Annotated in this window: 41 protein-coding genes; 20 read left to right on the top strand and 21 right to left on the bottom strand. The window is 43.7% G+C overall.

Going from position 1 to position 41,562, the window contains the following annotated elements; translation table 11 throughout:
• Positions 1 to 527 (bottom strand): FHA domain-containing protein (locus tag ACTIE0_RS01060; protein WP_439516821.1); only part of this gene is annotated, 527 nt, incomplete at its 3' end.
• A gap of 319 nt (positions 528 to 846) precedes the next feature.
• Between ACTIE0_RS01060 and ACTIE0_RS01055 the strand changes: the two genes are divergently transcribed.
• Genes ACTIE0_RS01055 through ACTIE0_RS01040 form a run of 4 tightly spaced genes read left to right on the top strand, consistent with a single transcriptional unit; the run spans position 847 to position 4,699 of the window.
• Positions 847 to 1,746, top strand: coding sequence for a hypothetical protein (locus ACTIE0_RS01055; protein ID WP_006670645.1), 900 nt, complete (start codon positions 847 to 849; stop codon positions 1,744 to 1,746).
• Positions 1,747 to 1,764: 18 nt separating this feature from the next.
• Positions 1,765 to 2,763: a hypothetical protein gene (locus tag ACTIE0_RS01050; RefSeq protein ID WP_006624994.1), complete on the top strand. Its 999-nt coding sequence runs from the start codon at positions 1,765 to 1,767 to the stop codon at positions 2,761 to 2,763.
• Positions 2,764 to 2,816: 53 nt separating this feature from the next.
• Positions 2,817 to 3,743 carry a coiled-coil domain-containing protein gene (locus ACTIE0_RS01045; RefSeq protein ID WP_006670646.1) on the top strand — a complete coding sequence of 309 codons (927 nt, stop codon included), beginning with the start codon at positions 2,817 to 2,819 and terminating at the stop codon, positions 3,741 to 3,743.
• A 59-nt stretch (positions 3,744 to 3,802) separates the two neighbouring features.
• A complete protein-coding gene (locus ACTIE0_RS01040; RefSeq protein WP_006624996.1) occupies positions 3,803 to 4,699 on the top strand; it encodes a coiled-coil domain-containing protein in 897 nt (298 codons plus the stop codon).
• 39 nt (positions 4,700 to 4,738) lie between these two features.
• Here the strand turns inward: ACTIE0_RS01040 and ACTIE0_RS01035 are convergent, their stop codons facing one another.
• Both ACTIE0_RS01035 and tmk read right to left on the bottom strand, forming a co-directional pair.
• Entirely contained in the window at positions 4,739 to 5,743 is a 1,005-nt protein-coding gene (locus ACTIE0_RS01035; protein WP_006670647.1) for a DNA polymerase III subunit delta', read from the bottom strand.
• Positions 5,730 to 6,425: a dTMP kinase gene (gene tmk, locus ACTIE0_RS01030; RefSeq protein WP_006624998.1), complete on the bottom strand. Its 696-nt coding sequence runs from the start codon at positions 6,423 to 6,425 to the stop codon at positions 5,730 to 5,732. The genes ACTIE0_RS01035 and tmk overlap by 14 nt, the downstream gene beginning before the upstream one ends.
• A 380-nt stretch (positions 6,426 to 6,805) precedes the next feature.
• On the opposite strand from tmk, the gene ACTIE0_RS01025 reads away from it, so the two are divergent.
• Positions 6,806 to 7,153: a hypothetical protein gene (locus ACTIE0_RS01025; RefSeq protein WP_006625000.1), complete on the top strand. Its 348-nt coding sequence runs from the start codon at positions 6,806 to 6,808 to the stop codon at positions 7,151 to 7,153.
• An 85-nt stretch (positions 7,154 to 7,238) separates the two neighbouring features.
• On the opposite strand, the gene psbA is transcribed toward ACTIE0_RS01025, so the two are convergent.
• Positions 7,239 to 8,318: a photosystem II q(b) protein gene (gene psbA / locus ACTIE0_RS01020; protein ID WP_006625001.1), complete on the bottom strand. Its 1,080-nt coding sequence runs from the start codon at positions 8,316 to 8,318 to the stop codon at positions 7,239 to 7,241.
• 174 nt (positions 8,319 to 8,492) lie between these two features.
• Entirely contained in the window at positions 8,493 to 10,049 is a 1,557-nt protein-coding gene (gene ggt, locus ACTIE0_RS01015) for a gamma-glutamyltransferase (protein ID WP_006625002.1), read from the bottom strand.
• Positions 10,050 to 10,217: 168 nt separating this feature from the next.
• On the opposite strand from ggt, the gene ACTIE0_RS01010 reads away from it, so the two are divergent.
• Positions 10,218 to 10,712 carry a DUF4168 domain-containing protein gene (locus ACTIE0_RS01010; protein WP_046319295.1) on the top strand — a complete coding sequence of 165 codons (495 nt, stop codon included), beginning with the start codon at positions 10,218 to 10,220 and terminating at the stop codon, positions 10,710 to 10,712.
• Positions 10,713 to 10,787: 75 nt separating this feature from the next.
• Positions 10,788 to 11,276 carry a DUF4168 domain-containing protein gene (locus ACTIE0_RS01005; protein ID WP_062945992.1) on the top strand — a complete coding sequence of 163 codons (489 nt, stop codon included), beginning with the start codon at positions 10,788 to 10,790 and terminating at the stop codon, positions 11,274 to 11,276.
• Here ACTIE0_RS01005 and ACTIE0_RS01000 read toward each other — a convergent pair whose 3' ends face one another.
• Complete coding sequence (locus ACTIE0_RS01000) at positions 11,277 to 12,062, bottom strand: hypothetical protein (RefSeq protein WP_237766135.1); 786 nt, start codon at positions 12,060 to 12,062, stop codon at positions 11,277 to 11,279.
• Positions 12,063 to 12,198: 136 nt separating this feature from the next.
• Between ACTIE0_RS01000 and ACTIE0_RS00995 the strand changes: the two genes are divergently transcribed.
• Positions 12,199 to 13,056: a transporter substrate-binding domain-containing protein gene (locus ACTIE0_RS00995; protein WP_190490199.1), complete on the top strand. Its 858-nt coding sequence runs from the start codon at positions 12,199 to 12,201 to the stop codon at positions 13,054 to 13,056.
• Positions 13,057 to 13,112: 56 nt separating this feature from the next.
• Here ACTIE0_RS00995 and ACTIE0_RS00990 read toward each other — a convergent pair whose 3' ends face one another.
• From ACTIE0_RS00990 to queF, 4 genes are all read right to left on the bottom strand, one after another.
• Positions 13,113 to 13,661 carry a tetratricopeptide repeat protein gene (locus tag ACTIE0_RS00990; protein WP_006625007.1) on the bottom strand — a complete coding sequence of 183 codons (549 nt, stop codon included), beginning with the start codon at positions 13,659 to 13,661 and terminating at the stop codon, positions 13,113 to 13,115.
• 90 nt (positions 13,662 to 13,751) lie between these two features.
• Positions 13,752 to 14,108 (bottom strand): 50S ribosomal protein L20, encoded by a 357-nt coding sequence (gene rplT, locus ACTIE0_RS00985; protein ID WP_006617370.1) that lies wholly within the window; start codon positions 14,106 to 14,108, stop codon positions 13,752 to 13,754.
• A gap of 40 nt (positions 14,109 to 14,148) precedes the next feature.
• A complete protein-coding gene (gene rpmI / locus ACTIE0_RS00980; RefSeq protein WP_006625009.1) occupies positions 14,149 to 14,346 on the bottom strand; it encodes a 50S ribosomal protein L35 in 198 nt (65 codons plus the stop codon).
• A 68-nt stretch (positions 14,347 to 14,414) separates the two neighbouring features.
• Positions 14,415 to 14,849 (bottom strand): preQ(1) synthase, encoded by a 435-nt coding sequence (queF, locus tag ACTIE0_RS00975; RefSeq protein ID WP_035760159.1) that lies wholly within the window; start codon positions 14,847 to 14,849, stop codon positions 14,415 to 14,417.
• A 144-nt stretch (positions 14,850 to 14,993) separates the two neighbouring features.
• On the opposite strand from queF, the gene ACTIE0_RS00970 reads away from it, so the two are divergent.
• Entirely contained in the window at positions 14,994 to 15,578 is a 585-nt protein-coding gene (locus tag ACTIE0_RS00970; protein WP_006670800.1) for a hypothetical protein, read from the top strand.
• Positions 15,579 to 15,671: 93 nt separating this feature from the next.
• Here the strand turns inward: ACTIE0_RS00970 and speD are convergent, their stop codons facing one another.
• The 3 genes from speD to ACTIE0_RS00955 all read right to left on the bottom strand — a co-directional run bounded on the left by speD (position 15,672) and on the right by ACTIE0_RS00955 (position 17,836).
• Positions 15,672 to 16,112, bottom strand: a complete 441-nt coding sequence (speD, locus tag ACTIE0_RS00965) for an adenosylmethionine decarboxylase (RefSeq protein ID WP_006625012.1) — start codon at positions 16,110 to 16,112, stop codon at positions 15,672 to 15,674.
• A gap of 204 nt (positions 16,113 to 16,316) precedes the next feature.
• Complete coding sequence (locus tag ACTIE0_RS00960; RefSeq protein ID WP_006670801.1) at positions 16,317 to 17,372, bottom strand: pentapeptide repeat-containing protein; 1,056 nt, start codon at positions 17,370 to 17,372, stop codon at positions 16,317 to 16,319.
• A gap of 194 nt (positions 17,373 to 17,566) precedes the next feature.
• Positions 17,567 to 17,836: a hypothetical protein gene (locus ACTIE0_RS00955; RefSeq protein WP_006625014.1), complete on the bottom strand. Its 270-nt coding sequence runs from the start codon at positions 17,834 to 17,836 to the stop codon at positions 17,567 to 17,569.
• Between the two features lie 337 nt (positions 17,837 to 18,173).
• Between ACTIE0_RS00955 and ACTIE0_RS00950 the strand changes: the two genes are divergently transcribed.
• The 6 genes from ACTIE0_RS00950 (at position 18,174) to ACTIE0_RS00925 (ending at position 24,874) form a co-directional block, all read left to right on the top strand.
• Positions 18,174 to 19,259 carry a glycoside hydrolase family 10-like protein gene (locus ACTIE0_RS00950; protein WP_008048673.1) on the top strand — a complete coding sequence of 362 codons (1,086 nt, stop codon included), beginning with the start codon at positions 18,174 to 18,176 and terminating at the stop codon, positions 19,257 to 19,259.
• 213 nt (positions 19,260 to 19,472) lie between these two features.
• Positions 19,473 to 20,315 carry a glycosyltransferase family 2 protein gene (locus ACTIE0_RS00945; protein ID WP_006625017.1) on the top strand — a complete coding sequence of 281 codons (843 nt, stop codon included), beginning with the start codon at positions 19,473 to 19,475 and terminating at the stop codon, positions 20,313 to 20,315.
• A gap of 121 nt (positions 20,316 to 20,436) precedes the next feature.
• Positions 20,437 to 21,219 (top strand): calcium-binding protein, encoded by a 783-nt coding sequence (locus ACTIE0_RS00940; protein WP_006625018.1) that lies wholly within the window; start codon positions 20,437 to 20,439, stop codon positions 21,217 to 21,219.
• An 84-nt stretch (positions 21,220 to 21,303) separates the two neighbouring features.
• On the top strand, positions 21,304 to 22,248 hold the full coding sequence (locus ACTIE0_RS00935; protein WP_006625019.1) for a HEAT repeat domain-containing protein: 945 nt from the start codon (positions 21,304 to 21,306) through the stop codon (positions 22,246 to 22,248).
• Positions 22,249 to 22,309: 61 nt separating this feature from the next.
• Positions 22,310 to 24,325: a tetratricopeptide repeat protein gene (locus tag ACTIE0_RS00930; RefSeq protein WP_006670804.1), complete on the top strand. Its 2,016-nt coding sequence runs from the start codon at positions 22,310 to 22,312 to the stop codon at positions 24,323 to 24,325.
• A 60-nt stretch (positions 24,326 to 24,385) separates the two neighbouring features.
• On the top strand, positions 24,386 to 24,874 hold the full coding sequence (locus tag ACTIE0_RS00925) for a hypothetical protein (protein WP_006625021.1): 489 nt from the start codon (positions 24,386 to 24,388) through the stop codon (positions 24,872 to 24,874).
• A 37-nt stretch (positions 24,875 to 24,911) separates the two neighbouring features.
• Here ACTIE0_RS00925 and ACTIE0_RS00920 read toward each other — a convergent pair whose 3' ends face one another.
• Together ACTIE0_RS00920 and era are read right to left on the bottom strand one after the other, a co-directional pair.
• Positions 24,912 to 25,310, bottom strand: a complete 399-nt coding sequence (locus ACTIE0_RS00920; RefSeq protein ID WP_006670805.1) for a hypothetical protein — start codon at positions 25,308 to 25,310, stop codon at positions 24,912 to 24,914.
• Between the two features lie 9 nt (positions 25,311 to 25,319).
• The gene (gene era, locus ACTIE0_RS00915; RefSeq protein WP_006625023.1) at positions 25,320 to 26,252 is read right to left on the bottom strand and encodes a GTPase Era; all 933 of its coding nucleotides are present in this window, start codon (positions 26,250 to 26,252) and stop codon (positions 25,320 to 25,322) included.
• Between the two features lie 107 nt (positions 26,253 to 26,359).
• Between era and ACTIE0_RS00910 the strand changes: the two genes are divergently transcribed.
• Positions 26,360 to 28,021, top strand: a complete 1,662-nt coding sequence (locus ACTIE0_RS00910) for an efflux RND transporter periplasmic adaptor subunit (RefSeq protein ID WP_006625024.1) — start codon at positions 26,360 to 26,362, stop codon at positions 28,019 to 28,021.
• A 36-nt stretch (positions 28,022 to 28,057) separates the two neighbouring features.
• Entirely contained in the window at positions 28,058 to 29,275 is a 1,218-nt protein-coding gene (locus ACTIE0_RS00905; RefSeq protein ID WP_006625025.1) for an ABC transporter permease, read from the top strand.
• 231 nt (positions 29,276 to 29,506) lie between these two features.
• On the opposite strand, the gene ACTIE0_RS00900 is transcribed toward ACTIE0_RS00905, so the two are convergent.
• Positions 29,507 to 30,649: a SpoIID/LytB domain-containing protein gene (locus ACTIE0_RS00900; RefSeq protein ID WP_006670779.1), complete on the bottom strand. Its 1,143-nt coding sequence runs from the start codon at positions 30,647 to 30,649 to the stop codon at positions 29,507 to 29,509.
• Between the two features lie 222 nt (positions 30,650 to 30,871).
• Between ACTIE0_RS00900 and ACTIE0_RS00895 the strand changes: the two genes are divergently transcribed.
• The gene (locus tag ACTIE0_RS00895) at positions 30,872 to 33,028 is read left to right on the top strand and encodes a Tex family protein (RefSeq protein ID WP_008048647.1); all 2,157 of its coding nucleotides are present in this window, start codon (positions 30,872 to 30,874) and stop codon (positions 33,026 to 33,028) included.
• Positions 33,029 to 33,054: 26 nt separating this feature from the next.
• Here the strand turns inward: ACTIE0_RS00895 and ACTIE0_RS00890 are convergent, their stop codons facing one another.
• On the bottom strand, positions 33,055 to 34,671 hold the full coding sequence (locus tag ACTIE0_RS00890; protein WP_006670781.1) for a hypothetical protein: 1,617 nt from the start codon (positions 34,669 to 34,671) through the stop codon (positions 33,055 to 33,057).
• A 411-nt stretch (positions 34,672 to 35,082) separates the two neighbouring features.
• Between ACTIE0_RS00890 and ACTIE0_RS00885 the strand changes: the two genes are divergently transcribed.
• Positions 35,083 to 36,210, top strand: coding sequence for an RNA-guided endonuclease InsQ/TnpB family protein (locus tag ACTIE0_RS00885; protein WP_439516820.1), 1,128 nt, complete (start codon positions 35,083 to 35,085; stop codon positions 36,208 to 36,210).
• 114 nt (positions 36,211 to 36,324) lie between these two features.
• Here ACTIE0_RS00885 and ACTIE0_RS00880 read toward each other — a convergent pair whose 3' ends face one another.
• From ACTIE0_RS00880 to ACTIE0_RS00870, 3 genes are read right to left on the bottom strand one after another with little or no spacing between them, the layout of a single operon-like run.
• Positions 36,325 to 37,026 (bottom strand): response regulator transcription factor, encoded by a 702-nt coding sequence (locus ACTIE0_RS00880; protein WP_006622569.1) that lies wholly within the window; start codon positions 37,024 to 37,026, stop codon positions 36,325 to 36,327.
• Positions 37,027 to 37,069: 43 nt separating this feature from the next.
• On the bottom strand, positions 37,070 to 37,882 hold the full coding sequence (locus ACTIE0_RS00875) for a sulfite exporter TauE/SafE family protein (protein WP_006670279.1): 813 nt from the start codon (positions 37,880 to 37,882) through the stop codon (positions 37,070 to 37,072).
• Positions 37,883 to 37,892: 10 nt separating this feature from the next.
• Positions 37,893 to 38,864 (bottom strand): acetamidase/formamidase family protein, encoded by a 972-nt coding sequence (locus ACTIE0_RS00870; RefSeq protein ID WP_006622571.1) that lies wholly within the window; start codon positions 38,862 to 38,864, stop codon positions 37,893 to 37,895.
• A gap of 6 nt (positions 38,865 to 38,870) precedes the next feature.
• Between ACTIE0_RS00870 and ACTIE0_RS00865 the strand changes: the two genes are divergently transcribed.
• Positions 38,871 to 40,331: a mechanosensitive ion channel domain-containing protein gene (locus ACTIE0_RS00865; RefSeq protein ID WP_006670276.1), complete on the top strand. Its 1,461-nt coding sequence runs from the start codon at positions 38,871 to 38,873 to the stop codon at positions 40,329 to 40,331.
• A 366-nt stretch (positions 40,332 to 40,697) separates the two neighbouring features.
• Here ACTIE0_RS00865 and ACTIE0_RS00860 read toward each other — a convergent pair whose 3' ends face one another.
• Positions 40,698 to 41,258 (bottom strand): REP-associated tyrosine transposase, encoded by a 561-nt coding sequence (locus ACTIE0_RS00860; protein ID WP_006622573.1) that lies wholly within the window; start codon positions 41,256 to 41,258, stop codon positions 40,698 to 40,700.
• Positions 41,259 to 41,562 lie beyond the last annotated feature (304 nt).

The following is a 41,562-nucleotide window of genomic DNA, read 5'->3' as shown; positions in this document are numbered from 1 at the left end:
CGGGGTTCTGACTCAATTATCGGTTCGGGTTCTGACTCAATTATCGGTTCGGGTTCTGACTCAATTATCGGTTCGGGTTCTGACTCAATTATCGGTTCGGGTTCTGACTCAATTATCGGTTCCGCAATGGGTGGGAGAGAATTATCAGAAGTTGGCGGCTGAGGCTTGGTTTGATATTCAAATACAAATTCGGGTCCATCCTCACTAAGTTTAATGCGATCGCCTGCTTGGAGGGGATGATTTACCGCCATACGCACACCATTAATAAAAGTGCCATTGACACTATTAAGATCCTCAATTTCCCACAGTTCTACAGAACCTTCTAATACTGGCTTAATTTTGGCGTGATACCGCGATACCATTGTATATTGAAGAGAATCAACTACAATATGAGCATCTTTACCACGACCCAAAATAACTTCTTTAGCCGCAGATAAATCATACTGAAACACAGGATGATCTGGTTTTTTATTACCGGGAATACACAATTTAATGACAGCACATTTGTTTAGGTTAGATTCAGACATATCGACTAATCCAATCAACTATTATAATAATTTTTGGGGGGTTATGTTTGGGGGGGTTATGCACAATATAGGGTGTCCGCTCCCTGATTAAGTTAAGTTATCTGAATATATTATGATCGATTTTGCCTCCCTCGTCAATTCTAAAAAAAACCTAAATTTTCCGACCAAAACTCGATAAATATGGTAATGAAACAAACCCGCCCTGATTTATATAAAAAATTGTAACGTAATTGTGGGCATCTCAGTGTGAGTTAGCATATAATAAAAGCACGGCAATTTTCTCAACCCATCCCCATCATTAAATTGGGAGGACGTTAGTATGGCAGATATTGCAACCATTGAAGATTTAATCGAACAGAATGAGGCGAGAACCCAAGCCTTATCTGAAGAAGTAGATCGAGCTATGATCAGTGTCACTCTGGTTGAGCAGTTTCTGACAGCGATCGATAATAACTTAACCGTCGCTGGCGACACCGCTAAGGCTCAATTTGAAACGATGCTCGCTGCTCTCAACAGCACGGACGAAGCCATAGAGAGTGAACTAGAAACGGCGAAAGAAAACCTCAGCAGTCTCCAGGAAAAAATTAGCGAAGTTGATGAAAAAGTAGAATCTACTTTAGCGGAGATTAAAGCTAAGTTAGATGAGTTAAAAAGCCACGCAGCCGAGATATTATCAGATTTAGAGTCGGAGGCTGAGTCAACAAATTCGGGGTTATTGGAACTTTCCCAACAGGTGGAAACATCAGAGGCGGAAACCCAGACCCAAAGTGAAACGGCTAAAGCTAATGTGGAGGAATTTCGCAATAAAATAGAACAATTGCAGGAGGGTTTTAATAGTCAAAAAAACAGCCTTTTTGAGCAATTCGAGGCTTTACAAGGTGAAATTCAGGCTAAAATTGAACAAATTGCCTCGGATTTTGAGACATTGCGATCGGAAAGCAATAACCAAAAATCCGAGATGGAAAATGCCTTAGACACGGCTTCGGAAGACGCTATCAATACGATAACTAATAAATTTGTGGATGAGGCGAAAAGTCAGCTTTTAGGAAGTGCAGAATCTCTGAGTGAGGCTCTCAGTGCTTTAGGAGAAGCTGGAGAGAAATCCGAGGAAATGTTAGACGGACAATTGGGGGATATTATCGATAATATTAATAATGTGGTGGACGCGGTGCGACCGGTTTTAGATGTGTTGTCAAGAGTTAGAGATTTATTAGGTTAATTTTAGGGAGTTAAGACCATGGCGATCGCTGAAGATTTTGGTCAATCATTAGAAGAATCGGCTGAGAATTTAACCAACTTGTTAAATGTCTTAGATCAAGCCTATGATCAACTTGATCAACTCTGTGAACAATTGGAAGGGGAGAGTGACGACCTGGAAGAAACCCCAGAAATTGTCGAAACCTCATTTTCTAATTTGGTGGAAACCCTAGAAACTGAAGAGTCTAATGTTACCTCGGCTCAAGAGGAGTTGATTTCGGCCTTAGAAGAACTACTACAAAGTATTTCTGATGCTGAAGGTAGCCTAGATGAAACCTCAGCCAATATCGAAGAAAATTACAGCACATTTGAATCTGAGTTAGATAATGATATCGCGGAAATGGATGGGGATATGGATGAAACCAAATCCACATTTGAGGAACTCAAAGACAGCTTCGAGCAACTAACAGAAGCGATAAATCAAGCCATGGAAACCACTATCGGGGTGTTTGAAACCTTGGGTGATGCGATATCGGATCTTGAGGAACGAGTGACAACCAATCAGGAAGAAACAGAAGGTAATTTTGAGGGTTTAGTTACGGAAATTTCCGATAATCATAGGGACTCGTTAGAATCATTGTTGGGAAACTTTAGCCAATTTTTGGCTCAAGATAAATTATCAGAAATTACTGATGATTTTAGTAATTTTAAGGGGGTTTTGACGGATGTATATAACACCCTTGGTAGTCAAGCGGCGGCAGTAGCCGATAATCTTCAAGAAAGGGGAAGCGCAATTTTTGAGAATGTCAAAGATTATGCTGAGGACTCGCTCAAGGACAATTTAGAGGATTCCTTTAAAGATGCTATTGATGATGTGGTCTCGGATATGATTCAAGAGGTAGGAGAAAATATGGTTATGATGAAAGTGGGAGCGACCGTTACTTCATCACTAACTCCGATTTTACCGCAAATTGTAGCAGCTAAGGTCGCCACCGGAACTATCAAACAAGTTTTGAGTTTGGGAGGCATTTTATCTTGAGTTTGACGGTTGAATGCTGCTTGTGCTTATTCAAATATTAAGGAAAAGTGACAATGGAAGAAGTTTATAATTCTTTGGCTCAAATGTCTTCGGTAGCACCGGATAAATTAAATAGTTTAATTGGGGGAGCTACAGAAATTAAAGATGCGGTGCGTGTCCTCGAGTCTAATGTTGAAGAAAAACAGGGTTTAATTGAGGCTTTGATGGAGCAAATAGCTGATGCTTTGAATGAATTTCAGCAGGAGGTTGGGGAACAACAAACGGAAATAGAAAGTGAGGTTGAGGAAACTAATAATATTGCGGAAAGTTGGCAAGAAATTATCAGTGATGCTCAACAACAATTAAGCTCGGAAATGCAGACGGCTCAGGAAAAATTAATCGCTCTGAAAGAGGAGTTGGAGTCGGGTAATGATGAGATTAATAATGCGGGAGAAGAAGCACAAAATAGCCTGACTGAATTACAGGCAAAGTTGCAGGAGGGTCAACAGCGACTTCTGGATGCTCAAGAAAACCTGAGTGATGCTATTCAAGTTTTGCGAGATAAAATTGAGGAGGCAAAAAATAGCGCTCAGGAACAGGTAGAAGAGTTAAATGATCAGGTGAATGAGGCTGAGGAGGAAGTGAGCGATCGCCTGGAAGAAATGGGTAATAGTTTTACGGAAATTCAGGGAGAATTTGAAACTAAAATCGGTGAAATTACCAGTGACATTATTGAGTCAAAAATTGATGAATTACTGGATGAGTTACAGGAGAAAATCGAAACGGAGTTAAAAGAATTGACTGATTCTGCGGTGTCTGAGGTGAGAGAAACCCTTGACAACATAATGGATAAACTCAGGGGTGCGAAAGATGATGCGGCTAGTCATAGACAAGTAATTAGTCCGCTAATCGAACAGTTAGAGGACTTTATTCAACCTATGGAACTTTTAGTAGACTCGGTGCGAAATTTGGCGAGTAAAGTTGGGGTTTCTTTTGGTTAAATCACCCTAAATATATGGGAATCAGCAGAATTTGATATTACGGAAATTAGGAGTTAGAAATGACTTTAGAACAAGCAGCCAATGAAGTGGTTTTAAAGATGACTCAATTTTTAGAAAAAATTGACTTGGAAGAGGACCGCATTGATAATTCTCGCCAACAGTTAGAAACGATAACGGAAGAAGTGGAAACTGACTGGTCAAGCCTACAAGAACGCGCTGAGGAACTGTTAGAAAAAATAGCGACCGGGAGGGAAGAGTTGGCGGCGGAACGGGAAGCGGTTAGTAATGAACTTGGGGAATTACGGTCAAAAATTGAAGCAGCACAGGAAGAAGTTAATCAAGAATTAGAAGAGACTCAAGCTGCTTTATCTGATTTTTATAACCGAGTTGAAGCGGTTACGCCAGAGTTGGTTGAGGTGATTAACCAGGTAGGAGAATCGTTTAATGCTCTGACGCAAAAGGCGGGGGAACTGAGTACAGAACAGGAACAAAACTTATCGGAAACTCAAGAGTTTATAGCTGAAGAGGTGAAAAGTGATATCGAAACTCACCAGTCAGAAATTGAGGAACGGAGTGGCGATTTTGAAACTTTTATCGGGACAACTATTCCTGAACTGAAAGATGTGTTGAGCGAATTTACGCAACAGGTTAATGAAATTGTTGAGGGGGTAACAGACAAGGTACAAAACTTACAGGAAGTGGCGGAAAAAACGGCTGAAGATACAATTGAGGAAATTACGGAATCTCAACAGGGTAGAATTGAGGAGTTGTTGGATGCTGCTAACCGTTTAAAGGATATGATGGAACAAATTAGTAATATCATCGACCAAACCAGTGATACGGTGGTGACGACTAAAGATACTATGGTTGATGCAGCAGATACTACTAGCACCGGTTTAAATGCGGCGATCGGTATTTTTGATGACCTCAAAAGTATTTTAGGAGGGATTTTGTAATTATTGATAACTGCTGCTGATGACTGGGTGAAATCATGGTTAAATATTGGCGATCGCCATTAGGGTACACTCCCAGACTAAGCGAGGTTGAACGTAAGCCAGCAGATGTTTTCTCGCCTGTTCTAACTGGTGAAGTAATCCGGGAATGGCTAGGCTATTGTTACCGTTAACCCCCGGATTATGGTATTGTTCCCAATAGGAATGTTGCAGATAATCCACTAACCATAACTGAGCCTGAGTGTCAAGAGAGCGGCTAATTTCTGCGGCTAATTCGAGAGATTCTCGTAAACTTTGGGGGAGTTTTTTCACTTTGGCTAATAGTTCCGGTGGAATAGTTTGTAATTGTTCCCAACAGGCGATCGCTTGTCCGGGACTACCCTGCGCCATTGCCATGATCTCAGCATGACGGCAAATTTCACCATAACCCTTTTGAGTTAATATCTGAATTATATCAGTATTTGACAGTCTAAAAAAAGGGATTTTGGCACAGCGAGAAACCAAGGTAGATAACAATGAATCCACACTGGGAGCAATTAAAATTAACACGGATTTACCCGGTTCCTCTAGGGTTTTTAATAAACCATTAGCCGCTCCCTCAGCCATAGTTTCCGCCGCCTCTAAAACCACCACAGACCGCAGAGACTCCAAAGCTGGACGGCTGACAAACTGACTAATTTCTCGGACTTGATCAAGGCGAATTTGTGGCGGTGCGCGACGTTTGAGACCAGAGGCGGCGGCTTCGGCTGCTGACAGCAATTTTCCTTGGTGTAAATAGGTGGGTTCTACCCAAAGTAAATCGGGATGATTTCTCATCTTAACTCGATGTTTAATAGATTGTTTGTGTGCGTCTTCCTCGGATGAATTTAGCAGATTTTTGCGACCTTTCTGCAATAATAATTCAATAAAATATTGAGCGGCTAAACTACGACCTACTCCGGGTATCCCGACGAATAAATAAGCGGGAGCGATCCGATTTTGGGCAATAACTCGGCTCAGAAGTTCGATCGCTTGAGGTTGTCCAATTAAATCGCTAAACGCATCCATAATTATTTGAGATTAACCCCCATTCTAGGAGTTTTTGGTTGAGTATATTTTGGATTTGTTGGGTAACACGATCGCGATCGCCATTTCCATCAATAGGGACAATCCGCTGGGGATACATTTTGGCTAGAGTCGCAAATCCCTCAGCAACCCGATAGTGAAATTCTAGATCAGCCTGTTCAATGCGATCGACTTTTTTTCTGGCTTTAATCCGGGTCAGTCCTGCTTCTACAGGAACATTTAACCACAGAGTCAAGTCCGGCACAACACCCCCAGTCGCGATCTGGTTAATTTGATGAATTTGCTGCAAATCTAGTCCCCGACCATATCCCTGATAAGCTAGGGTAGAGTCGGTAAAGCGATCGCATAAAATAATCGTCCCCTGGTCTAACAGCGGTTTAATCAGAGTTTCGATATGTTGTGCGCGGTCCGCCGCATATAATAATAACTCACTGCGATCGCTCAGAGGTTCCCTGATATCATGGTGAAGTAGTAAATCCCGCAAATGCTGACCTAACTGGGTTCCCCCCGGTTCCCGCGTCACTTGAACCCCCCGTTGGTGGAGTTTCCCCCCGGAAGAATGGTTTAACGACAAGCGATCGGCTAACCACGGCTGAATTTGCTGTATTTGCGTAGTTTTACCGCATCCTTCTATACCTTCAAATACAATTAGTTTTCCCGCCATTTTTGTATTTAGAACCTCCCTAGATCTGATTCAGTCATCGCATATTATGGCAGTTTCGTTAATCAAAATCCGAAAATTTGAGCAAATCTGGTGGGGAGTTTTTACTAAGCCACACCCGAAGCGCTATAATAATCCCGGCTTAATCACCCATCTCTAGGGTTTTGTACCAGAAATGCCAGTTTCTCTGTCAGGGAACCATAAAAACAGTTAGTCAATATAGCACTACAGCTTGTTCACCAGTCGCTTAATACATTGCCCTCACCCTAAATCCCTCTCCCAGAGAGGGAGAGGGACTTTGAGAGGTGATCAGATGATTTCTGAACAGGCTGTAACCTGCTTATTGGTATTAATTAAACTTGGAAATTATCGGGAGTTTTTCGATGGCTCGTTATACGGCTTTTTTTGTGATTGCTATCAATATTGAAGATGCCAGAGAAATATTAATAGATATTATGGAATCTTGCAACCTTGATCTGATTTATCAAACCCCCAGTTCACTTATTGCTAGGGAGGCGATCGGTCAAGTTTCCATATCTCAATTAGTCACCTTAGAGGTAGTATTTGATACAGCCACCTCCACAGACACAGAAATCAAAATGACTGTGGTTTTAAAAAATGAAGAATTACCCCTACAACCCGATAATCACTGTCGCCAAATGTTTGAATTGGTCAGCGAAATGATTATCAACCATCGCCAGTGGGTATTACTAGAAAGCATGACACTCTAGTCATTTTCATTTCAGTTAATTTGCACACAAAAAAGCGCCCCCCAATTCGGGAGACGCTTTTTTTTACATACAAATTAGCTACAAATTAGCCGATGTTAGGAGCAACTAAATTGACCGGTTTAGACTCAGTAGAAGCCAAATCTAACGGGAAGTTGTGAACGTTACGTTCGTGCATAGCTTCAATGCCTAAATTAGCGCGATTAATCACATCAGCCCAAGTATTTAGGACTTGACCCTGGGAATCTAAAACCGAGTGGTTAAAATTAAACCCATTCAGGTTGAAAGCAAAACAAGCTACTGCTAAAGATGCAAACCAGATGCCAACAACAGGCCATGCACCTAAGAAAAAGTGTAAAGCGCGACTGTTGTTAAAAGAAGCATACTGGAAAATCAAACGACCAAAGTAACCGTGAGCAGCTACAATGTTATAAGTTTCTTCTTCTTGTCCAAAGCGATAACCCCGGTTTTGGCTTTCAATTTCAGTGGTTTCACGTACTAAAGAAGATGTCACCAGAGAACCGTGCATAGCTGAGAAAAGAGCGCCACCAAAGACACCAGCTACTCCCAGCATATGGAAGGGGTGCATTAAAACATTATGCTCTGCTTGCAGCACTAACATAAAGTTAAATGTGCCAGAAATCCCCAGCGGTAAACCATCAGAAAAAGAACCTTGACCGATAGAATAAACTAACAGTACCGCCGTCGCAGCAGCTACAGGAGCGCTATAAGCAACAGCAATCCAAGGACGCATTCCTAACCGATAAGACAGTTCCCACTCACGACCCATATAGCAAAAAATGCCGATTAGGAAGTGGAAAACAATCAACTGGTAGGGGCCGCCGTTATAAAGCCATTCATCAATATTTGCCGCTTCCCAGATGGGATAAAAGTGCAACCCAATCGCATTAGAACTGGGTACAACAGCGGCGGTGATGATGTTATTGCCGTACAACAGAGAACCGGAAACGGGTTCGCGGATGCCGTCAATATCCACAGGAGGTGCAGCTACAAAAGCTAACACAAAACAGATGGTGGCAGTTAGCAAGGTAGGGATCATCACAATACCAAACCAACCTACATAAAGGCGGTTATTGGTAGATGTTACCCAAGTGCAAAACTGTTCCCAAACATTGAGATTTTCCCGTTGCTGTAAGGTAGTGGTCATATCAAATATGATTGCGTTATTGAGTTTTCGAGGTACATATCCGGTAGTTGTTTTTCTACCGTGTCTGTAATATCTCACACTTAACTCATATATGTCAAAAGTTTTATAACTATTTAGTTATATATTTAATCTGATAAAACTGATGATAGCTATAAGTTTTGCTTATAAATTGCCCTAAATCCCTAAACTCACGCCACTGCGTCGGATATCCCCAGTTCCTAAAATAGTCCCATCAGCATTAGTGGCGACTCCATTAACTCCACCAAAAAACATATTCCGTTCCCCCCATTGGACAATTTCGCTATGGTCCGCAAGTTGCAGATGATTAATCTCGGTTTGATTAAAACCGGGTTCGATATCAAAACGATAATTCTCCCAATGGACACGGGGACGATTAACGGCGGCGGCTAAGGACATCCCAAAATCGAGATAATTGGAGATTACTTGCAAAATGGCGGTGCGAATACGATTAGACCCGCCAGACCCGATCACCATCTCTAAACGATCGCCATCTAAAATCAAAGTAGGAGCCATCATCGAGGATAGTCGCACATTTTCCCGCCACTCGTGGAAGCCGTGGGGGTTCAAATCTTCCTCACCCAACATATTATTAATCATAATCCCGGTCCCCGGAATCATATAACCCGACCCCTCCCCGTTAGAAGTAGTAACACTAGCCGCATTCCCCTCACTATCCACAACACTAATATGAGTGGTACTCCCCCACTTATTCACGGTCTCCTGTAATTCTTGTAGATAGGGTTGTAGATGTTCTGGGGACAGGAACTCAGCAGCCATATTCTGTTCATGAAGGCGATCGTCAAACCCCTGTTTTCTAACAGTATTAGTTAATCTCATTACATCCGCTAACATACGGAGATGCCGACAACTACCAAACTCCAGATTAGCAACTTCAATTCCCGACAGCAGTTCCAACCCCAAGCCAATGAGCGTTCCCCCGGAACTCGGAGGCGGATTAGTCAAAATCTGTTTTCCCCGATAACCAATTCTTAACGGTTGGCGTTCAATCACCCGATACCGTCTCAAATCTTCCTCAGTCAAATAGCCACCCCCCTGCTGACAATCAGCCACCAATTGCCGAGCAATTTCCCCCTGATAAAACTCCTCAAATCCCTGTTGCACCAGATATTCCAGAGTATTCGCTAGATTTTTCATAACTATTCGTTCACCAGCTTGGAGAATCGAGCCTTGGGGAGCATAAATTTCCCGACCTTCCGGGGAACTCAATAAAATGGACGAGAGAATCGGGTTAAAAGTATAGGCTTGGAAAGTATTAATTTCTAAACCATTTTTAGCCAAATTAATCGCGGGTTCAGCCACTACCTTTAAAGGCAGTTTTCCTAGGGTCTGGTGAACCTTAAACACCCCAGCCGCCACACCCGGAACGGCCATAGAACCCAAACCAATATGAAATTCCTGAACACTGCCACCAAAATTGACATCAACCGGGTAAAAATCTACTTGACTTTTTGATTGTTTAATGCTTGGTGTTTGTGTAAAGAAATCAAATAAAATATTCTGATTGGTGTGGGTGTGAGCCAACAGGAAACCTCCCCCACCTAGGGAAGTTAACCCCGGTTCAGCCACACAAGCAGCCAGCATGGACGCGACGGCTGCATCAAAAGCATTACCCCCCAGGGGGAACATTGCTAACCCAGCCAGTGCGGTTTCTTGATGGCCGGCTGCGACGACACCATTTAGTTTCTGCATATTTGAGGAACTTCTGATCTACAAAATAATTCAAAATAATTATGCTGTGTTATAGCCTGATCCTGTTCGGATTCTTAGAATTATGGGGCAGGTGTTGGCTATGTCTAAATACAATTTCCCCTGAGTGAGGGGTGATTAATGCTTGTTGCTACTTGGAGACGCGGATATATGAATTCTTGGCTGGCTTCTGTCTATAATCCCATGAGCCGAAAAGGGTTACAAACACTTTTGGTCGGTATTTTCGCGGTGTTTGGAGTCCTTAGCGGAGTGGTCCCGGACTTGTTATCCCCTACAGGTCGGTCAGGGACTTTCGCTCACGCACAGCAAAGCCCTAATATTACTGATGATGAAATTCGCAATTATGCCCGTGCCGTTTTATTGATTGAACCTAGGCGCAAACAGGCCTATGATGAGATTAGGGGAATTGCAGGGGGTACGGTTCCAGAGGTGATCTGTAGCGATCGCCGCCGTATTAATAGCTTGAATCGAGATTTAAGGGCGATCGCCGTTAATTATTGCAATCTGGCTAAAGATTTTATTGAACAGCACAATCTAACCATTAATCGATTTAACGAGATTACTCGATTACAACAAGATAACCCACAACTGCAACGGCAAATTCAGGCAGAGTTACTTCGTCAACAGCGTAGTAACGGCAACTAATTCTATATTACTCCCCTAAGCATTTTAGGGGAATTTGTGTTATTTATTTATTACTTTACGGAGTAACCAACTACTATGAAACTACTACATCATGGGCATTTACATCGGCTACTCATTCAGTCCACTGCCATCACTATTTTATCTAGTGTCGGACTGGTGACGGGGTGGGTTCCTAATTTAACGGCTCCATCCCTAACCGCGAGTTTTAGCACGACCGCTAGAGCCGGAAATCCTACCTTTACTAATCAGGAGATTACCAGCTACGCTCAAGCAGCGATCGCACTAGAATCCAGACGGCATCAGGCGGTTGAGGAAATTAAAAGAATTGTCGGACAAGTGCCGCGCATTCTCTGTGACGAGCCGACTAGCATTAATATGCTACCTGGAAATGCTCCCCAAATTGCGGTTAGCTACTGTGACCAAGCCAAACGCATTATTGAAAGCAAAGGATTAACTGTTAGTCGCTTTAATGAAATCACCCGCCATCAACAATCTGATAGCCGATTCCGAGAGCGCATTCAAGCGGAAATTCTCCGAATTATGCAATCTCCTGATGGACGATAGTTAGGAATTGGGGATTCTGCGACTGTGTTGTATTATCCCCATCAACAACTGATTGGCGATCGCATAAATTCCCCTCCATTCATCTCGGCGGATTTTGCGTAAATAAAACCAAATCCCTCGATACAAATCGACCAAACGCCGACCGCGATACTCTTTTTGAATGCCACCCGGATCAAGTCGGATACCCTCAAGGCTATAGTTATTTAAGTTTAAGGGGTTGAGTTTAGTCAACCCTTCTTTCTCCGCAAATTCTTGATATGTTAAACCTTCGCGATTACATAACCTCGATTTCTCATCATCAATCCACTCACTCACCACCCAATTTTTACTCGCAAATAAAAACTCAGCCATATCTTTTGTTACCCCACAATATTTTAAACGAATCCCCACCGGAATTTCACCCCAGGGACCATGAACCCATATAAAATCGGGGTCAAAAAATGCTTTAAATGCTATCGGTTCCGCCCCATTTATGGTGATTTTTGCCACTCTACCCACCATCCCACAACCGATAATTTTCGCAGTGATATTTATCGATTTTTCCGATTCTTTATCAAGACAATTTATCCAAAAATTAACAGTAAAATTAGTGGTGTTAATCAGCCGGACATAAATTGCCAAGCCATCCAGAAACGCCCTAATTTCCGATACCCCCAAGCCTCTATCCGGGTCTAAATAAGAGGCGATCGGTTCGCCAAAGTATAACTTATTGGTACCCGTTTTTAGACAAAACTCCTGGCAGAGCTTATAAAATCTATAGGGTGAGATTAATTCAGTTTGTGCCATAACTATGATCGACCCTAACATCCCCTGATGACAGTTCAAAATCCCCACTCTCCCCTCTAATAATTCCTGGTTGAACACAGGGTAAGCTATATTTCTGAGTGAACTTCTGTTAACAAATGTCCACTACATTGATTTTATGAGAAATATCATCCGGGTTTTGCTGACCCTAACTCTGTGTAGCCTATTTCCCCTAAATGCGATCGCCGGAACCGTCCTCGAAGACATCAGAAGAACAGGTATTCTCAAAGCCGGAGTTAGACAAGATGCCGCTCCCTTGGGTTATCTGTCTCCAGAAACCGGAGAATGGGAAGGGTACTGTATCCAACTCATGGAACTTCTAGCTAGTCGCCTCACCCAACAACTACAACTTAATCAACCCGTCCAAGTCCAACTGCTACAGTCCACCCTCGAAAATCGGGAGTCTATCGTCGCTGATGGAACCGTCCACCTAGAATGTGGCCCCAACACTGTCACCCGCACCCCTCCACCTGGGATAGTCTATTCCGATCGCTTTATCGCCACAGGAAATCACCTATTAGTTGCCGCAGATAATCAAACCTTAATCAACCCAGATGGTGCCATGGAAAACATCATTATTGGTGTACTTCCTAACACCCTTACCCAGCGATTTATCAGCAGTCGTTATTCCCTAGCTCAAATCGTGCAATATCATGGCACATCAGGCCGCGCCGATGCCGTGCGCGATGTTCTTAATCGGGAAATCAACGCCTTCGCCAGTGATGGTTTATTGCTAATTGGGGAAGTGTTGCGCCAAGCAGATATTAACCCTCAAGACTATGCCATAATCCCCCAACAACCGCTAACCTGTGAGTTCTACGGCATGATCGTACCCGAAGGAGACATCGCCTGGTTAAATACCATCAACTCATTGATTTTAGTTGAGGAAACCCTGGAAATTCTCCAAAGTCTCTATGGTCGCGACTCCGCCTATGTAGCCACCACACAAGCCGCCTTAGAAAAGTGTACCCGTTAGCTAATCACTTAGCTTTCATCAACCCTCCTCTTCACCCAGGGGAGGGTCGGGGAATGTTATTGAGCAGTTTCCGAAGTGGGAATACCTAATCGTTTCCGTAAAGACTCAGCGCGACGTTTAGCAATTTGATTATTAGGTTCTAAACTCAGAGACTTTTCGTAGGCTTCTAAAGCCTGAGAAGTCAGCTTTTTGCGTTCGTAAGCATAACCTAGATTATTGCAAGCCGTCGCATATTCAGGAGTTAGCTTTAATGCTTCCTTATAATTACGAATCGCGATATCGTATTCTTCCTTAGCAAAGTGAGCATAACCCAAGGCATTATAAATCATGGCTATGTTCTCCGGCGACTCCTCTTCCTCTACTGCTTTCAGAGCTTTTTGCAAAACAGCGATCGCCTGAGAATACAAATTTTTATCATTATAAATACAGCCTAATTGGTAATATTCCTGAGCTGTTCCTTTACCCTGAGAAAGCTGCTGTTGCAATTGCGACATCTTACTCTCAACTTCGCGAGTTCTGAAAATCTGACGCACAATAAAAAAGCCAGAACCCGACAAAAAAACCAGCAGTAATACCAGATAAACAACTGCGAGATTACTATCCATTTTTAATCTTAAATTACCAATTTTATCCTACCTTGAAGAAGGATAGAATTATCTCCATCCTTCGTTCAAAGTTTACCAAGTTAAAATCCCCTAGGATTGAGCTTGAGCAGCTTTAGCGACCACTTTTTCAAAGGTATCTGGGTCAAGAACTGCCATTTCCGCCAGCATCTTGCGATTGATTTCAATGTCAGCTTTTTTCAAATTTCCCATCAGTTGACTATAACTGATGCCGTGAACTCTAGCAGCGGCATTAATCCGGGTAATCCACAGGCGGCGGAAGTCGCGCTTGCGTTTCTTTCTATCCCGATAGGCGTTACGCAGCGCCTGCATAACCCGCTGATTAGCAATTCGGAAATTTTTGGATTGAGAGCCGCGAAATCCTTTGGCAAGTTTCAGAATTTTTTTGCGACGTTTACGGGCAACATTACCACGTTTAACTCGTGTCATTGTTGTTTTTCCTTAAAATTGAGTTGATCGAACTATAACGTTACAAATACGGCATCATCAGACGCACGTTTTCAGCATCGCGCTCATCGACAATAGTCGTTTTTGACAAACGGCGCTTGCGAGTTGCACTTTTGTGTTGCAGCAGGTGACTCTTAAAAGCCTTGCGGCGTGCGAGTTTGCCGCTTCCCGTTACCTTAAAGCGCCTAGCGGCTGATTTACGAGTTTTGAGTTTGGGCATGAAATGGCTGGAATTCGACACAAGCTATGATTATAGCATTTGCTGGGATTCATGAGAAGGAAAATTGATTAACTTTCGGGATGTTGTTTATGATGATGCACCTCAACGACGGTGTGAACATTACCTCTGGGGTTAAAGTCGCCTTTGATGTGAACTGACAGGGGGTCACAGGCGGCTACAAAGTCATCAAGGATCTGGTTAACTGATTCCTCATGGGATATGTAGCGATCGCGATAACTGTTAATATAGAGCTTGATGGACTTTAACTCTACCACCGACTGATCAGGCACATAGGTTAAATCAATGGTGGCAAAATCTGGATATCCAGAAAACGGACACTTACAGGTAAACTCCGGTAACACTATGTTAATTTGATAGCTGCGTCCGGGTCGGGGATTGGGGAAGGTGATTAACTGTCCCTCAGTAATCTGTCTCTCACCATATTTAAGTTCTGTATTAGTAACCGATTCAGTCTCAGAGGATTTTACCTGGGAGTTACTCATATTTGGCTCAACAATGAACAACCAATTGCGATCGCCCATTTCCTTGACTAAATGACCCGTGGTTGGTCTAATAGCAATATCATCAAGGCGATCGCCATTTAACTAATCCCGTTGATCATACCCCAAAGTTTATCCATAACAGCCATGTCAAATCCTATACAAAATTCTACAGCCTCCAACCCCACCCCACCCGAAGGCGGAAATAGTAGTTATTCACCCTCAGTCCCCATATCCCTATATCGAGAGGTGACAGCGGAATTACAGGGGTCTCAAAACCTAATCAATTCTCTGAGAACCCAAAATCAACAACTTCTCGAAGAAAATCAAAATTTGCGCGAAGAACTTAATCATGTAGTTCAGGCGGCCAATCAATTCTATCTAGCCGTTGAATCAGTCCAAGGGAAAAAACAGATGCCATCGATGGGAGTTCCCCCTGTCAATCCTAGCTTTAGTGTTAATCCCGTCTCGCCGCCACCGAACTTTTATGAACAGCCGACAACCGAGACTCCCCAACCAGATCTAGTCTTTCCCCCAACCAGCGACGGGCCAGACATCCCGCCGCCCCAATTTACCGAGGAACCAGAAGGACGACTGCGACCCGCATCAAGACCCGATAGGGCCGAATTAAGTGGGGTCTGGCTAATTGTTTCCATCGCCCTAATTGTAGTAGCCGCCTTTGGTATGGGCTATTGGGTAGTTCGTCCCCTGTTGCAGCAACAAGGGCGCTAATCGTTGATGAACCGGACAATCAGACCCAAATCAGACCCAAATTCCACGATCGCAGATGACTAAAGATCGTGGAATTTTCTAGGTGGCGATCGTCTAACGACCAGCAAAACTGGTTTCTGGGAAAGCCGTCAAATTAGTGGCTGGTGAGGTTTCAGAAACACTAACCGAGGAAGTATCAAGACTGACTGAAGGTTCAAAACCGCGCTCAAACTCACGTCTATTGACCTCACCCGCTTGTAGTGCAGTTTCCAAATGTTCAGCAGCTTTGTGAGGATTACCACGGCCACAGAAAAACAGATCAGCCGCAAAATAGCCATACTCAGGCCAGGTGTGAATAGCAATGTGTGATTCAGCCAAGGTAGCTGTTGCCGTCACCCCGTGGGGGCTAAATTGATGCACACAAAAGTCAATCAGGGTCGCTTCCCCTGCGGTGACTGCATCGAGTATAGCAGTGCGGATACGTTCAGGGTCATTTAAAATATCTGCAGGACAATGCCAAGCGTCAATGACCAGATGGGTTCCCAATTGTTTCATGCTGCGCGGTTTTACCTCCACCCTTAAATGGTCTCAAACTTTTTCAGTCTATCACATCAGTTAAATTGCGATCGCACCATTACAAAATCCTGTCGTTCCCTCTTAATCCCTCTTAACTCTGAGATACGGCGATCGCCTAGGGGCGCGCCTGGGCAGTTCCCCGAAGCCGCCCCCGGACCTCTCCTCTAGGAGAAGGCGATCGAGCTATTGGTGGGTAGCCCCATTAGGAAGAATAGTTCCTTCCATAGTAGTATCATCCAAATTAGCCACACTCAAACTCGCCCCAATCAGATTCGCCTGATTCAGGTTAGCCCCCGCCAAATTCGCCCCCCGTAGTGAAGTCAGTAGCAGTCCAGCACCACAAAGATTAGCATCAGTCAGGTTAGCCAAGCGCAGATCAGCTTCTAACAAGTTAGCCCCCGCCAAATTCGCCCCCGTTAAATTCGCCCCCCGTAAATCAGCTTTACTGAGATTAGCCAACCGTAGATCAGCGGATTGTAACGTTAAGCCATTGAGGTTAGCCCGCGTCAAATTCGCCCGCGTCAAATTCGCCCGCGTCAAATTCGCGCCATTGAGGTTAGCCCCCGTCAAATTCGCCCCCGTCAAATTCGCCCCCGTCAAATTGGCAATGCAGAAATTACTATTTTGTATAACTGACTCACTCAAATCAGCCCCCGTCAAATTCGCCCCACTCAAATTTCCTTGATTTAAGTGAACCCGGATCAGAGTAGCCCCCGTTAAATTCGCCCCACTCAAATCTATCTCACTAAGAATAGAGCGGTTTAAATTAGCTCCCGTCATGTGCGCCCCACTGAGAACAGATCGAGTCAGGGTCGCCCCAACCAAAATAGCATCAGTCAGTTGAGAACCATTCAGCAGACAAGTTCCAATCAAACTTGCTCCGGTGAGGTTAACCCCTGTTAAATTAACCTGAGACAAAATCGCCCCGCTCAAACTCGCCCCACTCAGGTCAGCTTGATGCAAAACTGTTTCCGTCATAGTAGCCCCGGTCAAATTCGCATCAATCAAAACCGCCATTGATAGATCCGCATAACTCAACTGAGATCTACTCAGGTTCGCACCAATCAAGCGGGTATGAACCATCAGGGCTTCTGCCAAATTCGCCCCGCTCAAGTTGATCCGATTTAGGGTAACTTCATTGAAAATTGCTGCCATTAGGGAGATATCGCTAAAGTTTCGCTCCCCTTGGGCATATCGAGTTAAAAGTTTATTAACAGTAACCGTTTTAGGCTTGCTCATACAAAAGGAATAATTGACTAACTCTATTGGAATAGAAATTGAAAAGGGATATTTTCCATGAACTCCAACCGAAAAAGCTCATAGAATATGCGGGTGAACTGATGGTTAACAACAAAAAGATCTACTCGCCCCGGAGTCGATACCCACAGGCTACCTGCTGACCGCCTCAGAAGGCTTTAGCTAATTGCCCCCATTCAGCTTGTATCACCAGCCACCATCCCATAATGTTCCTGGGAAGCTAAAGATACTAGGACTAAATCAAGGTGCCAGGGTTCGGAAGTCTTAGATGACAGGAGAAGATATACTCGCCAAAACTGATCCCCATCGTGGTGGTTATGGGGATAGGCGATCGCCTCAATAATCCAGGATTTGATGATTTTAGCTAACAACACATTTGGCTGATGATTGGGAAAACCCTTAACCCATCGCCAACCTACAGCGGACGGATCCCTTGCAACTCCCATAAAGTGTGTATTCCTTACCCCAATACCCAGGTCAAACTCTGATTGAACCTAAGACAGGAGCACCCATCTGGGGAATTAGTCGATTTATGCTATTAACTTTGATGCAGCAGCAGCCAGAACATTTAGGACATCCACTATCCTGAAACCTGGGAGGTGGACTCTTTTGGGCCCCTATTCCCTGTTCCCTATTCCCTGTTTGCTGCTATACATTGTTAAAATTGCCCCTTAACTAAAGATAATAGCTGAGGGATATACTGAGCAAGACTGCCCTCAAATCAATTTGAGAAATGGGGAACAGTCTACGGATTAGGGGGTTCATTCCCCGAAAATCCTCAATATGAAAACCAAGTTACTGGCAACCGGAGGGACTATGGAAGTTCGTGGGATTTGGCTAACTACTACTGATAGCAGGGTTCTCTACTCTAGGGCGACTATTGCTGAAGCAATGGACTTTTTAGCCGACACAGGCTTTAATGTCGTGTTTCCAGTGGTTTGGAATAAAGGGGTCACTCTCTATAAATCTCAGGTGATGAGCCAAAAATTTGGCGTTGAGATTGATTTTTATGTTCGCGGACGTGACCCTCTCGCCGAAGTGATTGAGGAAGCCCATCGCGTCGGACTCAAGGTGATACCCTGGTTTGAGTATGGGTTTGCTAGTTCCTATCAACAGAATGGGGGCCGCATCCTTAACCAAAAACCTAACTGGTCGGCGATTAATTCCCAGGGGGGTATGGTGGTGAAAAATGGCTTTGAGTGGATGAATGCCTTTGATAGCGAAGTTCAGGACTTTATTATGAGTCTGATTTTGGAGGTCGTCCGTAAATATAATATTGATGGCATTCAAGGCGATGATAGACTCCCCGCCTTACCTTCGGAAGGGGGATATGATCAGCAAACGGTGCAGCGTTATGTCAAAGAGTTTGGCCGTCAACCTCCCCTACATCATAAGGACTCTCAATGGCTACAGTGGCGCGCTAATATTCTCACCGATTTTCTGGCGCGGATTAAACGAGAGGTTAAGGCTATTAAACCCAATTTGATTGTTTCTATGTCTCCTAGTGTTTATAGTTGGGGATTAAATGAATACCTCCAGGATTATATTGCTTGGATTGACCGCGATTTGGTAGATATGATTCACCCGCAACTTTACCGCCGCAATTTTTGGAGCTATAAGGGGTTGGTTGATCAGTTGGTTGATGTTCAATTCCGAGATTGGCAATTGCCTAAATTGTCCCCAGGAGTTTTGATTAAAGTGGGGTCCTACCGAATTAGTGCCGATGAACTTTTAAAGTCTATTGACTACAACCGACATCGCGGCGTGAAAGGGGAGGTTTTATTCTTTTATGAAGGACTCCGGGAAAATAATGATGAGTTGGCTAAAGCACTCCGCCGAGGACCTTATGCTACTCGGGCTCGTTTATAGATGATATTGACTTAAAAAAACTGGCTATTTTCAGCAGAGATGACGCGATTTTGTGACGGCTTATTATGGGGATATTTAACCATAATTAAACGCTGTAACTTTAACTGCCTCTCTGTTGGATGATAGCTGCTGCTATTCCTTCGCCTCTATGAGAGGGGGTTGATGGTTCTCCTGGTTGGGAAATATATGGTAATTAATTGTTAGGATTTGGTCATGTATGATAGCCGGGAAGTCACCATAGACACTCCCTTAGTTAGTGTGTGTATTCCCACCTACAATGGGGAGAGGTTTGTGGCTGAGGCTATTTCTACTGTTTTATATCAAACTTATCCCGGAATTGAGTTGATTATTTCTGATGATGGTTCGACAGATGAAACTGTGGCGATCGCTAATTTTTTTCGGGAAAATTCATCTCTGGAAATTCGAGTAATTACTAATCAGAATCAGCGGGGAATTGCCGGGAATTGTAATCATTGTATTACTCAGGCTCAGGGTAAATATATTAAGTTCCTATTTCAAGATGATTTGTTGGCTCCAGAATGCCTAGAAAAAATGGTTGGCTTGGCTGAAACTTACCCGGAAATATCCTTAGTATTTTCCCGGCGAGAAATGTTTTTTAACCAAGGGGCAGAAAGTGACCCATATCTAATCATGGTTTATCAGGATTTCCAGGATTTGGCGGCGGGTTGGTCTCAATTAAAACCTGTGCAATGGGGTAGAGATTTATTGTCAGACCCGCGATTATTTGAACATCCCATTAATAAAATTGGCGAACCCACTACGGTTTTACTCCGTCGGGAAGTATGCGATCGCTTAGGAGGATTTGACCCCCATTTAAACCAATTAGTTGATTTGGATTTATGGTGGCGAATTATGGCAGAATATCAGGTGGGTTTTATTGATGAAACTTTATCTTATTTTCGGCTACATCAGCATCAAAAAACCTATCAAAATATCCGGGAAGGGACAGATACAGATCTTCACTTTTTTGCCAAGGTTTCCTCTCACCCAGACTATGATTTTTTGCCCTTAAACATCAGGCAAAAACTACATTAAACCTGACCAGTTACATCAATCTTCAGTCCCTCTCACCTCACGGGAAACAAATCTATCAAGATTTTGTCAATAAACTTGGTAAAGTTTAAGCAGATATGGTTTTGAAAAGGAGTCCCCAATTATGACCAGCTTTCTCACCCCTAGCGCTAACTTAGGTATATTCGGAGTTAATGCTTTATTGGGTTCCCCTGGAGATGATATAATTTTTGCAACTCCAGGTCAGTCTTTACCGTTTCCTGATGGGATTTTATTACTAGCAGGAAATGATAGCCTCCAAGCAGGTCACATCACGGATCCCTTACTGGTCAATGGCAACCAAGGCAATGATACCATTAGTGGGGGAAGCAATAATGATACACTGTTCGGGGGGCAAGGAGATGATTTCTTGTATGGTGGACCCGGTAATGATCTCTTATTTGGAAATTTAGGGGATGATTTATTAGAGGGTGGTCCGGGAAATGATACCATTTATGGCGGTCAGGGAAATGACACGATCCGGGGAAATGATGGCGATAATCTCTTATTTGGAGATTTGGGTAATGATTTTCTCTACGGAGGCGCGGGTCGCAATACCCTGATCGGTGGTGAGGGTGATGATACCTATTTCTTAGACCCCATACATAGGAGTTCACAACTGCGAGATGTTGATGAAATTCGCGGTTTTAATGTGGTCAATAATCCGTTTTTTGGTGATAAAATTGCTGTCCCGGTGGGAACTCGCATTGATGAATTGAGTTTAGAACGCGATCGCCCCGATTTGCGCCCCAGCCAAAATGATGTCAATGGTAACGGCTTAAATGACATTATTCTTGAGCTGGAAAACGGAGATTTTCTGGGGGTTCTGATTAACGATGGCAACCTGCCGCGACGGTTGCTGTTGGATATCGATTTTATTTTCATCTAAAATGGGTTAAAATGGCATCTAACTTGGGAAGTCTCGTGAATTGATGAGAGTCAACCCCCAAAGTCCTCAAACCAGGTGTTTTATATGGATAACCATGCCAAGCCCAGCGTTTTTACATCCCCCAAAATAGTCCGGTTTTGTTTTTCGGCGATGCTGTTATTAATGGGAACAACCGCCACCCAGGCGACAGCTACAGCAGAGGTAATTACTAAAATTCAGGAACTCGGTAGCGATAACCGACAACATCGACTAGCGGCGGTGAAAGTGTTAAAACAAATGGGGTCTACTGTGGTTCCGGTTTTGGTGGAAGCCTTAGAAGACCCAGACCCGGCTATCCGTCGCAGCGCGGCCTATGGTTTGGGGGTAATGGGTTTACAGGACTCCCACGCGATCGCCGCTTTGCTATCTCACCTAAAAGACCCAGACCCGGCGGTGAGAATGGATGTGGCTGTTGCGCTTCAGCAATTGGGGCCTGCTTCTGATCAGATCCAAAAAACGGCGATCGCTGATTTTATCGAAGCCCTCAACCATGAAGATAAGGCGGTCAGGGAAGGGGCAACTTTTGCCTTGGGAACTCTGGGAAAAGAAGCAGCCCCGGCGGTCCCTCAGTTAATTGCTGCCCTCAAGGATAGTGATGAGGAGGTGAGGATTAGCGCGGCTATCGCCCTGCGGCGCATCGGTTCTCCGGCAGTTCCTGCCCTCACTAAGGCACTTACGGACGCAGATATGCAAGTTCGCACCAAAGCGGCTTTCGCCCTCGGTAAGATTGAATCAGCCCTGATTCCAGCTATGACCGCCGCCCTGGAAAATAGCGATCGCCAACTGCATCAGAATGTGGCTAAATCCCCGGAAAAGACCACCAATCGAAGGGTTGAGGCTAATCGTCCCTTTCCGGTCGGTTCTCAGCCTATCCGCCCTAACACCAGTCCGAGTCCTTCCCCTAGAGGTTCTCAGCCTATCCGTCCTAATTCCAGTCTCCGTCGGTCTCCTGGGGGGGGCTCCGCCTATCCCCCTAACCAGCAGATCTAGCAATTCTACTGTGGGTTATCTGTCCCCCCCCTCCAGGGGGGCTTCATCACTGAGACCAATCATGACGGATCAAATAATTTCTCCTGATGTTGAGTTGGCGACTTTTCATTGTCAGTTAGGGTCGCAATTCCTGGAGTCGGGACGGTTGGCGGCGGCGGAGTCTGAATATCAAAAAGCGATCGCTATTTGTCCAGGTCTGACTAATGCTTACTTGGGCTATGGTGCTTTATTGTTGTTGCAAAATCAACCACAACAGGCTATAAACACCTATGAAAAAGCCCTTGAATACACCAGCACCCCGGAAATTCTTTCAGCCCTAGGGTTGGCTTGGTTAGCCCTAGGAAATGAACCCCAAGGCTATTATTATCTAGGATTGTCAGCCTCTTATAGTTGTGACTATCAAACAGCTATTAATTACTATAATCAGTATTTGGCAAATTGTCAAGAGTACGAATCATCTATTAATCTGGAAGTTAAGGTAAACCTGGCTAACTGTTATCAACGGCTAAATCAATATAATTATGCAGCGGCTATCTATCGCGGTTTAATTGATGAATTCCCTCAAGTTGTGGAACTTTATGTTAACTTGATTTTATCATTGTCAGAAATCGGCGAAATTGCGGAAGCTATAACTATGGCGACTGTGGCTGTTAATAATTTTCCTGATCAGATTTATCTCAAGTTTGCCAAATTGCGATTATTGCCGATTATTTACAATACTACTGCGGAAATTTTCGCCTCTCGACAAGGGTTTGCTAAAGACCTCAACGCCATTATTGAGGAAACCTCTATTTTTGATAATGCTACCCTCCAGGCTGTGGGAGAAGGGACAAATTTTTATCTGCAATATCAGGGAGATGAACAGTTATTTAAAGGTGGTTTGTCTGAAAAAAACTTACAGCGCCAATATGGGAATTTTTTACATCGGGTAATGGTCGCCCACTATCCCCAATGGCGAGAAGCACCGCCCCCTAGACGCAGGGCAAAATCTGATAAAATTCGAGTTGGTTATATCTGTTCGTTTTTACAATGGCACACGGTGGGTAATCTATTTTTAGGATGGGTGAAAAATAGCGATCGCCAAAAGTTTCAGGTCTACTGTTATTATACCGGACAGGAAGCGGATCAGATTACGGATTTATATCAACAATATTCGGAGGGATTTTATCATATCTATAATAACATTGAACAAGTCAGCCAACAAATTTATAGCGATCGCCTGGATATTCTGGTATTTTTAGAGTTGGGAATGTGTCCGCAAACCCTACAAATAGCCGGACTAAAACTCGCCCCTATTTATTGTGCTACCTGGGGACATCCAGCCACTACAGGATTACCAACTATCGATTATTTTATCTCCGCTGAATTGCTGGAACCTGCTCACGCCGAAACTTACTACAACGAACATTTAATTTGTTTACCTAATTTAGGGATTTACCTAGACCAGCCATCATTTCCCCCCTTAGAAAAATCTCGGTCAGATTGGCAGATATCCGCCCATGATATCATCTATTTATCCTGTCAGTCTCTGTTTAAATATTTACCCCAATATGATGATATTTATGGTAAAATTGCCCAACGGGTACATCAATCTAAATTTGTATTTATCTCCCATTGGTATCAGGAAGTTACCGCCAAATTCCAAAAGCGTCTGTATGCTGCTTTTGACAAATTGGGTTTGTCGGGGGAAGATTACTGTCTATTTTTGCCCCGTTTAAATTATGCCGAATATCTGCAATTACAGAGTTTGGCTGATGTGGGTTTAGATACGTTTCAGTTTACCGGATTTGCGACTACCTTAGATGCGATCGCTGCTAATTTACCCCTAGTCACTCATGAGGGTACAATCATGAGAAGTCGCCAGTCAGCGGGGATTTTACGGCGCTTAGGAGTTACCGAAACCATCGCCTATTCCGAAAGCGAATATATAGAAATTGCGGTAAAATTAGGGTTAGACCATGAAACCAGAACCGCCATTAAACAGAAAATCAAAAACCGTCGATTTCGTCTGTATAATGATTTAAAATGTATTGAGGGATTAGAAGAATTTTATCAAACTTGTGTCCCAGTTAAATAGGCTCAATTCCGGTAGGGTTGATTATAGTTAGATGTCAATATTTGCGAGTGATATAATTATATGGGTTCGTCAATTTTAGTTAATTTAAGAGAGGCATTTTTAACCGCCCCAGGATTTTGGGAAAGTTGCCTTAATCCTAAATTAGGTAATTGGTGTAAATTAGTAGAAGGAATAGACCGCAGTCAGACTGATGGTTATTCGATTGAGGGACCTTTTGTCAGTCAAATTGACCAATCAGCTTTACAGGTTCCGGGATTATATCTTTATTGTCAAAAAGGAAGGCGAAAACGGGGAAATTGCGATCGCTTATATACCCTCTTTGTGTTGGAACCTGACGGGACGGTGAAAGTAATTCATGAAATGAAAACCGCCAGCCGCGACTGGGCGATTGAATTATGGCCGCCAATAGAAGCCTATTTTAATAGTCAAACCCAGTCGGTAGAAAAACGCCGTCAACAGTTATTAGCGGAAATTGAATCTTTGGAATTTCAACTGAGTCAGCGGCGGTCAGAATTATTAGCTTTAGAAACTAATTATGACGGGGAATAGGCACGAAAATCGACCAATTGAAGGCGGCTTGGTAAAATTAGTAATAACGGACTAAGGCGACTCGTCCAAAACGCTGATCAATTTCTATAGCCCTGATCTCAATTTCGGGAATTGCAGGATTAGCATAAATAGTGGTTTCTCCGAGAGGTAAAGATAAACAGCAATGAAATATAGGCTGTCGGTGTTCTGGGGGTAAAAATTTATCCTCTCCCATAGCCATAACTGCGGCATTACAAAAAGAAAGCTGACCCTCTAAATTCAGAACCCCAGCCGGAGTAGTAAACTGTTCACACCAGCGGAGAGTTAAAAACCATTTCGCGTCTGACAGTCTTTTAAATACGCGATCTGGCTTCGGATATTGCAGGACTTTATATCCTCCTTGAATAGCCACAACAGTGCCGCCCAAAAAACCAAATATAGTGCCGATATCGCTCATATTGCCCCCTTATTCTTCGACCCGATAACCCAACTCAGCCAACTGATTTCGCGACTGTCGCCACTTAGGTTGAACGCGCACAAACAACTCGAGATAAACCTTTCCATCTACTAACTTTTGAATTTGTTGGCGGGCGGCGCTACCAATAGTTTTGAGCATTTGTCCGCCCTTCCCAATTAAAATGCCTTTTTGGGAAAGACGTTCGACATGAATGGTGGCTAAAATACGGGTAATCTTAACATCTTCCTCTACTTTATCAATAGCGATCGCCACAGAGTGCGGTACTTCCTCGCGGGTGTGTAGCAAAATCTGTTCACGAATTAACTCACCCATAATAAACCTTTCCGGTTGGTCAGTCACTAAATCGGGAGGGTAATAATAGGGACCGGGATCTAAACTGTTAATTAACAGATTTTGTAATGTTTCTAGCCCCGCACCAGTAGAGGCAGAAAACTTGACCATTTGCCATTGATTAGCTTCAGCGAACTGCTGATAACTCTGGTCGATCGCCTCATATTGATCTGGCTGTAAGTCCCACTTATTTAAACCCAAAATCACGGGGACTTTAGTATGAGTCAGTAAATCGACGATATAGCGATCGCCACCCCCCGACATCACCGAACTATCCACCACAAAGACTAACACATCCACCGAGGCGATCGCCAATTTGGCATTCTTTACCAACACCTTACCTAACTGATGATGTGGCTTATGAATTCCCGGCGTATCGACGAAAATAATTTGAGCGGACTCAGTAGTAAGAATTCCCCGTAAGCGGTTACGAGTAGTTTGAGCGATAGGAGAAGTAATCGCAATTTTCTGTCCTACCAACTTATTCATCAGAGTTGATTTCCCCACATTGGGGCGGCCGATAATGCCGACAAAACCTGATTTGTAGCCTGCTGGCGCGACCGGAATACTCACCGGAAACATAGAGTCCATCTTTCCAATTACCTAAAATTTTGATAAAATTGATATGTGGCTAACTGATCAGATTCAATCGTAAATACTGATCGAGTTGGTCAGTTCGTGGATCGAGAGGAAACATAATGTTAACAGATCCCAAACCCGAAACCGAGTCCCCTAACGGTCTCGTTAAGCATGACTTCCAACCCCCAGTAGTAGCAAAACCGCCCCGACGTAGACCCAAATGGTGGGCGATCGCACTGCTGGCTTTAGGAATTCTCGCCGTTCCCATGGTCGCGCACCGAGTCTATCATCGCAAGCCTAACTCACTACAAATGGTGGAAGCGTTGACTGTACCAGTGGAAGCCAAGGATCTGACTGTAACCGTTAGGGCGAGTGGAGTTGTACAACCCGTGCGCCGGGTCAATTTGAGTCCCAAAACTCAAGGGCGTTTAGCTCAATTGTACGTTGAACAGGGCGATCGTGTCGAAGCCGGTCAAATTATTGCGCGCATGGAGAGTAACGAACTCGAAGCGCAACGGCTACAAGCGCAAGCCAGGTTAGAACGCACCCAAGCCAATTTGGCAAAACTGCGCCAAGGCTCTCGTCCCGAAGCCATTGCGAGCGCCAGAGCCCGCCTAGAACGCGCGATCGCACGCCTAGCAGAGTTGCAGGCTGGAACACGCCAAGAAGAAATTGCCGTGGCATCTGCGAGGCTTAGAGAGGCGGAAATTCGCTTATTTGATGCCCGGTCCGGGAGCCTGCAAAATGAAATTGACCAAGCGCAATCAAGAATACAAGCTAATTTAGCTGAGTTGGAATTGGCCCAAGGACGGGTACAGCGCTATGAAGAATTGAAAAGTCAGGGGGCTGTTTCTGAGGATACTTTGGATGGCTATAGGCGAGATCAACGCCGCTTGGAGGCTTTACAGGATGAGGCTAAACAGCGACTAGCACAACTTCAGGAAAATAGGCGATCGCAAATTGAACGATTGGAAGCTACCGTTGAACAGGAACGTCAGAATTTGCAACAGTTACAAAATGGCACTCGTCCTGAAGTTATCAGACAGGCTGAGTCTGATGTTACCGAGGCGCGTAGTCAGTTGAATGAGTTGGAAAATGGCACTCGTCCTGAAGATATTGCCGCCGCTGAAGCTGATGTCCGCGAGGCTGAAAGTCAACTGCGCTATTATCAAGTGCTGTTAGAAGATACTAATATTCGTGCGCCTTTTGCTGGAATTATTACTCAAAGATATGCCGTTGAGGGAGCTTTTGTAACTCCGGCTACTTCCGCATCTGATGCTAGTTCTGCTACCTCTACTTCAATTGTCGCTTTGGCTAAGGATTTGGAAGTTTTAGCGAAAATCCCCGAAACTGATATTGTCCAAATTGAACCATTACAAAAGGTGGAAATTGTCGCCGATGCTTACCCAGATCAGGTCTTTGAAGGTGCAGTGCATTTAATCGCCCCGGAAGCTATTAAAGAACGGGATGTTACCCTGTTTCAAGCCAGGATTGATATTCGCACCGGACAGGATGTATTACAGTCGGGAATGAATGTTAATTTACGGTTTGTCGGTCGCCAACTTAATCAAGCTGTTGTGGTTCCGACTGTGGCGATTATTACTAATCGGGGAAATACCGGTGTACTCATTCCTAACCAGGAAGGTCAACCAGAATTTAAACCGGTTACTATCGGTTCACAAATTGGTAATGAAATCCAGATTTTGCAAGGAGTTACTACAGGCGATCGCGTTTTTATTGAATTGCCACCCGGACAAAAACTTGAAGATATTATACAATAAAATAGCATCTCAATCCTTAACTACTTATCCCTAATTATGCATATTGTAGAAAGTATCAAAATGTCCTCAGCGACATTATTGGCTAATAAAATGAGAAGCAGCCTAACTATGTTAGGCATTATTATAGGTAATGCCTCAGTTATTGCTATGATAGGTATTGGAGAAGGCGCGCAAACCTTTGTCGAAAATCAAGTTAATTCCTTGGGTCCTAATGTATTATTTATTGTACCCGGAAGCCCGGAAGCCCAGAGAAGACCTGTTTATCCCCCTCAAAATTTAATCCTAGAAGATGCACTGGCGATCGCTGAACAAGTCCCCTCAGTCGAAGCCGTTGCCCCTTCCTTAACAGCTAGTGAATTAATCTCTTATCAGAGTAGGAATGCCTCCGCTTCTATAATTGGCACTACCCCAGAATATATGAGTGTCCGCAGCTTTGATATTGCCAAAGGACGGTTTATTTCTGATTTGGATATTCAGCGAAATGAACAGGTAGTCGCCCTCGGTTCAGAAATAGCAGAACAATTATTTGGTAATGAAGACCCCATCGGTAAACAAGTCCGACTCAAAGATATTACATTGCAGGTAATTGGAGTCATGCAACCCAAGGGTTCAAGTTTAGGAAGTAATGAGGATATGAATGCTTTTATCCCCATTACCACCGTGGCTAATCGCATTACTGGGCGCAGTTCTCCCTATGGTTTACAAGTTACCTTTATTTCCGTTTCTATTAAAGAAGCACATCAGATGAGGGCGGCACAATTTCAAATTGAGAATTTGCTACGTTTACGACATAAAATTACTGATGAAGATGATTTTACGGTTCGTAATCAACAGGATTTAATGAATATCCTCGGACAAATTACTGGCGCTTTAACCTTGATGTTAGCAGCCACGGCGGCGATTTCCTTGTTAGTTGGGGGAATTGGAATTATGAATATTATGTTAGTTTCCGTCACAGAAAGAACCCAGGAAATTGGTCTGAGAAAAGCTATAGGCGCTTCCCAAAATGATATTCTCATTCAGTTTATTATTGAAGCGATTATCTTATCTGTAGCCGGGGGATTAATTGGTACAGGTTTAGGTGTTAGTGGTGTGTTAATGGTGGGAATACTAACACCTTTAGAAGCTGGAATTTCCACAAGTGCGATCGCAGTCGCGGTCAGCGTTTCTGGGGGTATTGGCTTATTTTTCGGTGTAGTTCCCGCCAGACGCGCCGCCGCCCTTGATCCAATCGTCGCCCTCCGCAGTATTTAATAGTTGATAGGCAATGAATAATTAATAATTAATAATTAATAATGAATTACCGGGGATAGGGCGGGTTTATTTATCCGGTCGTGGGAAGTTGAGTTGACACCGGAACCCGCCCCTACAATTGTCAATTGTCAATTAATTACCGGGGATACGGCGGGTTTATTAATCCGGTCGTGGGGAGTTCGGGCCCCCACAATTAATAATTATTAATTATTAATTATTAATTATTAATTATTATTGGACTTGGATTCTAGCGAGAGTTGTATTTCGATAATAATGAGCGAGAATTTGCTGATAATTATATCCAGCATTAGCTAAACTATAAGCCCCCCATTGACTCAAACCCACACCATGACCAAAACCGCGACCAGTGACTACAAAATTGCCAGAAGCATTGTTACGATCCACCCTAAATCTGGTGCTACGCAACCCCAAAGCCCTAGCGATCTGCTCACCGCTAATAGTGCGAGTTCCGCCACTTCCGACCACTCTCATGGAAATCACACTTCCAAAAGCGGAGGTTCTTTCTGGTGTCATAGAGGAAATTTGACCAACTCCTGAAATGCGGTTACTAAGGTCATTAGTGGAAAAAGTCCTTGTCCATTCAAAGACGGGAGAACCACTATCAAAATCTGGAACCCCCCGCAGGTAGGGTAAGGGATTTTCCCAGACATCCTCAACATTTTCGGTGTGACCCCCAGAGGAAGAATGGAAAACAGCCAAAATCACCCGACCATTGTAAGTTAACACCTGACCTGCTGTCGCCCTAACCGCCGTCTGAGTCCCTGGCGACTCCCCAGACACACCGCGATAGACCTGATAGGTTTGAGTATCCCCCAAATCATAAATCTGACTGCTATTATTTTGGCGCTTATACAGTGCATAGGTCCGCGCCGCCACAGCTTGGGCTTTCAGGGCTTCCTGGGGCCAATTTCCCCCCATTTCCGCCCCTAGGACACTGTAGAGATACTGATCGAGATCGACATAATTAATAGCCATTAGCCCACCATTGCGCTGGACTAATAACACCCGCCCCCGATACCAATTATCACCTATCCATACTTTGCCATTTTGGGAGGGTTCGACCCAAATTTGACCTGCTTTCCATTGACTGAGGGATACCTGACCAGATGCAGATTGGGCGACAGTTGCGCCCATATTGGGAATTTGTCCCAAGACCCTACCGCTACCGTCGCGCACTGTTGCTGGGGTGGAACTTCCGACTTTAATTTGATTGCTGTCAGTGGTTATCGCCACCCGCATTAACACGGAAGCGGCTGCTGGGGACATCATCAGCAGCCACAGCAGCAGGGATAGCCAGCCATAACGCTGGAGGGGACGAATCAAGAGTGAAACCAAAAATATTCCTGAACTCATATCTTAACTATCAGATGTGGGAGATACAGCTTGTTCACCAGTCGCTTAATACATTGCCCTCACCCTAAATCTGGATCCCAGAGAGGGAGAGGGACTTTGAGAGGTGATCAGATGATTTCTGAACAGGCTCTACTGACCTTGACTGTACTATTGGCGAGGGTAGCATTTACAATAATTTTGTATACCAAGCTCAGGTCACAAAATCAAGTCGGTTCAGATTATATGCTTAATATTACTCAAATTCTAGTTCAGGAACTTTCGTTAAAACGGGTTCAAGTTGAAAATACATTGGCATTATTTGCGGAAGGGGCGACTATTCCATTTGTTGCACGTTATCGCAAAGAAATGACGGGTTCCCTTGATGAAATTCAACTGCGGACTCTGGCGGAAAGATATAGTTATTTAACTGAACTTGAGGAACGAAAAAATAGCATTTTGGAGGCGATCGCCTCTCAGGGAAAACTCACGGATGAACTACAGACCCAAATTGAGAACTGTTTGTTAAAAACGGAACTTGAGGATTTATATCTTCCTTACCGTCCCAAACGTCGCACCCGCGCCACTATGGCTAAGGAAAAAGGATTAGCACCCCTAGCTGAGTTGATTAGTTCCCTTAACCAACCCCAAGCGCCCAAGGTTTCCCTAGAGTCAGAAGCGGCTCAATATATCGATGCAGAAAAGGGGGTTAAAACGGTGGCAGATGCCCTGGCTGGAGCCGCCGATATTTTAGCGGAACAGGTGGCAGAGACGGCGCATTTAAGGGCAGATGTGCGCGATTTTTTAATCAATGATGGTGCGTTTGTATCCAAGATTAAAGATGATTACCCAGAAGGTTCGACTAAATTTGAAATGTATCGGAATTTTCGGGAAAATGTGATGGATATTAAACCCCATAACCTGTTGGCATTATTCCGGGGAGAAACTGAGGGGGTTCTCAAGGTGGATTTAGATTTTGATGAGTCTTTGGTGCTGCATCATTTGGAATCTCAAGTTATTCGCAGTAAAAATCGGGAGATTCGCCAGTTTTATCAGGATATGATTAAAGATGCTTTTAATCGTCTGATGAAAAATTCGTTAATTAGTGAAATTAGGAGCGATCGCAAATCCTACGCAGACCTAGAATCTATTAAGACGTTTGAAGCTAATTTGCGGGAATTATTACTATCTCCACCAGCGGGAATGAAGCCTACTTTAGCTATTGACCCTGGTTTCAGGACAGGTTGTAAAGTGGCGGTATTGTCGGAAACTGGCAAGTTTTGCGAATATCAGGCAATTTTTCCCCACCAGTCACAGTCACAACGTCAACAAGCGACCAAAACGATTCAAGACTTAATTAAAAAGTACAAAATCGCATTAATTGCTATTGGAAATGGTACGGCTGGACGGGAAACGGAAGAGTTTGTTAATCAGGCGATCGCCTCTTTAGAATCTCCACCTATTACGGTAATGGTAAACGAGTCTGGTGCTTCTATTTATTCGGCGAGTGATGTCGCGCGGGAAGAATTTGCTGATTTAGATCTGACAATTCGGGGGGCGATTAGTATTGGTCGCCGCCTCCAAGACCCGTTAGCAGAATTAGTTAAAATTGACCCCAAATCGATTGGTGTCGGACAATATCAACATGATGTTGACCAAAAATTACTCAAGAAAAAACTTGATGAAACGGTAGAAAGTTGTGTCAACTATGTGGGAGTTGAATTAAATACGGCTTCCCAACAACTCTTAACTTTTGTGTCTGGAATTACTCCCACTATCGCCCAAAATATTGTTAAATATCGCAATGAAAATGGGGCATTTAAAAATCGTAAACAGCTTTTAAAAGTGGCGAAATTAGGGCCGAAAGCCTTTCAACAATCGGCGGGATTTTTGCGGATTCGTGGGGGTGTTAATCCCCTAGATAATACGGCGGTTCACCCGGAAAGTTATTCGGTAGTTGAACAAATTTTAGCGGATGTGGAAATCCCTTTAAATGCGATTAGCAAAACTGCTGAAAAACTCAAAAAAATCGACTTAAAACGCTATGTAACAGATACGGTCGGCTTACCTACCCTCAAGGATATTATCGCCGAATTAGAGAAACCTGGACGTGATCCACGCGCTGAGTTTAAATATGCTACTTTCCGGGATGATATTAAAGAGGTGTCGGACTTAAAACCGGGAATGGAGTTAGAGGGAATTGTTACTAATGTGGTTAATTTTGGGGCTTTTGTAGATGTAGGAGTCCATCAATATGGGTTAGTTCATATTTCCCAATTAGCCGATCGCTTTGTGGAAGACCCTCAACAAATTGTCCGGGTCGGACAGGTGGTGAAAGTCAAGGTTTTGGAAGTCAACGAAAAGTTAAATCGGATTAGTTTATCGATGAGAATACGCAGTTAAACTCAGACTTACCCCCGGCTGCTTCCCTACCATTGGACGATCGCCAAAGGTTCTGTTAACACTTGGTGATATTCCCGTGAGAGTTGCTGAAGATATTGTAGACACATTTCTGACCTTTCTAGGTTGACAAAATAGCTAGAGTCAACATCTTGGTAAAAAATCGCACCTTGGTTAATTATATCGATTTGAGGATGTTTAGATATGGGAACAATTAGGGGGGTGTCTAATTCCGAGGGAATGAACCCGACGGGTAGTTGACCTTTGAGGATAGCTAAAATCTGAGATTTACAGCAACGAGTATTCACGCCTCTTTCTTCTAAACGAGTCATCACCTCTGGGATAGATAAAGGTAAATCCCCAAACACTCGCAGCAGTTCACCCAACAAGAAATAATCCCCATATTGTTGGCTAGAATAATTCAACAATTCGGGAAATAAAGGAAGTCTGGCTAAACCTTGGGCGATCGCATAATTACACCAAGATTCTGGGTCAGTAATTGAGATTATACTAGCATTAGGTAACTTTTGGCGTAGCCATTGACTCAACACCGACCATGAACCGTTACCACCCCGACAAATCGCCCTTTTAATTCCGACGGTCGAAACCCCAACTTTACTAATCAGATGATTGAACTCTCGGTTGAGGTTCTTCACAAAAGGAACTAACACGCGACGATCTAACTCATTAGCGGTAACTTTGACTTGATTTTCCTGTAGAGAAATAGTCACATTTTTGCCAGCTTGTAAACTGGGTTTTTGGGATTCTATCGCATCGATTAAAGCTGATAAAACTAACTTTTGTTGAAGGCGATCGCGGTGAGTGCGTTGGGATGTTCCCGGAGTAGGTAGGACTAAATAGGAACCATCCCAATCAATCATATTTTCGGCGCAAAATTGACAGATAATATCCAAATTTACATCATAGCCACCATAGGTCACACTGACACCAAAACAGTCAGCATAAGTTAAATCATGCTCCTGAGATATTCCCATCACCATTAACTCGGTGGTAGCAGCACCAGCATCAATAATTAAGGTAGGTTCGTCTATTTTCGGTTCCCATTCACTTAACCAAGTAGCGATCGCATCTTCCACCATCCAAATTTGAGAGGGACTCTTGACCAAACCCGCCGCCAAAATGGTTTCCCGCACATTAAAACCATAAGCATGGGAAGCCTGAGTCGGACATCCTACCACCACCCCGGATAAACTCATATAAGCGGTTTTGAATTCCTGATCAGTTAAACCATTAGCACCAGATTGATAGTTTTTCGGTAAAGTCAAATCACCATCTTCGCTGTCTATATTGTCACCCCCACCTTGAGGAGAAATAGTCGATAATAGCAACTGTAAAGCCTGCTTAAACGTCCCTAAAAATAACTTTTGGGTTGGGGATACCTGAAGCAGGGGACAGGGCGCATAATCCTCACCAAAATGATGGGGGATAGCCCAACTAAGATAAGGTTTAAATCCTTGTAAAACTTCTGTTTCCCCTATTTCGCCGCCGGATTTTCGATGCAAGTAGACGCGACTGGGAAGGCGAAAAATGCGATCGCTCTCCTGAGAATCACTCAGCCAATATATAGGGTAAACAGCCTCAGTCAGGCGATCCAAAAGTGCGGCTGATATTCCGGTCGTCCCCACCTCCAGCCCTAGATACCATCGATTTGAGGAATCGTCCCCAAGCGTCGATACAACAGATTCTTTTCGGGGTAAATCCGATCCCCCTAGGCTTGGTGTTTCTGATGTCACTGTCCCGGCTGATTGAATGTTTCCTCAGTATATCTCAGGATGATCACAAAAAACTGGGAATTTTTCCATAGGCGATCGCACTATGGCGACAGTTGCTGCTATGATCCTTCCTGTTGGTGATGAGGAGCAAGAATTTAATCCAAGATTTGCTTGACATCTTATGACAATAAGGTACAATACCCCAAAAGATTCGCAACTCAATAATGAATATACGATAATGAATATACGGTCAAACCCCAGACCATGCCAAATTTCCCTGACGACATACTCATTAAGTCGGATTCTTCATGGTAAAATCCAATCATGCCTTACAAAGCTTTCCGGACAAAACTAAAACTCAATGACCGTCAAGCCACCTTGATGGCCAAACACGCGGGTTATGCTCGGTTCGTGTTTAATTGGGGATTACACTTATGGAGGTCAGCTTATGAAGAGGGACTCAAGCCTAACGTCAACTCCATCAAAAAGGTTTTTACGAATTATGTAAAACCTCAATATCCTTGGATGTCTGAATTGTCTTCTAAAGTTGATCAATATGCCTTCATTAATCTAGGGGATGCCTTTAAGCGCTTCTTCAAGGGAATAAGCAGTTATCCTAAATTTAAGAAGAAAGGCCACCATGATAGTTTTACGCTTGACAATTCCGGAAAGCCATTCAAGTTGTCAGGAACTCGCCATAAGCTGCCTTTTGTGGGCTGGGTTTCTACATTTGAGGCTCTACCCGAAAGTTGGGTTAAGAAAGTCACCCTAACGCGCCAAGCAGGGGACTGGTATATGAGCTTTTTTGTAGAAACCACACCAGAAATTACACCGAAATTCCGAGAGAGAATCGGGGTAGACCTAGGAATTAACAATTTGGCGACTTGCTCCGATGGGACCCAATTCTCTAATCCCAAGGCTTATAAAGCAGCCACCAAAAAACTAGCTCGATTACAACGTCATTTAAGTCGCAAAGTCAAAGGCTCAAAAAATTGGGCCAAATGTCTCTTAAAAGTTCAAAAGCTACATCAAAGAGTCGCTAATATTCGCCGTGACACGATTCATAAAATAACTACTTTTTTGGCTAAAAACCACAGCCAAGTAGTCATTGAAGATTTGAATGTGTCAGGTATGCTGAAAAATCATGGTTTGGCGGGTTCTATCGCTGATGCTTCATTTTATGAGTTCCGTCGTCAACTAGGTTACAAGGCAGAACGTTATGGTTCAAAGTTGATTATTGCCGATAGATTTTATCCATCCAGTCAACTTTGTTCTAACTGTGGCCATCGTCAACAAATGCCCCTAGTCCGTCGGACTTTTGAATGTCAGAACTGTGGGCTGAAGATTGATAGAGATTTGAACGCCAGTATAAATTTAGAAAAATCGCCTGGTTCAGACGATTACACTTGTGGACGGGGTGCTGCCGACAGTCCCGGACGAAGCCAGAAATAAACATCAATATCCGGCTATGTCCGGTTTTGTTTAAGTTTTATAGAGCAGGACGGAGAGTTACGATTTTTTGTTCCCCCACGACCGGAGCCGGAAAATTAAGGACTGGTTGAGGTGTTAGGGGTTGTCCTCGAATTTGTAGCCAACTCCTGTTACAGTTTTGATGAAGGTGGGATGAGATGGGTCGGGCTCAACTTTTTTCCGTAGTCTAGCTACATGGGTATCAACTACTCGCTCATCCCCAAAAAAGTCATCTCCCCATAATTTATCGATTAATTGGGTACGACTCCACACGCGACCGGGATAACTTAGAAAGGTGGCTAATAAGTTAAATTCTAAGGTGGTCAGGTCTAAAGGTTCGGTATTACCATGGTTTTGAAAGTTGGCTTTCCTTTGGTCAATATCAACGGTAAAATGAGCGGTTTGGTAGGTTTGGGTCTGTCCTCCCTGGCGGAGACTGCGACGCAATAAAGCTCTAACTCTGGCTACTAATTCCCTAGGACTAAAAGGCTTGACCATATAATCGTCGGCTCCGGTAGACAGACCGACTATGCGATCGATTTCTTCTCCCTTGGCGGTTAACATTAAAATGTACGGGTCTTTTTGTCCGGGTTGTTGACGAATACGAGCGCAGACTTCTAAACCGTCTAAACCGGGAAGCATTAGATCGAGAATAATTACATCTGGTCGTTGTTGTTGAAATATCTCTAATGCGCTTAATCCATTCTGGCTAATTTGACAGGAAAATCCTTCCGCCTCTAAAGTCCGACGGATAAGGAGAGCAATTTCTGGTTCATCTTCGACAATTAAAATATTCATAACTTACTCCGATATTGGCACAGTGGAAAGGTTACAATACAGGTTACAGACTAGCCCGCCAAAACATATAAATTGAGAGTATTCCTAACAGTGTCCTAAAGGCTAAAGTGACAATGCGATCGGGTAATTTTGGTAAAAATCTGGTGCTAATTTGTACTCCGACTAATCCTCCTAAGCCTAACATAAATCCCTGCCCCCACAGCACATTTCCCTGTATAGCGTGTCCGATACAAGCGGAAGCAGCAGTAATAATAATTACGCCGAGGCTGGTTTGAATAGAGACTTTAATGGTTTCCCCTAAGAGGAGAATTTGCAGGGGAACAATAATCACGCCGCCCCCAACCCCAAAGAGTCCGGCTAGGAGTCCGGCGAGACTCCCGGTAATCATAAAGGCTAGGTATGGGTTAATGGTTTTTTCGGGCTGAGTAGAACCGGGGTTAAGTTGTTCATCTAGTTGCTTTTTGGCGATGATATCCTGGCGGACTTTGACTAAGTAAATATTCAAAAGCAGTAAACATCCAAAGCCGAATAACAACCAAGATGATGGTAATAAATCAGCAATATAAGACCCAAGTATGGCAGTAATTACGGCAGAAAATCCAATTGATATTACCCGCTTCACTCGCAAAAAACCCATCCGCCAATTTTGGATGCTTCCTGATATGGCGGTAATTAGTACCGAGAAAATACTGGTGGCTACTGCTTGATTACTCACATAGCCAAGGGTGACTAAAATAGGCACTAATACTGTGCCGCCTCCAATTCCTAAAAATCCGGCTAATATTCCAGCTAAGAGTCCGGCGAGGGCGAGGGTTAAAAGTTCTGTTGGGGATAAGGATAAGAGTTCCAAAATCATTAGTTAAGGATTAGTTAAGGGGAAATTGGAAAGTTTCTGGTAAGATGGATTTGGCGATCGCACCATGAACCCCTTTTTGGGGGCTATTAACTACTTGGGTAATGCGGAAGTCAACCCCTAGGGAACAGAGAATATAGGCTTCTTCTGGGGAAATTCCTAGGATTTGCACTAATAGGTTAATGGTACGTTCTAGGGTAGACTGAAAGGCATCATCCAGGGTATGACCAAAACCCATGGTGATTATATCAGTTGCGGTTTCTGCTAGGGGGACATCTAGGGAACAGTTTTTGTGCAGAATAATTTTAATTGTGCCATTCATGGAAGTTTCGATCGCTGTGGTGTTGACTTCACCGCCTCCCTGGGCTGCGTGTCCGTCTCCCAGGGAAAATAGGCCACCGGGAACCAGTACGGGAAGGAAAATGCGCGACCCGGCTTGTAATTCTGGGTTGTCGATGTTTCCCCCATAGACTCCTGGAGGTATGGAAGACTGGGAGGTTTCGCTGGCGACTCCTAAAATTCCGAAAAATGGGCGCAGGGGAATTTTTACCCCACTTTGGGGGGGAAATTCGGCTAGATTTCGGGTAAGATCGAGGTTGATAAATCGCAATTTCGGCTGGCTAAATCGTTGCGGTAGGGCTCCCCAACCGGTTCTGATAGCATTAAACCCTACATTTAAACGGGGGTAAATTGACTCTAACTGGATTTCTAAAATATCTCCGGGTTGGGCATTTTCGATGTAAATGGGACCAGTGAGAAGGTGAGGACCAGGACCGACAATTCGTTCCGGCGACAGGCGGCGACAAAGTTCGATAAATTCTGGGGTCAAAAATCCTTCTGGGGCTTGATTATAAAGGTAATAGCCTGTGTAGGTTTCTACCTGAATGCGATCGCCTGATGCGATGACTAAGGCTGGCTCTAGTTCCGGAGAAAAGCCTCCTACATGGGTGGTGTTTGCTGTGGCTTTCAGAGTATAATTAACCATCTTAATATGAACATTATTCAGTATTTGATAGGGTTCTTTTGGGAGGCGTTCACTCGACCGATAAAGTTGGGTGAAATTTCTCTTTCTATTCAGTTAATTGTCACAGTTATTTTAGCTTTCGTTGCCGTTTTTTTTGTTTGTACCTTTCTGAGTAATTTACTCAAAGATAAGATTCTTGTCAAGTTAAAGTTTGATGAGGGTAGTCGAGAGGCGATCGCCACCATCTTCCGATACTTTACCATTACTATAGGCTGTTTACTCATTCCCCAAGCTGCCGGAATTGATATGAGTTCCTTTACTTTCCTGGCTGGTGGTTTAGGTATTGGTTTGGGTTTTGGTTTCCAGGGACTCGCCCAAAACTTTGTCAGTGGTTTAATTTTATTATTAGAAAGACCCATTAAAGTTGGCGATTATATTGAACTTGATAAATTGGAAGGAACTATTCGCAAAATCTCCATTAGGTCTACTGTAATTGTGACTAATGATGATATTTCGATTATTGTTCCCAATCAGATTTTAGTGAGCAATAAAATCATTAACTGGAGTCATGGGAATGTACTTAGCCGCATTCATATTCCGGTGCGAGTCGCCTATGGAAGTGACCCAGTTTTAGTCACCGAAGTTTTGCTATCCGCCGCCCGCCAAGAACCGAGAGTATTACACCACCCAAAGCCACAGGTTTGGCTAAGAAATTTTGGCGAAAATTGTATTGATTTTGAATTGTTAGTTTGGATAGAACTTCCTAAAGCTAGGCTACCTATTCAAAGTTCTTTAAATTATATCATCCAAAGCAAACTGTATCAAAATAATATCAACATTCCTATCGCCCAGCGAGACCTATGGATTAGAAATACTGAGGAACTTAAACAGGTATTTGCACCAATTATCGCTTCTTCCCAGTCTGCTAAAATAAAATCCGCCACTACCACTGAATATCAGGAATTAGAAAGGCAAAATATGTCCCTACAAGCCTTATTACGGAAGGTAGTTTATTTTGAGGGTCTGAGTGATTTAGCATTATTAGGGTTAATTGAAATGGGCTACCGAGAAACTTTCGCACCTCATCAATTTATTTTCCATGAAGATGATCCCGGTGATGCTTTTCATATCATCTTATCTGGGGTGGTAGAAATTTTAGCGGAAAGGGCTAATAAGCATATTCGTGATTTATCAGCGGGAGATTTTTTCGGGGAATTAGCATTAATTATGGGGATACCTAGAACGGCGGCGGTAAGGGCTAAAGAAACCACTATTTTGTTTGTGGTTAGTCGTGATGTATTTCAGCGGTTTTTAGGGAGTTATCCCCAGGTAGCAGACCAAATTGCCGAGAAAGTAGCTGAACGAAAAGAGGAGTTAGTACAACGTCAAAAAATGCTCCGAGAAATGGGTATTTTAGGGGATGATGATTTAGATAATAATCCCTTAGTATGGATTAAACAACGCATGAAGTCTCTATTTGGTATTTGAGATCAAAGTATCTGTAGGGGCGGGTTCACCGGGCTATATCATAGTCACAGATAAACCACATAAACCCGCCCTATCCCCGCCCAATCAAAGTATCTGTAGGGGCGGGTTCACCGGGCTATATCATAGTCACAGATAAGCCATATAAACCCGCCCTATCCCCGCCCAATCAAAGTATCTGTAGGGGCGGGTTCACCGGGCTATATCATAGTCACAGATAAGCCATATAAACCCGCCCTATCCCCGCCAGATAAACCCGAAATATTCTAATTATCGGTGGGTGGGGGCGGGTTTATCAAAATTCCGGTGGGGAAGTTTCATTGACGGCAGAACCCGCCCCTACGGCTTTTTCGGGTGGGGGCGGGTTTATCAAAATTCCGGTGGGGAAGTTTCATTGACGGCGGAGGCGCGCCCCAACGGGGTGGTAATGTTTTGGGAAATGGGAAATTGATGGGATGGGTGCATTTCGTCTTGGTTCCAATTATAGGGATTATTGACGATATATTCTCGAATTTTTTGTAATGCGTTTTCGTCCCTAATTATATGTTCATAATATCCCCTTTGCCATACAGGAACTTTAGAAAGCGATCGCAATTGATTAATCCTACGGCTAGAAAAAGTTTTGAAACCTTGAACAACTTTTGAGAGAGTATGGCTGTGGTCTGTTAAGATAATGATACCATGAATATGATTAGGCATAATCACAAAACTATCTAACTGAATTAAAGGGTAAACTCTGGTTAGGTTAAACCAATTGAATTTAACCACTTCACCATAACAGTTTAGCATTACAGTTTGGTCTTTAATTTCACCCAATAAGCATTGTTTATGATAAATACAAATTGTGACAAAGTATGCCCCCGGTTGACTGTAATCATATCCTCGAAGACGAATTGATTGGCGGTTATGAATATCAGGATTGTATTTCATATTGATAAACCATCATTAATCATCTGTAGCGGCGTGTTCACGCCCGGTATATGGTAATTGGTAGGGGCGGGTTCACCGGGCTATATCATAGTCACAGATAAACCACATAAACCCGCCCAATCCCCGCCCAATCAAAGTATCTGTAGGGGCGGGTTCACCAAACTATATCATAGTCACAGATAAGCCATATAAACCCGCCCTATCCCTGCCCAATCAAAGTATCTGTAGGGGCGGGTTCACCAAACTATATCATAGTCACAGATAAACCATATAAACCCGCCCTATCCCCGCCCAATCAAAGTAT

Source organism: Limnospira sp., assembly GCF_051859755.1.
GTDB lineage: Bacteria > Cyanobacteriota > Cyanobacteriia > Cyanobacteriales > Microcoleaceae > Limnospira > Limnospira fusiformis.
The sequence above is the reverse complement of the archived record's forward strand: the minus strand, read 5'-3'. Positions and strand labels throughout refer to the sequence as shown.

Bases quoted from the DNA above. Each gene is read 5' to 3' on its own strand.
- ACTIE0_RS01005 (WP_062945992.1), top strand. From the start codon at position 10,788: ATGAAACTACTACATCATGGGCATTTACATCGGCTACTCATTCAGTCC.
- speD (WP_006625012.1), bottom strand. From the start codon at position 16,112: ATGAAACAATTGGGAACCCATCTGGTCATTGACGCTTGGCATTGTCCT.
- ACTIE0_RS01025 (WP_006625000.1), top strand. From the start codon at position 6,806: ATGGCTCGTTATACGGCTTTTTTTGTGATTGCTATCAATATTGAAGAT.
- ACTIE0_RS00920 (WP_006670805.1), bottom strand. From the start codon at position 25,310: ATGAGCGATATCGGCACTATATTTGGTTTTTTGGGCGGCACTGTTGTG.
- ACTIE0_RS00895 (WP_008048647.1), top strand. From the start codon at position 30,872: ATGCTTAATATTACTCAAATTCTAGTTCAGGAACTTTCGTTAAAACGG.
- ACTIE0_RS01050 (WP_006624994.1), top strand. From the start codon at position 1,765: ATGGCGATCGCTGAAGATTTTGGTCAATCATTAGAAGAATCGGCTGAG.
- ACTIE0_RS00865 (WP_006670276.1), top strand. From the start codon at position 38,871: ATGAACATTATTCAGTATTTGATAGGGTTCTTTTGGGAGGCGTTCACT.
- queF (WP_035760159.1), bottom strand. From the start codon at position 14,849: ATGAGTAACTCCCAGGTAAAATCCTCTGAGACTGAATCGGTTACTAAT.
- ACTIE0_RS00905 (WP_006625025.1), top strand. From the start codon at position 28,058: ATGCATATTGTAGAAAGTATCAAAATGTCCTCAGCGACATTATTGGCT.
- ACTIE0_RS00875 (WP_006670279.1), bottom strand. From the start codon at position 37,882: ATGATTTTGGAACTCTTATCCTTATCCCCAACAGAACTTTTAACCCTC.
- tmk (WP_006624998.1), bottom strand. From the start codon at position 6,425: ATGGCGGGAAAACTAATTGTATTTGAAGGTATAGAAGGATGCGGTAAA.
- ACTIE0_RS00885 (WP_439516820.1), top strand. From the start codon at position 35,083: ATGCCTTACAAAGCTTTCCGGACAAAACTAAAACTCAATGACCGTCAA.
- ACTIE0_RS00930 (WP_006670804.1), top strand. From the start codon at position 22,310: ATGACGGATCAAATAATTTCTCCTGATGTTGAGTTGGCGACTTTTCAT.
- ACTIE0_RS00950 (WP_008048673.1), top strand. From the start codon at position 18,174: ATGAAAACCAAGTTACTGGCAACCGGAGGGACTATGGAAGTTCGTGGG.
- ACTIE0_RS00880 (WP_006622569.1), bottom strand. From the start codon at position 37,026: ATGAATATTTTAATTGTCGAAGATGAACCAGAAATTGCTCTCCTTATC.
- ACTIE0_RS00995 (WP_190490199.1), top strand. From the start codon at position 12,199: ATGAGAAATATCATCCGGGTTTTGCTGACCCTAACTCTGTGTAGCCTA.
- ACTIE0_RS00925 (WP_006625021.1), top strand. From the start codon at position 24,386: ATGGGTTCGTCAATTTTAGTTAATTTAAGAGAGGCATTTTTAACCGCC.
- ggt (WP_006625002.1), bottom strand. From the start codon at position 10,049: ATGCAGAAACTAAATGGTGTCGTCGCAGCCGGCCATCAAGAAACCGCA.
- ACTIE0_RS01010 (WP_046319295.1), top strand. From the start codon at position 10,218: ATGAATTCTTGGCTGGCTTCTGTCTATAATCCCATGAGCCGAAAAGGG.
- ACTIE0_RS00870 (WP_006622571.1), bottom strand. From the start codon at position 38,864: ATGGTTAATTATACTCTGAAAGCCACAGCAAACACCACCCATGTAGGA.
- ACTIE0_RS01040 (WP_006624996.1), top strand. From the start codon at position 3,803: ATGACTTTAGAACAAGCAGCCAATGAAGTGGTTTTAAAGATGACTCAA.
- ACTIE0_RS00900 (WP_006670779.1), bottom strand. From the start codon at position 30,649: ATGAGTTCAGGAATATTTTTGGTTTCACTCTTGATTCGTCCCCTCCAG.
- ACTIE0_RS00955 (WP_006625014.1), bottom strand. From the start codon at position 17,836: ATGGGAGTTGCAAGGGATCCGTCCGCTGTAGGTTGGCGATGGGTTAAG.
- ACTIE0_RS00935 (WP_006625019.1), top strand. From the start codon at position 21,304: ATGGATAACCATGCCAAGCCCAGCGTTTTTACATCCCCCAAAATAGTC.
- ACTIE0_RS00945 (WP_006625017.1), top strand. From the start codon at position 19,473: ATGTATGATAGCCGGGAAGTCACCATAGACACTCCCTTAGTTAGTGTG.
- ACTIE0_RS01000 (WP_237766135.1), bottom strand. From the start codon at position 12,062: ATGGCACAAACTGAATTAATCTCACCCTATAGATTTTATAAGCTCTGC.
- psbA (WP_006625001.1), bottom strand. From the start codon at position 8,318: ATGACCACTACCTTACAGCAACGGGAAAATCTCAATGTTTGGGAACAG.
- ACTIE0_RS00990 (WP_006625007.1), bottom strand. From the start codon at position 13,661: ATGGATAGTAATCTCGCAGTTGTTTATCTGGTATTACTGCTGGTTTTT.
- ACTIE0_RS01055 (WP_006670645.1), top strand. From the start codon at position 847: ATGGCAGATATTGCAACCATTGAAGATTTAATCGAACAGAATGAGGCG.
- ACTIE0_RS01035 (WP_006670647.1), bottom strand. From the start codon at position 5,743: ATGGATGCGTTTAGCGATTTAATTGGACAACCTCAAGCGATCGAACTT.
- rplT (WP_006617370.1), bottom strand. From the start codon at position 14,108: ATGACACGAGTTAAACGTGGTAATGTTGCCCGTAAACGTCGCAAAAAA.
- ACTIE0_RS00910 (WP_006625024.1), top strand. From the start codon at position 26,360: ATGTTAACAGATCCCAAACCCGAAACCGAGTCCCCTAACGGTCTCGTT.
- ACTIE0_RS00960 (WP_006670801.1), bottom strand. From the start codon at position 17,372: ATGAGCAAGCCTAAAACGGTTACTGTTAATAAACTTTTAACTCGATAT.
- ACTIE0_RS00940 (WP_006625018.1), top strand. From the start codon at position 20,437: ATGACCAGCTTTCTCACCCCTAGCGCTAACTTAGGTATATTCGGAGTT.
- ACTIE0_RS01045 (WP_006670646.1), top strand. From the start codon at position 2,817: ATGGAAGAAGTTTATAATTCTTTGGCTCAAATGTCTTCGGTAGCACCG.
- rpmI (WP_006625009.1), bottom strand. From the start codon at position 14,346: ATGCCCAAACTCAAAACTCGTAAATCAGCCGCTAGGCGCTTTAAGGTA.
- ACTIE0_RS00970 (WP_006670800.1), top strand. From the start codon at position 14,994: ATGTCAAATCCTATACAAAATTCTACAGCCTCCAACCCCACCCCACCC.
- ACTIE0_RS00860 (WP_006622573.1), bottom strand. From the start codon at position 41,258: ATGAAATACAATCCTGATATTCATAACCGCCAATCAATTCGTCTTCGA.
- era (WP_006625023.1), bottom strand. From the start codon at position 26,252: ATGGACTCTATGTTTCCGGTGAGTATTCCGGTCGCGCCAGCAGGCTAC.